Origin of the sequence: Streptomyces sp. NPDC005494 (assembly GCF_042872025.1) — a bacterium.
GTDB lineage: Bacteria > Actinomycetota > Actinomycetes > Streptomycetales > Streptomycetaceae > Streptomyces.
On record NZ_JBIAJR010000003.1, the window covers coordinates 736,659 to 793,588 of the forward strand.

52 protein-coding genes and 1 riboswitch (2 of these 53 cut by a window edge) are annotated in these 56,930 nt (G+C 71.5%); of the genes, 35 read left to right on the forward strand and 17 right to left on the reverse strand.

Translation table 11 applies throughout. From position 1 onward, the window contains the following. Window positions 1–752 carry the 5' portion of a glycogen debranching protein GlgX gene (gene glgX, locus ACFYQ6_RS13245; protein WP_388762913.1) on the reverse strand. Its footprint begins 1,483 nt before the window's first position, so only the first 752 of its 2,235 coding nucleotides appear in the window; its start codon is at window positions 750–752; the stop codon falls past the left edge of the window. 155 nt (window positions 753–907) lie between these two features. Here glgX and ACFYQ6_RS13250 point away from each other — a divergent pair, with 155 nt between their 5' ends. The 6 genes from ACFYQ6_RS13250 to ACFYQ6_RS13275 all read left to right on the forward strand — a co-directional run bounded on the left by ACFYQ6_RS13250 (window position 908) and on the right by ACFYQ6_RS13275 (window position 6,740). Continuing rightward, window positions 908–2,128: an Ig-like domain-containing protein gene (locus ACFYQ6_RS13250; RefSeq protein WP_388762915.1), complete on the forward strand. Its 1,221-nt coding sequence runs from the start codon at window positions 908–910 to the stop codon at window positions 2,126–2,128. Window positions 2,129–2,333: 205 nt separating this feature from the next. After that, on the forward strand, window positions 2,334–3,587 hold the full coding sequence (locus ACFYQ6_RS13255) for an Ig-like domain-containing protein (RefSeq protein ID WP_361573883.1): 1,254 nt from the start codon (window positions 2,334–2,336) through the stop codon (window positions 3,585–3,587). Between the two features lie 87 nt (window positions 3,588–3,674). Next, complete coding sequence (locus ACFYQ6_RS13260) at window positions 3,675–4,442, forward strand: enoyl-CoA hydratase/isomerase family protein (protein WP_388762917.1); 768 nt, start codon at window positions 3,675–3,677, stop codon at window positions 4,440–4,442. Between the two features lie 251 nt (window positions 4,443–4,693). Further along, window positions 4,694–5,209 carry an ATP-binding protein gene (locus ACFYQ6_RS13265; RefSeq protein ID WP_356738485.1) on the forward strand — a complete coding sequence of 172 codons (516 nt, stop codon included), beginning with the start codon at window positions 4,694–4,696 and terminating at the stop codon, window positions 5,207–5,209. 375 nt (window positions 5,210–5,584) lie between these two features. Continuing rightward, entirely contained in the window at window positions 5,585–6,397 is an 813-nt protein-coding gene (locus ACFYQ6_RS13270) for a polysaccharide deacetylase family protein (protein ID WP_361573888.1), read from the forward strand. Window positions 6,398–6,524: 127 nt separating this feature from the next. Then, window positions 6,525–6,740 (forward strand): EF-hand domain-containing protein, encoded by a 216-nt coding sequence (locus ACFYQ6_RS13275; RefSeq protein ID WP_203182564.1) that lies wholly within the window; start codon window positions 6,525–6,527, stop codon window positions 6,738–6,740. Window positions 6,741–6,783: 43 nt separating this feature from the next. On the opposite strand, the gene ACFYQ6_RS13280 is transcribed toward ACFYQ6_RS13275, so the two are convergent. The 6 genes from ACFYQ6_RS13280 to ACFYQ6_RS13305 form a co-directional block, all read right to left on the reverse strand. Continuing rightward, on the reverse strand, window positions 6,784–9,063 hold the full coding sequence (locus ACFYQ6_RS13280; RefSeq protein ID WP_388762920.1) for an N-acetylmuramoyl-L-alanine amidase: 2,280 nt from the start codon (window positions 9,061–9,063) through the stop codon (window positions 6,784–6,786). 239 nt (window positions 9,064–9,302) lie between these two features. Continuing rightward, window positions 9,303–10,310 (reverse strand): terpene cyclase, encoded by a 1,008-nt coding sequence (locus tag ACFYQ6_RS13285; protein WP_361573892.1) that lies wholly within the window; start codon window positions 10,308–10,310, stop codon window positions 9,303–9,305. A gap of 234 nt (window positions 10,311–10,544) precedes the next feature. Continuing rightward, window positions 10,545–10,970: a GntR family transcriptional regulator gene (locus tag ACFYQ6_RS13290; RefSeq protein ID WP_361573894.1), complete on the reverse strand. Its 426-nt coding sequence runs from the start codon at window positions 10,968–10,970 to the stop codon at window positions 10,545–10,547. 25 nt (window positions 10,971–10,995) lie between these two features. Then, window positions 10,996–11,964 carry an ABC transporter permease subunit gene (locus tag ACFYQ6_RS13295; protein ID WP_361573896.1) on the reverse strand — a complete coding sequence of 323 codons (969 nt, stop codon included), beginning with the start codon at window positions 11,962–11,964 and terminating at the stop codon, window positions 10,996–10,998. Continuing rightward, window positions 11,961–12,860, reverse strand: coding sequence for an ABC transporter ATP-binding protein (locus ACFYQ6_RS13300; protein ID WP_361574131.1), 900 nt, complete (start codon window positions 12,858–12,860; stop codon window positions 11,961–11,963). The genes ACFYQ6_RS13295 and ACFYQ6_RS13300 overlap by 4 nt, the downstream gene beginning before the upstream one ends. Before the next feature lie 174 nt (window positions 12,861–13,034). Then, the gene (locus ACFYQ6_RS13305) at window positions 13,035–13,508 is read right to left on the reverse strand and encodes a carboxymuconolactone decarboxylase family protein (protein ID WP_361573898.1); all 474 of its coding nucleotides are present in this window, start codon (window positions 13,506–13,508) and stop codon (window positions 13,035–13,037) included. A 505-nt stretch (window positions 13,509–14,013) separates the two neighbouring features. Between ACFYQ6_RS13305 and ACFYQ6_RS13310 the strand changes: the two genes are divergently transcribed. Continuing rightward, window positions 14,014–14,856: a hypothetical protein gene (locus tag ACFYQ6_RS13310; protein ID WP_361573900.1), complete on the forward strand. Its 843-nt coding sequence runs from the start codon at window positions 14,014–14,016 to the stop codon at window positions 14,854–14,856. Between the two features lie 112 nt (window positions 14,857–14,968). Here ACFYQ6_RS13310 and ACFYQ6_RS13315 read toward each other — a convergent pair whose 3' ends face one another. The 4 genes from ACFYQ6_RS13315 to gcvT all read right to left on the reverse strand — a co-directional run bounded on the left by ACFYQ6_RS13315 (window position 14,969) and on the right by gcvT (window position 19,385). Then, entirely contained in the window at window positions 14,969–16,354 is a 1,386-nt protein-coding gene (locus ACFYQ6_RS13315; RefSeq protein ID WP_361573903.1) for an L-serine ammonia-lyase, read from the reverse strand. A 157-nt stretch (window positions 16,355–16,511) separates the two neighbouring features. Next, window positions 16,512–17,771 (reverse strand): serine hydroxymethyltransferase, encoded by a 1,260-nt coding sequence (gene glyA, locus ACFYQ6_RS13320; protein WP_361573905.1) that lies wholly within the window; start codon window positions 17,769–17,771, stop codon window positions 16,512–16,514. An 18-nt stretch (window positions 17,772–17,789) separates the two neighbouring features. Next, entirely contained in the window at window positions 17,790–18,167 is a 378-nt protein-coding gene (gene gcvH / locus ACFYQ6_RS13325) for a glycine cleavage system protein GcvH (protein WP_356738509.1), read from the reverse strand. Window positions 18,168–18,257: 90 nt separating this feature from the next. Continuing rightward, window positions 18,258–19,385 (reverse strand): glycine cleavage system aminomethyltransferase GcvT, encoded by a 1,128-nt coding sequence (gcvT, locus tag ACFYQ6_RS13330; protein WP_361573907.1) that lies wholly within the window; start codon window positions 19,383–19,385, stop codon window positions 18,258–18,260. A gap of 165 nt (window positions 19,386–19,550) precedes the next feature. Next, window positions 19,551–19,648: riboswitch (glycine riboswitch) on the reverse strand. Window positions 19,649–19,821: 173 nt separating this feature from the next. Here gcvT and ACFYQ6_RS13335 point away from each other — a divergent pair. The 11 genes from ACFYQ6_RS13335 (at window position 19,822) to ACFYQ6_RS13385 (ending at window position 31,913) form a co-directional block, all read left to right on the forward strand. After that, window positions 19,822–20,511, forward strand: a complete 690-nt coding sequence (locus ACFYQ6_RS13335; RefSeq protein ID WP_361573909.1) for an AAA family ATPase — start codon at window positions 19,822–19,824, stop codon at window positions 20,509–20,511. Window positions 20,512–20,736: 225 nt separating this feature from the next. Next, entirely contained in the window at window positions 20,737–21,507 is a 771-nt protein-coding gene (locus tag ACFYQ6_RS13340) for an enhanced serine sensitivity protein SseB (RefSeq protein WP_361573911.1), read from the forward strand. Between the two features lie 154 nt (window positions 21,508–21,661). Beyond that, window positions 21,662–22,495 (forward strand): enhanced serine sensitivity protein SseB C-terminal domain-containing protein, encoded by an 834-nt coding sequence (locus ACFYQ6_RS13345; RefSeq protein WP_388762926.1) that lies wholly within the window; start codon window positions 21,662–21,664, stop codon window positions 22,493–22,495. Between the two features lie 387 nt (window positions 22,496–22,882). Then, entirely contained in the window at window positions 22,883–23,875 is a 993-nt protein-coding gene (locus tag ACFYQ6_RS13350) for an ABC transporter permease (RefSeq protein WP_356738517.1), read from the forward strand. A 48-nt stretch (window positions 23,876–23,923) separates the two neighbouring features. Beyond that, window positions 23,924–25,684: an ABC transporter substrate-binding protein gene (locus ACFYQ6_RS13355; RefSeq protein WP_361573914.1), complete on the forward strand. Its 1,761-nt coding sequence runs from the start codon at window positions 23,924–23,926 to the stop codon at window positions 25,682–25,684. Window positions 25,685–25,774: 90 nt separating this feature from the next. Continuing rightward, window positions 25,775–26,764: an ABC transporter permease gene (locus ACFYQ6_RS13360; RefSeq protein WP_361573916.1), complete on the forward strand. Its 990-nt coding sequence runs from the start codon at window positions 25,775–25,777 to the stop codon at window positions 26,762–26,764. Further along, window positions 26,761–27,849: an ABC transporter ATP-binding protein gene (locus ACFYQ6_RS13365; protein ID WP_361573918.1), complete on the forward strand. Its 1,089-nt coding sequence runs from the start codon at window positions 26,761–26,763 to the stop codon at window positions 27,847–27,849. Before ACFYQ6_RS13360 ends, ACFYQ6_RS13365 begins: the two co-directional genes overlap by 4 nt. Beyond that, window positions 27,846–29,315 carry an ABC transporter ATP-binding protein gene (locus ACFYQ6_RS13370; protein WP_388762928.1) on the forward strand — a complete coding sequence of 490 codons (1,470 nt, stop codon included), beginning with the start codon at window positions 27,846–27,848 and terminating at the stop codon, window positions 29,313–29,315. The genes ACFYQ6_RS13365 and ACFYQ6_RS13370 overlap by 4 nt, the downstream gene beginning before the upstream one ends. An 18-nt stretch (window positions 29,316–29,333) precedes the next feature. Beyond that, complete coding sequence (locus ACFYQ6_RS13375) at window positions 29,334–30,005, forward strand: trimeric intracellular cation channel family protein (protein WP_361573920.1); 672 nt, start codon at window positions 29,334–29,336, stop codon at window positions 30,003–30,005. 51 nt (window positions 30,006–30,056) lie between these two features. After that, the gene (locus ACFYQ6_RS13380) at window positions 30,057–30,920 is read left to right on the forward strand and encodes a thioesterase family protein (RefSeq protein ID WP_361573922.1); all 864 of its coding nucleotides are present in this window, start codon (window positions 30,057–30,059) and stop codon (window positions 30,918–30,920) included. A 21-nt stretch (window positions 30,921–30,941) separates the two neighbouring features. Further along, on the forward strand, window positions 30,942–31,913 hold the full coding sequence (locus tag ACFYQ6_RS13385; RefSeq protein ID WP_361573924.1) for a YafY family protein: 972 nt from the start codon (window positions 30,942–30,944) through the stop codon (window positions 31,911–31,913). On the opposite strand, the gene ACFYQ6_RS13390 is transcribed toward ACFYQ6_RS13385, so the two are convergent. Next, window positions 31,885–32,718: an alpha/beta fold hydrolase gene (locus ACFYQ6_RS13390; RefSeq protein WP_388762931.1), complete on the reverse strand. Its 834-nt coding sequence runs from the start codon at window positions 32,716–32,718 to the stop codon at window positions 31,885–31,887. The genes ACFYQ6_RS13385 and ACFYQ6_RS13390 overlap by 29 nt on opposite strands. A 10-nt stretch (window positions 32,719–32,728) precedes the next feature. After that, the gene (locus ACFYQ6_RS13395) at window positions 32,729–33,352 is read right to left on the reverse strand and encodes a TetR family transcriptional regulator (RefSeq protein WP_388762933.1); all 624 of its coding nucleotides are present in this window, start codon (window positions 33,350–33,352) and stop codon (window positions 32,729–32,731) included. 107 nt (window positions 33,353–33,459) lie between these two features. Here ACFYQ6_RS13395 and ACFYQ6_RS13400 point away from each other — a divergent pair, with 107 nt between their 5' ends. From ACFYQ6_RS13400 to ACFYQ6_RS13410, 3 genes are all read left to right on the forward strand, one after another. Next, window positions 33,460–33,615, forward strand: a complete 156-nt coding sequence (locus tag ACFYQ6_RS13400; RefSeq protein ID WP_356738535.1) for a hypothetical protein — start codon at window positions 33,460–33,462, stop codon at window positions 33,613–33,615. A gap of 16 nt (window positions 33,616–33,631) precedes the next feature. Beyond that, window positions 33,632–33,919, forward strand: a complete 288-nt coding sequence (locus ACFYQ6_RS13405; RefSeq protein WP_361573930.1) for a DUF4190 domain-containing protein — start codon at window positions 33,632–33,634, stop codon at window positions 33,917–33,919. A gap of 171 nt (window positions 33,920–34,090) precedes the next feature. After that, window positions 34,091–34,501 (forward strand): DUF1428 domain-containing protein, encoded by a 411-nt coding sequence (locus ACFYQ6_RS13410; protein WP_388762935.1) that lies wholly within the window; start codon window positions 34,091–34,093, stop codon window positions 34,499–34,501. A 23-nt stretch (window positions 34,502–34,524) separates the two neighbouring features. Here ACFYQ6_RS13410 and ACFYQ6_RS13415 read toward each other — a convergent pair whose 3' ends face one another. After that, complete coding sequence (locus ACFYQ6_RS13415) at window positions 34,525–35,118, reverse strand: TetR/AcrR family transcriptional regulator (RefSeq protein WP_388762937.1); 594 nt, start codon at window positions 35,116–35,118, stop codon at window positions 34,525–34,527. A gap of 148 nt (window positions 35,119–35,266) precedes the next feature. On the opposite strand from ACFYQ6_RS13415, the gene ACFYQ6_RS13420 reads away from it, so the two are divergent. Together ACFYQ6_RS13420 and ACFYQ6_RS13425 are read left to right on the forward strand one after the other, a co-directional pair. Beyond that, complete coding sequence (locus tag ACFYQ6_RS13420) at window positions 35,267–37,081, forward strand: protein kinase (RefSeq protein WP_388762939.1); 1,815 nt, start codon at window positions 35,267–35,269, stop codon at window positions 37,079–37,081. A 206-nt stretch (window positions 37,082–37,287) separates the two neighbouring features. Beyond that, a complete protein-coding gene (locus ACFYQ6_RS13425) occupies window positions 37,288–38,457 on the forward strand; it encodes a cysteine desulfurase family protein (protein WP_361573939.1) in 1,170 nt (389 codons plus the stop codon). A 127-nt stretch (window positions 38,458–38,584) separates the two neighbouring features. Here ACFYQ6_RS13425 and ACFYQ6_RS13430 read toward each other — a convergent pair whose 3' ends face one another. Next, the gene (locus tag ACFYQ6_RS13430) at window positions 38,585–39,268 is read right to left on the reverse strand and encodes a peptidoglycan recognition family protein (RefSeq protein ID WP_361573941.1); all 684 of its coding nucleotides are present in this window, start codon (window positions 39,266–39,268) and stop codon (window positions 38,585–38,587) included. Between the two features lie 61 nt (window positions 39,269–39,329). Between ACFYQ6_RS13430 and mnmA the strand changes: the two genes are divergently transcribed. After that, the gene (mnmA, locus tag ACFYQ6_RS13435; protein ID WP_361573943.1) at window positions 39,330–40,460 is read left to right on the forward strand and encodes a tRNA 2-thiouridine(34) synthase MnmA; all 1,131 of its coding nucleotides are present in this window, start codon (window positions 39,330–39,332) and stop codon (window positions 40,458–40,460) included. Window positions 40,461–40,521: 61 nt separating this feature from the next. Here mnmA and ACFYQ6_RS13440 read toward each other — a convergent pair whose 3' ends face one another. After that, a complete protein-coding gene (locus ACFYQ6_RS13440; protein WP_361573945.1) occupies window positions 40,522–41,322 on the reverse strand; it encodes an alpha/beta fold hydrolase in 801 nt (266 codons plus the stop codon). 62 nt (window positions 41,323–41,384) lie between these two features. After that, window positions 41,385–41,720, reverse strand: coding sequence for a DUF427 domain-containing protein (locus tag ACFYQ6_RS13445; RefSeq protein WP_388762942.1), 336 nt, complete (start codon window positions 41,718–41,720; stop codon window positions 41,385–41,387). Between the two features lie 65 nt (window positions 41,721–41,785). On the opposite strand from ACFYQ6_RS13445, the gene ACFYQ6_RS13450 reads away from it, so the two are divergent. From ACFYQ6_RS13450 to ACFYQ6_RS13500, 11 genes are all read left to right on the forward strand, one after another. Continuing rightward, a complete protein-coding gene (locus ACFYQ6_RS13450) occupies window positions 41,786–42,325 on the forward strand; it encodes a TIGR00730 family Rossman fold protein (RefSeq protein WP_361573949.1) in 540 nt (179 codons plus the stop codon). 38 nt (window positions 42,326–42,363) lie between these two features. Then, window positions 42,364–43,053 (forward strand): SDR family oxidoreductase, encoded by a 690-nt coding sequence (locus tag ACFYQ6_RS13455; RefSeq protein WP_388762944.1) that lies wholly within the window; start codon window positions 42,364–42,366, stop codon window positions 43,051–43,053. Window positions 43,054–43,147: 94 nt separating this feature from the next. Then, window positions 43,148–44,173: a methionine synthase gene (locus ACFYQ6_RS13460; RefSeq protein WP_361573953.1), complete on the forward strand. Its 1,026-nt coding sequence runs from the start codon at window positions 43,148–43,150 to the stop codon at window positions 44,171–44,173. A 37-nt stretch (window positions 44,174–44,210) separates the two neighbouring features. Beyond that, entirely contained in the window at window positions 44,211–46,406 is a 2,196-nt protein-coding gene (gene ligA / locus ACFYQ6_RS13465; RefSeq protein WP_361573955.1) for an NAD-dependent DNA ligase LigA, read from the forward strand. 313 nt (window positions 46,407–46,719) lie between these two features. Further along, a complete protein-coding gene (locus ACFYQ6_RS13470) occupies window positions 46,720–48,867 on the forward strand; it encodes a putative bifunctional diguanylate cyclase/phosphodiesterase (RefSeq protein WP_388762946.1) in 2,148 nt (715 codons plus the stop codon). 364 nt (window positions 48,868–49,231) lie between these two features. Beyond that, a complete protein-coding gene (gatC, locus tag ACFYQ6_RS13475) occupies window positions 49,232–49,528 on the forward strand; it encodes an Asp-tRNA(Asn)/Glu-tRNA(Gln) amidotransferase subunit GatC (protein WP_014153935.1) in 297 nt (98 codons plus the stop codon). Window positions 49,529–49,533: 5 nt separating this feature from the next. Continuing rightward, window positions 49,534–51,036, forward strand: coding sequence for an Asp-tRNA(Asn)/Glu-tRNA(Gln) amidotransferase subunit GatA (gatA, locus tag ACFYQ6_RS13480; RefSeq protein WP_361573959.1), 1,503 nt, complete (start codon window positions 49,534–49,536; stop codon window positions 51,034–51,036). Next, the gene (locus ACFYQ6_RS13485; protein WP_136329351.1) at window positions 51,033–51,275 is read left to right on the forward strand and encodes a hypothetical protein; all 243 of its coding nucleotides are present in this window, start codon (window positions 51,033–51,035) and stop codon (window positions 51,273–51,275) included. The genes gatA and ACFYQ6_RS13485 overlap by 4 nt, the downstream gene beginning before the upstream one ends. Window positions 51,276–51,291: 16 nt before the next feature. Next, the gene (gene gatB / locus ACFYQ6_RS13490; RefSeq protein ID WP_361573962.1) at window positions 51,292–52,800 is read left to right on the forward strand and encodes an Asp-tRNA(Asn)/Glu-tRNA(Gln) amidotransferase subunit GatB; all 1,509 of its coding nucleotides are present in this window, start codon (window positions 51,292–51,294) and stop codon (window positions 52,798–52,800) included. Between the two features lie 189 nt (window positions 52,801–52,989). Beyond that, window positions 52,990–55,095 carry a phosphocholine-specific phospholipase C gene (locus ACFYQ6_RS13495; RefSeq protein ID WP_361573964.1) on the forward strand — a complete coding sequence of 702 codons (2,106 nt, stop codon included), beginning with the start codon at window positions 52,990–52,992 and terminating at the stop codon, window positions 55,093–55,095. 231 nt (window positions 55,096–55,326) lie between these two features. After that, on the forward strand, window positions 55,327–56,930 hold the 5' portion of the coding sequence (locus ACFYQ6_RS13500; protein WP_388762949.1) for an MMPL family transporter. The gene runs 616 nt beyond the window's last position; only the first 1,604 of its 2,220 coding nucleotides appear in the window; the start codon lies at window positions 55,327–55,329; the stop codon falls past the right edge of the window.

Sequence of the window (56,930 nt, forward strand, 5' to 3'; positions counted from 1 at the left end):
TCGTGGGCGAACTGGTGGACCGGGAGCAGCTCGACCGCCGTCACCCCGAGGCGCCGCAGATGGCCGACGGCGGCCGGGTGGGCCAGTCCGGCGTAGGTGCCGCGCAGTTCCGGGGGGATGTCCGGGTGGAGCTTGGTGAAGCCGCGTACGTGCAGCTCGTAGATGACGGAGTCCGCCCACGGGGTCTTGGGCCTGCGGTCCTCCGCCCAGTCGTCGTCGTCGTGCACCACGACGGCCTTGGGCACGAACGGAGCCGAGTCCCGGTCGTCGCGCACCGTGTCCGCGACATGCTGGTCCGGCCAGTCCCGCATGTGCCCGTAGACCTCCGGCGGCAGGCTGAAGGAACCGTCCACCGCTCGGGCGTACGGGTCGAGGAGCAGCTTCGCCGCGTTCCAGCGGGCACCGGTCCACGGGTCCCAGCGGCCGTGCACCCGGTAGCCGTACCGCTGCCCTGGGCCGACCCCGGGGACGAAGCCGTGCCAGATCTCATGGGTGAGTTCGGTCAGCCGGAGCCGGATCTCACCGCCGTGCTCGTCGAAGAGACAGAGCTCGACGGCCTCGGCCCCGCCCGCCCAGAGGGCGAAGTTGGTGCCGGCCACGCCGTCCGGGCCCACCCTGAAGCGGGCGCCCAGCGGCATGGGAGCACCCGGCCATACGGGTGGTTCACCGGCGCTGCCCACCGGGGCCGGTCCGGGCGCCCCCGTCCGCCCCGCGATGCGTGGCGTTTCCTCCTGCTCGGCTGTACTCGACACCTCTGGGCCTCCTGCGGCTCGTAGGACCGGTACCCGGAGAGAGGGCGTACGGCGTCCCGGCCGCGGCCTTCCTGGTGGGGTCCTCCCCCTTTGTTCTGCCCACGGCGGGGCCCGCACTCACGTGCCCCCCGGGCCGTCCCGTCGTTGGGGGGAGCGTGAACCACGAAGCGAAGAGAGCACGGGCGGGTTCGGCCGCCGTGCTGACATGGGCAGGACTGTTCACCGTGCTGGCCGTACTCACGGGCTGCACCGAGGCGAGGTCGTTCTTCGGGGACGACCGCGCACCCGGGGACGCGATCCGGATCGTCCCCGAGGACGGGGCGCGCGACGTCGGCGCCGACAGCCGGCTCGGGGTCACCGTCCCCGACGGACGGCTCGAACGGGTGAAGGTCACACGGATCGAGGACGCGGAACACCAGGAGGTACCGGGCCGGATCGCCGAGGACGGCCGTTCATGGGCGCCCCGCGACAAGGGGTACCGGCTCGGGCTGGCCGGCAAGTACAGCGTCGAGGCCGTCGCCGTCGACGAGGACGGCCACCGCTCGGCGCGCAGCACCACCTTCACCACCCTGGTCCCCGAGGACCGGTTCATCGGCTACTTCAAGCCGGAGAACCGCTCCACCGTGGGCACCGGAATGATCGTCTCCTTCGACTTCAGCCGGCCGGTCACCCGTCGTGCCGCCGTGGAGAAGGCCATCAGGATCACCACGAAGCCCCGGGTCGAGGTCGTCGGCCACTGGTTCGGCAAGGACCGGCTGGACTTCCGCCCCGCCGGCTACTGGGAGCCGGGCACCGAGGTGACCGTCGACGTGGGACTGCGCGACGTCGAGGGCGCGCCGGGGATCTACGGCAGCCAGCGGAAGAAGGTGACCTTCCGTATCGGCCGTTCCCAGACCTCACTGGTGGACGCCGCGGCACACACCATGGAGGTACGGCGCGACGGCGAACTCGTCAGCACCGTACCGATCTCGGCGGGCGCCGAGAAGCGGACCACGTACAACGGGAAGATGGTGGTCTCCGAACTGCACGACGTGACCCGGATGAACGGCGACACCGTCGGCTTCGGCGGGGAGTACGACATCAAGGACGTGCCCCACGCCGTCCGGCTGACGAAGTCGGGCACCTTCCTGCACGGCAACTACTGGGAGTCCCCGGACGTCTTCGGCTCCGAGAACACCAGCCACGGCTGCATCGGGCTGCGTGACGTGAAGGGCGGCAGCTCCGACACCCCGGCTGGATGGTTCTTCGAGCGGACGCTCATCGGCGACGTCGTCGAGGTGGTCAACTCCGCGGACAAGACCGTCGCTCCGGACAACGGCCTCGGCGGCTGGAACCTCGGCTGGCCCGAGTGGAAGGCGGGCTCCGCCCTGCGGTGACCCCCGGTCCGACCTGCACAGGTCCCGGAGACACCGTCTCCGGGACCACCCGGGGGCGGGGTGGGACGACTTGGGACCGAACAGTGACATTCCGGAGGAGTTCTCCTTACGCGCGGTGTGATTATCTAGCGCCGGGCGTGCATGTACAGCGCGCGGGGGTGCGGGCCATGGCGGGGCCAGGGCCGTGCGAGGGGAGACGACCACATTGAACGGGCAGCCGATATCGGGGGAGTGGACCGGCAGGAGCGGAGGACGGCGCGGGCGTAAGGCCCCCGTCCTTCTCGCTCCGGTCCTGGGGGTGCTGCTGTTGCTGGTGACCGCCTGCGGCGGGAACGCGAACGCCGGCGACGACGACAAGGGCAAGGCGGGCGGCGCGAAGGTCGACGACACCAGCGCCTCGCAGGCGGTGGTGACCATCGCGCCCAAGGACGGCGCCGACGACGTGGCGACGAGCGGGGCGCTGAAGATCACGGCCGCCCAGGGCAAGCTGAGCACGGTGAAGGTGGCCGACCCCAAGGGCAAGGAGGTCGGGGGCAAGATAGCCGGGAACGGCCGCAGCTGGGTGCCTGACCGTCACCTCGCCGCCGCGACGAAGTACACCGTCCACGCGGTGGCCAAGGACTCCAAGGGCCGTGAGTCCGCGAAGGACACCAGCTTCACCACGCTGGTCCCGCAGAACACCTTCATCGGCCAGTACACGCCGGAGGACGGTTCGACCGTCGGCGTCGGCATGCCGGTGTCGATCCACTTCACCCGCGGCATCACCGACCCCGCGGCCGTGGAGAAGGCGATCAGCGTGACGGCGGAGCCGGCCGTGCAGATCGAGCCGCACTGGTTCGGCAACGACCGCCTCGACTTCCGTCCCGAGGAGTACTGGGCGGCCGGCACCAAGGTGACCCTGCGCCTCGACCTCGACGGCGTCGAGGGGCGGCCGGGGGTCTACGGCAAGCAGGCCAAGACCGTGAAGTTCACCATCGGGCGCAGCCAGGTCTCCACCGTCGACGCGAGCTCCCACCGGATGAAGGTGGTCCGGGACGGCAAGCAGATCAAGGACATCCCGATCTCCGCGGGTGCTCCGGCCACGACCACGTACAACGGGCAGATGGTCATCAGCGAGAAGCTCAAGGTGACCCGGATGAACGGTGACACCGTCGGCTTCGGCGGCGAGTACGACATCAAGGACGTGCCGCACGCGATGCGCCTGTCGACCTCGGGCACCTTCATCCACGGCAACTACTGGGGCGCGTCGGGCATCTTCGGCACGACCAACACCAGTCACGGCTGCGTGGGCCTGCGGGACGTGCGCGGCGCGTGGGACAGCAAGACGCCCGCCGCGTGGCTCTTCGACAACTCCCTGATCGGCGACGTCGTCATCGTCAAGAACTCCAAGGACAAGGTGATCCAGCCGGACAACGGACTCAACGGCTGGAACATGGACTGGTCGGAGTGGATCAAGTAGATCCCCCCGCCCGTACGCGGGAGCGGGCCCGGTGCTGTGACCAACGGCACCGGGCCCGCTGCCGTTAGCGACGGTTAACCTGCCCCCATGACCGTAACCCTCGAAGTAAGCGACAACGTCGGCACGATCCGCCTGGACCGCCCGCCGATGAACGCCCTGGACGTCGCGGTCCAGGACCGGCTGCGCGAGCTCGCCGAGGAGGCGGGCCGGCGCGACGACGTGCGGGCGGTGATCCTCTACGGCGGCGAGAAGGTGTTCGCGGCGGGCGCGGACATCAAGGAGATGCAGGTGATGGACCACGCGGCGATGGTCGCGCGCTCCAAGGCGCTCCAGGACTCCTTCACCGCCGTGGCGCGCATCCCGAAGCCCGTGGTCGCCGCCGTCACCGGCTACGCCCTGGGCGGTGGCTGCGAGCTGGCGCTCTGCGCCGACTTCAGGATCGCCGCCGACAACGCGAAGTTCGGCCAGCCGGAGATCCTGCTCGGCCTGATCCCCGGCGCCGGCGGCACCCAGCGCCTGGCCCGGCTCGTCGGTCCGTCGAAGGCCAAGGACCTCATCTTCACGGGCCGTCAGGTGAGGGCCGACGAGGCCCTGGCGATCGGCTTGGTGGACCGCGTGGTGCCCGCCGCGGAGGTGTACGAGCAGGCGCACGCGTGGGCGGCCCGGCTGGCCCGTGGGCCCGCGATCGCGCTGCGCGCCGCCAAGGAGTCCGTGGACGCGGGCCTGGAGACGGACATCGACACGGGACTGACGATCGAGCGCAACTGGTTCGCCGGTCTGTTCGCCACGGAGGACCGGGAGCGGGGGATGCGCAGCTTCGTGGAGGAGGGCCCGGGCAAGGCCAAATTCCTCTGACCGAAAGTGAGTTGCGTACAGGGGCGCGTGCGTTCATCCGTGTGGGCGGATCAGTCGCACCTTAAGAGAACCTTAAGGTGCGGCGCCCCTTCCGCCCGTGCAATTGCTCACCCCACCTGTGTCTGCGCAGGTGGGGTGGGGTGCGACACCCCCCTTTCTGCCCCTGGCATATGCCGGAGAACCAACCCGGAATGACTGGTTCCGGGTGAGGGATTCCGTCGGAACGGTCACGGAGAGCGTTGTGTGCGGCCATGATGGGGGGCATGGCGGGCCTGGAGGGTGTGGAGCAGCCGCGACCGCGCAGCAGCGCGACGGCGGCACGCTGGATGACTGCCGGCGAAGACGAACAGGCGTTCAAGGCGCTGGAGTTGTTCGGTAATCCGACGGAGGACGAAGTCCGCCTGCCGTCCCGTCCGGAGTCCGCCGCCACCGCCCGCCGGATCACCTCGTGCGTGATGCTGCGTCAGTGGCAGTTACCCGCCCAGACCGCCGAGCACGGCGTCCTGCTCGTCTCGGAGCTCGTGGGCAACGCGGTGCGGCACACCGGTGCGCGGGTCTTCGGTCTGCGGATGCTGCGGCGTCGCGGCTGGGTCCGCATCGAGGTGCGGGATCCCTCGCGCGGGCTGCCGTGTCTGATGCCGGTCCGGGAGATGGATGTCAGCGGGCGAGGGCTCTTCCTCGTGGACAAGCTCTCCGACCGCTGGGGCGTCGATCTCTTACCCCGCGGCAAGACCACCTGGTTCGAGATGCGCACCTCGGACCGCTGACACGCAGAAGCCCCCGGTCGGCCGGGGTGGGGCGCGTCGGGGGCTTCTGAGGGGGCCGTGGAATGGGGGGTGTGTCCACGGCCGCATGTGGGACCTGGCTCGGGTCGGAGGAGGTCGTGTCACCGACTATGGCAGACGGGCGACCGAGGAGCCAAAGCGGCGAAACGGGCGATACTGCAACATTGCATCCCTTTTTGCTTCGCAATCGCAGGTGTGATGGGTCACGCGCCTGGCATTCTTCACACATTCTTCCGCTTCACCGCGTGATTCATTGATCACTGCTTGAGGGTGTCTCCCCGCCCTTCCGTTCATCTCGTCCTACTGTGTGTGCGATCTCGGGGACAAGCGCCCGAACCGACCCGCGAGGTGGACGGCATGGACGGTCGCGGGACGGTGATGCCCCGCCGGGACGCCCTGCGGGCGGCGGCCGGAGCGCTCGTGGCGGGCGCGTCAGCCCCGGCGTGCGCGCCCGGCGGATCCTCACCGGCCTCGGCGGGCACGGCGGAGAAGGCCCGGGGGGAACGCGGGGTTCGCGACGCCGTGCGCCCCACCGCCACCGCGGCCCCCGCACCGCGCCGCTTCCCCGGACAGCCGGTCCAGATCGAGCGCGGCCCCGCCGGCCGTCCCCGGGTCGCCCTCACCTTCCACGGCCAGGGCGACCCGGCCCTGGCCGGTGCCGTCCTCGCCGAGGCCGAACAGGCGGGCGCCCGGCTCACCGTCCTCGCCGTCGGCAGCTGGCTCGACCGGTACCCCCACATGGCGCGCCGGATCCTCGACGGCGGCCACGACCTCGGCAACCACACGCAGAGCCACCTCGACATCAACGCGCTGGACGAGGGGCGGGCGTACGCGGAGATCACCGGCTGCGCCCGGCGCCTGCGGCGGCTCACCGGGTCGATCGGCACCTGGTTCAGGCCCTCACGCGCCCGGTACGCCACCCCGCTCGTCCAGGAACTGGCGCGCCGCGCCGGATATCCGCACGTCCTGTCCTACGGCGTGGACTCCCTGGACCTCACCTCGCCGGGGACGGCGGCGGTCACCCGCAAGGTCGCGGGCGAACTCCGCAACGGCGCCGTGGTGAGCCTGCACTTCGGCCACCGGGACACCCTCGCCGCCCTGCCCCTGCTCCTGGCCGAGATCGGCCGGCGCCGGATGCGCGCGGTGACCATGACGGAGCTGCTGACCTGACGCCCGCGTCCCCGCGCACCGGCGCCCTCGCGGGCCCGGTCCGGCGAGGGGCGGAGCGATGCCGGGGCCGTCCGGGCCGCCGGATAATCTGACCTCCGTCAACAACGCTTAACGAAGGGGCGGAACAGTGGCGGACATCGAGTCGGCACGCAAGGCATTCGAGCGCTTCGACCAGAACGGCGACGGCAGCATAACGGCGGCCGAGTACAAGAGCGCCATGGCTCAGCTCGGTGACCCCTACGTCACCGAGACCGTGGCGCAGGCCGTCATCAACGCCCACGACGGCAACGGTGACGGCGAGCTCACCTTCGACGAGTTCTGGGCCTCGCAGAACAAGGCCTGACCCGCCCCGGACCGGCAGGTGCCGGTCCGGCGCGGAGGCCCGGCTACTTGAGGTAGACCAGGCCGTCGGTGGTGAGGGTGGGCCTGCCGCTCGTACCCACCACCACGATCTTGACGGTGTGCTTGGCGGAGGCCGACCAGGACTTCGTCCAGATCGCCTGGCGGTACTGGGTGGTGGAGGACTTCAGGTCCACCGTCGCCGCCTTGACGCCGTCCACGTAGACGTACGCCTGTCCGGACGTCGACGCCCTGGACACCACCCATGCGACCGAGCGGCCGGTGAACGTCCAGGTCAGGGCGGCGTTCTTGGTGCCGCTCGAATAGGACCTGCCGCCGAGATAGCTGGACGACGACTTGGTGGTCCAGCTGCCGCTCCTCGTCGCCGAGGACTCCTGCAGGATGACGGGGGTGCCGGCGACGGAGGCGGCCAGGCTGTTGCCCGCCCGGTCGAACGCGGTCATCCTCCAGGTCGTCGCCACGGCGGACTTCGCCGTGTGCGACGCGCTCGTGGTCGTCGGGCCGTAGGTCCTGGCGACCGGAGCGGTCAGGCGCACGTCCCGCAACTGCACCGCGTCGGACGCCTTCCACTTCAGGGTGAGCGGGACGGCCGTCGTGCTGACCGTGCCGGTGCGCAGCGAGAGGTTCGGCTTCGTGGAGAAGACCGGCGCGGTCCGGTCGGCGACGACGGTCGCCGCCGCGGAGACGGAGGTCTTCCCCGACTGGTGGGTCGCCCGCACCTGCACCTTGTGGCTGCCCACGGCCAGGGTGGCCTTGGCGGAGGTGCCGCTGCCCGTGGTGGTGGCGACGGGCTTCCCGTCCACCAGCAGCTCGTACTTCGTGACGAGGACGGCAGGCGTGGTCGCGGACCAGCCGACGGTGATGTCCGCCTTCGTGTAGTACGACGTGCCCGAAAGCACCCCTCCGGTCACCGACTTGACCGCGAGACCCGTGACGGGCCCGGCCGCGTAACCGCGGATCGTGGGCAGTTGGGCGTACAGCTTGGTGCCGGGGCACTCGGTGTTGTAGCCGTCGCGGTGTCCCGAGACCGTGGCGAAGGGGTACGCCGTGCCCGCGGTGAACGTCTTGCCCGCGTAGTTGTTGCCGTTCGCGCCCGCCGTCAGCGTGGCCGTGCCCGAAGGGCTGACGCCGTACTGGCCGAGTTTCCACGCCGCGACCCTGGCGACCGCCGTCGTCGCGGCGGTCGCGGCCGCGGAGTCCGTGTACAGCCCGATGACGGCGATGCCCGCCGTCTCGCGGTTGAAGCCGTAGGTGTGCGCGCCGAGCACCGCGCGGTCGACACCGCCCTTGCGGCCCTCGAAGACCGTGCCGCACTTGTCGACGACGAAGTTGTAGCCGAGGTCCTTCCAGCCGTTCGACTGGACGTGGTAGGCGTGCAGCCCGCGGACGATCGCGGCCGAGTCGGCGCAGGAGTACGTGTTGGTCTGCGCGGTGTGGTGCACGAACACGGCCTTGACCGTGTCCATGTAGTCGGGGGACTCGTCGTTGAGCGACTCGTCGGCGTTCCAGTCGGCCCGCGAGACGATCGGGGGCTTCGGCGCCGTGGACGGCAGGGGAGGCGGCAGCGTCGCCGTGGGCTCGGCGGTGGCGGACGGCGACTCGGTGGGGGCCGTGGGGGAGGGTTCCGCCGTCGTGGACGGGTCCACGGAGGCGCTGGGGCTGGGGGCCTCGGTCGCCGGTTCGGTGGTCTCACCGCCGGCCGGTCCGCTCGGCTCGGTGGACGGGTCGGTGGGCTCCGACGTGGCGTCCGTGGGGTCGGCCGACGGCTCTTCGGTGGCGTCCACGGCGTACGCGACGGGAGCGGAGCCCACCTGGCCCGGGTCGACGGTGTCGAGCCGCAGGCCGGCCGGCAGCCCGGCGGAGGCGCCGTCCCCGGCGGACACGCGCACCTCGACGCCGTCGGAGAGCCCGACCCAGCGGGGCTCGGTGGTGCCCCGGGTGCCGGGGCGACCGGCTTCGGTACGCCCGTCCACCTCGGTGTCGATGGGCAGCCAGGCCGACCAGTCACCGCTCGGCAGCGAGCGCGTACGGGCCTCGACCGTGCCGGTGATCTTCGCCGAGGGATCGGTCCAGGTGACGCCGAGCATGCTGAACGGCTCGGTGCCGGACCGGCGCAGCGAGGCGCTCGTCCCGTCCTTCGACACCTTCAGCGCGGACCGGTGCACTTCGGTCCGCGCCGGGCCGGACGAGGCGCCGACGTCGTCGGGTGCCTCGGAGAGGCCCGTGACCCCCTCGAACACCAGGACACCTGCCACGGCCGTCGTCGCGACGGCGGCCGTGGCCCATATTCTTCGCTTCACTCGCATGTCGGGTCCCCGAGGATGAATGACTGCCGAGCCGGCAGTGGGCGGGATGTGACCGGCTACCGGCCGGTGCACGGCCCGATCTTCGCGCATTCTTCACAGGCGGTGCCAGTTCCACGGACTCGGACCGGTCACGATCACGGGCGCACGGAGCCCCGTCGGCCGACTGCCTCCCGGCGGGCCCGGTTCGGGTGGTGAAGCGGGCCCGGATCAGGCGGTGCGGCGGACCCGGCGGGCTCTGGTCAGGCGGTGAAGCAGCGGGACAGCGTGCCTTGCCGGTCGACCTCGACCAGATCGGGGCGCGTGTAGCGCTCCGCGCGCGCGTGGTAGTCGAAGTCGCCCCGCACCAGGCCCCGGTAGTCCCGTACGCAGCGCTCCAGCGCCGCCCGCGCGGGCCCCTCGATCCCGGCCGCCTCGATCTGCCCTGCCAGCTCCTTCTCGGCGCGCTGGAGGCGTTCGGCGATGCGGGACAGCTGGACGCCGGCCTCGTTGACCGCCTCCTGGAGGGTGCAGCCCCGATCGCGCTGGACGAGGACGACGGCGTTGTGGCCGTTCCCGGCGACGGCCTCCTTCTCCACGGAGCAGATGTCGTTGCACAGGCCCGCGTGGGCGACGACCGCCTCACGCAGAGCGGTGTACGCGGGCAGGCCGCGCGCGGGCCCGGGAAGGTCCACCCCGGCGACGACCTCGTGCAGGTCCAGGACCATGCGCATCGTCCCCGAGTCCCGCCGGTGCCTCGCGAAGTCGGCCCGGCTCGGCATCTGTCCCGCGGCCCGCTCGGCGGCCTCCGCGTAACGCGTCCAGAGCCAGCGGACGGTGTGGCGTCCGAACCGCCGCTCCCACTCCGGCGAACTGCCGGTGCAGGTGCTCTCCCGGAGGTCCTCCAACGCGTGTTCCGCGGGGCTGCGCGGGGCGGCGCCGTCGAACACCTCCACCAGCCGGCCGATGGTCTCCCCGCACAGTCGCGGATCGTGACCGGCGGCTCCGTCGTCGAACTCGTCGTCCACCAGGAGCGTCCAGAACAGCCAGCGGCAGACGAGCGCGAGATGGTCCCGCGAGGCGTCGGGGAAGAGCAGCGAGGCCCGCAGCTCGGGGCGGGCACGCAGCATCCTCGTACGGGCGACGGGTGACAGGGCGAGGCCCTGCTCCGCGGCCCACCGGTGGACGGCCTCCCCGGCCTCCGCCGCACCCGGATTGCACCCGGCCCCCCGGAACGGCATGTACAGCACCGGCAGAACGATCCGGCTCATCGCCGCCCCTCGTCGAAGTCACCACGCGTCACCACCAGTGAACGCGCTGGGAGTTGAGGAGGGAAGCCGCGCCCGGCCTTTCGTCCGGATCGTGCCGGGCCTGGCCGCCCGGTCAGCGGGCCGCCGCGGAGGGCCGGCGGCTCACCGGGAAGGCGGCGGAAGGGGTACGCCGGTGCGCCCGGCCCTTGGCGGACCGGGCGCACCGGGTGCGGGGGCCGACGGGGCCGGGCACGCTCAGTCCTCCGCCGCCGGGGGATAGACGGCCTCGAAGGACGTCCGGAAAAGAGCCTGGACCTCCTCGCCGCCGAGCCCCTCCGCACGCGCCTGGTGCAGCCATTCGTCGAGCGCGTCGCGCAGCGGCCACCGAGGACCGGAACCCGGCTCCAGGAGGGTGCGCGTGATGAAGGTCCCCGCCCCCTGACGGACCTCCGCCAGCCCGGCACGCTCCAGCTCGCGGTAGGCCTTGAGCGTCGTGTTCGGGTTGACCTTGGTGGTGGCGGCGACCTGCGCGGCCGTGGGGAGACGGTCCCCCTCCTCCAGCGCGCCCATCCGCAGGGCCTGTTCGACCTGCCGGACGATCTGGAGATACGTCGCCACGCCGCTGCGTCTGTCGATGCGGAACACGACCACGGACATCACCCTCCGCTCGAATGCCGACATTTTACGTAGAGCACGGTGGCCGGTACTACAGCGGACGCCGGGACGCCCACCACAGGGTGAACGCCGTCAGGGCGACGGTGCCGGCGAGCAGGACGCCCGCCCCGGTCCACTGCATGGCGGCCATCTGGCTGGGATCGAGGTACTGGAAGACGTTGTCGACGATGCCCTTCTCCTCGACGCACGCCCGCGATGCCTGCTCGGTCGCCTCGGCGCACGACCCCCATCCGTACAGCTGCCCGTCGGCGCTCGCGACCCATCGGTCCACCTCGTACGCGTCATGCAGCCGTGCGGGGACGTCCGCGTCCAGCGGGTACGTGATCGTCCGGGGGGTGGCCAGGCGGTCCCGGACCATGCCCCACACGGTCTGTGCCGCCACGCAGAAGACGAGGGTGACGACCATGGAGGCCAGGACCCGGCGCAGCAGGACGCCGATCGTGACACCGGCGGCGGTGAGGAACAGGGCGAGCGCGGGGAGCACGGGGCCCGTGTTGTCGAAGACCGAGGGGTCCATCCAGATGTCCGGCAGGACCGAGCGGTGGGGCCGCCACCACCAGGTGAAGACGGCGGAGAGCACCGAGCAGGCCACCAGGGTGATCAGGAAGCACCAGCCGAGCTTCGCCACGAGCCAGCGGCGGCGGGTGACGGACTGCGTGGTGACGAGCTGCGCGGTGCCCTGTTCGTGGTCCGCGGAGATCAGCGGGGCGCCGAGGAAGACGGCGAGGACGCCGGGCAGCAGTCCCAGCAGCGCGGTGAGGTTGCGGTAGCCCGCGCCCACGACGGGCTGCGGCACCGTCTTCTCCGGCCAGCCCTGGGCGTCGAGCAGCTCGGTCAACTGGCCGCGCTGGTAGACGATCCAGAGCGAGCAGAGCACCGTCAGCGCGAGGAGACAGCCCAGCGCGGCCCGGTGCTGGCGCAGGACCAGCCAGGTCAGCCCGCGCAGGAGCCCGGGGCGGGCGGACCGTGCGGTCGGTTTTCCGGTCAGGGTGGTGCTCATGTGGTCCTGGCCCCTTCGGTCTCGGGCTGTGCGCCCGGCGTGAACAGCGCGGGTGCGTCCGGTGAGCGCAGATGCGCGAGCAGCACTTCCTCCAGGCTGGGTTCGGAGACCTGCCAGTCCCCGGAGAGCGGGCCGTCGCGCCGCACCATGGCCTGGAACTGCCGCCCCTGGACACGCTTCTCGATCACCGTGTGCCGGGTCAGGGCGGCGGGCAGTCCGCCGTCCCTGGTCACCCCGGTCACCAGGGCGTGGGCGGGGACCAGGGCGTCGGCGTCCCCGGCCATCCGGATCCGGCCGCCGGCGAGGACGAGCAGGTAGTCGCACATGTCCTCCAGCTCGGACAGCAGGTGCGAGGACATCACCACCGTGGTGCCGCGCTCCACGGCCTCCGCCATCAGCAGGGTGCTCATCTCGTTCCGGGCCAGCGGGTCGAGGTCCGACATCGGCTCGTCGAGCAGCAGCAGGTCGGGCCGCTTGCCGAAGGCGAGCGCGAAGGCGACCCGGGTGCGCTGGCCGCCGGAGAGCGTCCCGACCGCGGCGTGCATCGGCACGTCCCCCGAGCGCACGATCCGCTCCGCCGCCCCGGCGTCCCAGCCGGGGTTGAGCTCGCCGCCCATGCGCAGTGTCTCCGCCACGGTGAACCGCTTGAACAACGGCTTGTCCTGCCCGAGGTAGGCGAACCTCGGCATCACCGCCGGATCGTCCACCGGCACGCCGAAGACCCGCAGTTCGCCCTCCGAAGGTGCCAACTGCCGGGACGCCGTGCCGAGCAGCGTGCTCTTGCCCGCCCCGTTGGGCCCGACGAGCCCGCAGATCCTCCCGGCCGGCAGCCGGAAGGAGCAGTCGCGCAGCGCCCAGCCGCGTCGGTAGCGCTTGCCCAGCCCTCGGGCCTCCATGGCCCAGGGGCCCGGGCCCTCGCCCGCAATGTTCGTCTCAGCCACGCGCCTCGCCTCAATTCCATTAGTCAATTAATGGAATCATGGTTCTTGCGGGACATGGCTGTCAAGCGCGGCTCCCCGGGGCGTGCGGTCCACGGACCGCACGCCCCGGGGAGCCGGGTTGCCGCGTCCTCAGCCGAACTGGCCGGGCTGGTAGTCGCCCGCGGGCTGCTGGACGATGACGTTCATGCGGTTGTAGGCGTTGATCAGCGCGATGAGGCCGGTCAGCGCGGCGAGCTGGTCCTCGTCGTAGTGCTCGGCGGCCTCGGCCCAGACCTCGTCCGTGACGCCTCCGGCGGCGTCGGCGATCCGGGTGCCCTGCTCGGTCAGCGCCAGAGCGGCGCGTTCGGCGTCGGTGAACACCGTGGCCTCGCGCCAGGCCGCGACCAGGTGGAGGCGCGTCGGGGTCTCACCGGCCTTCGCGGCGTCCTTGGTGTGCATGTCCGTGCAGAAGCCGCAGCCGTTGATCTGGCTCGCGCGGATCTTCACCAGCTCCTGCGTGGCGGCCGGCAGCCCCGAGTCCGAGAGCACCTTGCCGGCCGAGTTGATGTGCCTCAGGAACTGGCCGGAGAGAGGGCTCTCGAAGAGGTTCAGGCGAGCGTTCATGATGCACTCCCGTGCTGTCGTCGTTGCTTACACCGCTTCGACGGAACGGGGGCCCGCGGATGTGACACGGCGCGGATGTGACGTACGTCGCCTCCGAGGGCCCGGCCGGCAGAGGGCCGACGGGCAGAGGGCCGACGGGCAGAGGGCCGGCCTGCAGAGGTCTGGTCCCCGACCGGGGCGTGGCGAGGGGGGCGGTGCGGTGAGACGGTCCGAACGGCGTCCGGACGGGGCCGGGCGGGACCCGGCGGAGGCCCTGGGAGCGGCCGACGGGAAGCCGACGCCTCGGCGCCGGGTGCCCGCCCGTCCGCTGATCGGACGAACGCGTGCTCCACCGCCGGGCCGCCTCCGATCAGCTCTGGCAGAGTCGGCGGGGTCAAGGGGCCGTGGGCGACGGCGCCCACGCCTCAGAGATCTGGGGAGATGCCATGAGTGAAGCGGGAGACGGCCCCCGCCCGCAGGTGGACGGGGCTGAGGAGAGGGGCGGCACCGCTGCCCTCCCGCCCGCATGAGCCGGCCCGAACAGCACGCCGAGGGCGCCGGGCCGTTCACGACACGTCTCACCTGGCAGCCACCCGGTGGCGGCAGCGCGCGCTGGGAGTCCCGGCTCGCCCGGCGGCGCGGGCTCATCACCGTTCAGCCACCCGGGGCGGCCACCGCCCGTCATGCCCGCGCCGACCACACCGCCGTCGCCCGGCTGCGCAGGCTCAACGCGATCGCCGCCACCGCCTTCGTCCTCGGCGGCGCGCTCTTCGCCGCCGGAGCCGCCGTCGCCCAGTTCGGCTCCGGCGACGCCACCACCTGCGCGTCGGTCTACTTCGCCGGCGGCCTGTGCTTCAACACCGGGGGCTACGTCTCCCTGCTCCAGGTGATCAACGCGCCTCGCCACGTACCAGGGGGCGAAGGCGTCCTGGTCACCCCGCGCTGGCGGTGGTGGAGCTACGAGCCCTCGCGGGCCGACTGGCTGAGCACCTTCACCCTCTTCGCCGGCACCCTGGTCTTCGCCGTCGACCTGCTCGACTCCTTCCTGCACGGTCTGACCGTGCAACAGATCGACCGCCTGGTCTGGGCGCCCGACATGATCGGCTGCCTGCTCTTCCTGATCTCCGGGCACCTCGCCGTCGTCGAGATCTGCCACGGCCGGCCGCGCCTGCTGCCGCACGACCTGGGGTGGTGGATCGTCGCCGTGAACCAGCTCGGCTCCGTCCTCTTCATGGTCTCGGCACTCGCCGCGTACACCCGCCCGGCCACCGGCAGCCTGATCAACGCCGACGTCGCCGACTGGGGCACCCTCACCGGTGCCCTCTGCTTCTCCGCCGGCGGTCTTCTCCAGTTCTTCGAACGGCCGTGACCTCCAGGCCCACCGGGCCTCAGCCCGCGAACCCCTGCGGTCCCCGGTGCCCACCGTCCGGAAGGCCCTGACAGCGCTGAAAGATACGAACGCACTGGTCAGGCCTAAAACCTCAGCACTCGATGATGTTCACCGCGAGCCCGCCGCGCGCGGTCTCCTTGTACTTCACGGACATGTCCGCGCCCGTCTCCTTCATGGTCTTGATGACCTTGTCCAGGGAGACCTTGTGGCTGCCGTCGCCCCGCAGCGCCATCTTCGCCGCCGTGACCGCCTTGACCGCGGCCATGCCGTTGCGTTCGATGCAGGGGATCTGGACCAGGCCGCCGACCGGGTCACAGGTGAGGCCCAGGTTGTGTTCCATGCCGATCTCCGCGGCGTTCTCCACCTGCTCCGGCGAGCCGCCGAGGACCTCGGCCAGGGCGCCGGCGGCCATGGAACAGGCGGAGCCGACCTCGCCCTGGCAGCCGACCTCGGCTCCGGAGATGGAGGCGTTCTCCTTGAAGAGCATGCCGATGGCACCCGCCGCCAGCAGGAAGCGGACCACGCCGTCGTCCTTCTCGGCCTCGGTGCAGCCGCCCGCGGCGAAGTTCATCCAGTAGTGCAGGACCGCCGGGATGATGCCCGCCGCGCCGTTCGTCGGGGCCGTCACGACACGGCCCCCGGCGGCGTTCTCCTCGTTGACCGCCATCGCGTAGAGGGTGATCCACTCCATCGCGTGCGTCTGGGGGGCGCCCTCGGCGCGCAGCTGCCTTGCCGAGTTCGCGGCCCGGCGGCGGACCTTCAGGCCGCCGGGCAGGATGCCCTCGCGGGACATGCCGCGCGCGATGCAGGCCTCCATGACGCGCCAGATCTCCAGGAGCCCGGCGCGGATCTCGTCCTCGGTCCGCCAGGCCTTCTCGTTCTCCAGCATGAGGGAGGAGATGGACAGGCCGGTCTCCCGGGCGAGCCTCAGCAGCTCGTCGCCGGTGCGGAAGGGGTGCTTGAGGACCGTGTCGTCCGGGACGATCGGGTTCTCGCCGTCCACGGCGTCCTCGTCGACGACGAAGCCGCCGCCCACCGAGTAGTACGTCTTCTCCAGCAGCGCGGCGCCGTCGCGGTCGTACGCGCCCACGGTCATCCCGTTGGCGTGGTACGGCAGTGCCTTGCGCCGGTGCAGGACCAGCTGCTCGTCGGCGTCGAACGCTATGTCGTGCACGCCCAGCAGATTGATGCGGCCCGAGGCGCGGATCTCCTCGACGCGGGCGTCGGCGCCCTCGACGTCGACCGTGCGGGGCGATTCGCCCTCCAGGCCGAGCAGGACGGCCTTGGGCGTGCCATGTCCGTGGCCGGTCGCACCGAGCGAGCCGTACAGCTCGGCGCGGACCGACGCGGTGTGGACCAGCAGGCCCTCGTTCTTGAGGCGGCGGGCGAACATGCGGGCCGCACGCATCGGGCCGACCGTGTGGGAACTGGACGGGCCGATACCGACCGAGAAGAGGTCGAAGACCGAGAGGGCCACGGGGGTACTCCTAAGGCGTTGGTGGACGTCGTTGTCCGCCCGGGTGGTGCGGGACGGGCCGGGTGGGCCCGGGAACGCGGGGCAAAGGGGTGGGGGCACCGCGCTCACTGTGTTCAGTGTGCGTGGTGCCCCCACCCTGTGTGCAAACTGCGGGTGACTACTTGAGGCCGGGGTACAGCGGGAACTTCTCGGCCAGCGCGGTCACGCGGGCCTTGAGGGCGTCCGCGTCGTACGCGGGCTTCAGCGCGGCCGCGATGATCTCGGCGACCTCGGTGAAGTCCTCGGCCTGGAAACCACGGGTGGCCAGCGCCGGCGTGCCGATGCGCAGACCCGAGGTGACCATCGGGGGCCGGGGGTCGTTCGGGATGGCGTTCCGGTTGACCGTGATGCCCAGCTCGTGGAGCCGGTCCTCGGCCTGCTGGCCGTCCAGCTCGGAGTTGCGCAGGTCGACCAGGACCAGGTGGACGTCCGTACCGCCGGAGAGCACGGAGACGCCCACCTCGGTGACGTCCGGCTGCACCAGGCGCTCGGCCAGGATGCGGGCACCGTCCAGGGTGCGCTGCTGGCGCTCCTTGAACTCCTCGCCCGCCGCGACCTTGAAGGAGACGGCCTTGGCCGCGATCACGTGCTCCAGCGGACCACCCTGCTGACCGGGAAAGACCGCGGAGTTGATCTTCTTGGCGAGCTCCTGCGTCGAGAGGATCACGCCACCGCGCGGGCCGCCGAGGGTCTTGTGCGTGGTGGTCGTGACGACGTGGGCGTGCGGCACCGGGTTGGGGTGCAGACCCGCGGCGACCAGGCCCGCGAAGTGCGCCATGTCGACCATCAGGTACGCGCCGACCTCGTCCGCGATGCGGCGGAAGGCGGCGAAGTCCAGCTGGCGCGGGTAGGCGGACCAGCCGGCCACGATGAGCTTCGGCTTCGACTCCTTGGCGAGGCGCTCGACCTCGGCCATGTCCACGACGCCGGTGTCGTCGACGTGGTACGGGACCACGTTGTAGAGCTTGCCGGAGAAGTTGATCTTCATGCCGTGGGTCAGGTGACCGCCGTGGGCCAGGTTCAGACCCATGATCGTGTCGCCCGGCTTCAGCAGCGCGAACATCGCGGCGGCGTTGGCCTGCGCACCGGAGTGCGGCTGGACGTTCGCGGCCTCGGCGCCGAAGAGCGCCTTGATGCGGTCGATCGCGATCTGCTCGACCACGTCGACGTGCTCGCAGCCACCGTAGTAACGGCGGCCGGGGTAGCCCTCGGCGTACTTGTTCGTGAGGACGGAGCCCTGAGCCTCCATGACCGCGACCGGAGCGAAGTTCTCCGAGGCGATCATCTCGAGGGTGGACTGCTGGCGGTGGAGCTCGGCGTCGACGGCGGCGGCGACGTCCGGGTCCAGCTCGTGGAGGGAGGAGTTGAGAAGCGACATCAGTGGGTCCCTTGGGTCTCAGTTGCCGGAGAACGCGGTGTACTCGTCGGCGGAGAGAAGGTCGTTCGGCTCCTCCGCGACGCGCACCTTGAACAGCCAGCCGCCCTCGAAGGGGGCGGAGTTCACCAGCGACGGGTCGTCCACGACGTCCTGGTTCGCCGCGGTCACCTCGCCGGACACCGGCGAGTACAGGTCGCTGACCGACTTGGTCGACTCCAGCTCACCGCAGGTCTCGCCCGCGGTCACCGTGTCACCGACCTCCGGGAGCTGGGCGTAGACGACGTCGCCGAGCGCGTTGGCCGCGTACTCGGTGATACCGACCGTGGCCACACCGTCCTCGACGGCCGACAGCCACTCGTGCTCCTTGCTGTACCGCAGCTGCTGGGGGTTGCTCATGACCTGAATTCTCCTGTACGCGGGGGAGTGCTGATGAACGGTGGTCTTACGGTGTGAGACACGACTGCGTCACGTGCGCGGGGCGCGGTGTCACTTACGGCGCTGGTAGAACGGCAGCGCGACGACCTCGTAGGGCTCGTGCGTGCCCCGGATGTCGACCGCGACACCCTCGGTGCCGGGCGCGGCGTGCGCGGCGTCCACGTACGCCATGGCGATCGGCTTGCCCAGGGTCGGGGACGGGGCCCCGGAGGTGACCTCGCCGACGACCTCCCCGCCGGCCACGACCTGGAAACCGGCGCGCGGTACCCGGCGGCCCTCGGCGACCAGGCCGACGAGCTTGCGGGGCGGGGCGGTCTCGGCGCGCCGGGCGGCTGCGAGCAGCGCCTCACGCCCCACGAAGTCGCCCTCCTTCTCGAACTTCACGACCCTGCCGAGGCCGGCGTCGAACGGCGTCAGCGCGGTGGTCAGCTCGTGCCCGTACAGCGGCATGCCCGCCTCCAGGCGCAGCGTGTCCCGGCAGGAGAGCCCGCAGGGGATCAGGCCGTACGGCGTCCCGGCCTCCGTCAGGGCCTTCCACAGCTGCTCGGCGTGGCCGGGGGCTACGAAGAGCTCGAAGCCGTCCTCGCCGGTGTAGCCGGTGCGGGCGATGAGCGCGGGGACACCGGCGACCGTTCCGGGGAGCCCGGCGTAGTACTTCAGTCCGTCCAGGTCGGCGTCCGTGACCGACTTCAGTACGGCGGGGGAGTCGGGGCCCTGGACGGCGATCAGCGCGTAGGCGTCGCGGTCGTCCCGCACCTCGGCGTCGAAGCCGGCGACGCGCTCGGTGAGGGTGTCGAGGACGAGCTGGGCGTTGCCCGCGTTGGCGACCACCATGTACTCGTCGCCGGCCAGGCGGTAGACGATCAGGTCGTCCAGGATTCCGCCGTCCTGCGCGACGATCATCGTGTAGCGGGCCCGGCCCTCGCCGACGGTGGCGATGTTGCCCACCAGCGCGTAGCTCAGGAAGGCCGCGGCCTGCGGACCGGTGACGGTGATCTCGCCCATGTGCGACAGGTCGAACAGTCCGGCCCGGGTGCGCACGGCGTTGTGCTCGTCGCGCTCGCTGGCGTACCGCAGCGGCATGTCCCAGCCGGCGAAATCGGTCATGGTCGCACCCAGGGACCGGTGCAGGGCGTCGAGGGCGGTCTGACGGGGGGCGGCGCTCGGGGCAGTGCTCATGGACATGGCTCCAGGGCATGACGACAGGGGATTTCCCTCCCCATCTGTCATCGGAACCTGAGAGGTTCGCCGAGAGCCCCTGAAAGGGTCCTGGAGGGGGCATCCCCTTCAGGGTCGGCTTGCACCTTGGGTGGAGCCGCGAAGCGGCCCGCTTTTCAGATCTGCCTCATCCACGCGGTACGGGGCCTGAGAGATTCAAGGGAGGAACTTGCTCCTTCGGCGCCCGGCGCACACGGTGTCCGGGACTCTCCCGCGCGGATTCAAACGGCCGGTATGCAGTTGGCGGGGTCATCATCGCACGCATTGCGGGAGAGTGGGGCGTTCAGGTCCGCACGGGTGCGGGTCACGACACGTGCGACCGGAAGCGGTTGTGCCGCATTACCTTTTCTTTACACTTCTTGGGCAGGTCAGTGGGTGACTCGGCAGGGGGAAGACGATGACGTTGCAGCGTTACGCGGCGACCGCGGGGGCGGCGCGCGGCGCGATGCCCCAGCAGCCGGGCGCACCCGCCCGGGAGCTGGGGGGCGGGCCGGCTCCGGTGGTGCGTGATCTGCGGGGCGGAGGCGCTCACGGCCCGGCCGTCCTGGACTTCGCGGCGGGTGACGTCGTCGTGGTCTCGGGCCTGCCCGGCAGCGGGAAGTCGACGTTGATCCGGCGGGCCGTGCAGGGGCACGCGATCGACTCCCAGGACACCCGGGACCGCTGGGCCGCCACCCTGCCCGCCTTACTCCCGTACGCGCTCTACCGCCCGCTGGTGCGTGCGGCGCACTACGCGGGGCTGTGGCGGGCCCTGCGCTCGGGCGTCTCGGTCGTCGTCCACGACTGCGGCACGCAGGCCTGGGTGCGGCGCTGGCTGGCGCGTGAGGCCCGGCGCCGGGGCAGGACCCTGCATCTCGTGCTGCTCGACGTCACCCCGCAGGTGGCCCGGCAGGGCCAGCGGGAGCGTGGGCGCGGTGTCTCCGGATACGCCTTCGCCCGTCACCGCCGCGCGGTGGGCAGGCTGCTGCGCGACACCGAGCAGGGCTTGCTCCCTCCGGGGTGCGCGTCGGCGGTGCTGATCGACCGGGAGACGGCCGGGGCCATCGGGCGGATCTCGTTCCCGGAGGCGCGTTCGGGGCAGGAGTAGGGACGACGGGCCGGACATTCGTGGTGCGGGTCCCGGGGGCCGGCGGGTGAGAGCCCCCGGCGTCACCGTTCGCATACGCACAGTTCGCGGCAGTCCGGCCACCTGTCCGCAATCTGGACGGTACGCGGGAGCCGGACGGGGCTCCGGCCTGCGGCACTGCGGGCGAGGCGTGAGCCGGTCTAAGGTTTCTGCCGCACCGCATGGCGAGAAAAGGACTCAGACACCGTGGACATTCCGGCCCAGGCGCCGCCCCATCCGTCGCAGGGATGGCCGGCCAACGAGCTCGAAGAAGTGCTCACCGCCTCGCTCGGCGTCCCCGGAGCGGCCGGCCGGCTGATCGAGGTGCTCGGCCGCAGCCAGATCTGGGTACCCCTCCCCAACGGCGGCGGCCCGGACAGCCCCGACCTCGACCTGCCGACGGTCGACATCGGCGGCGCCGCGTTCGTCCCCGTGTTCAGTTCGGAGGGGCAGTTCCTCCAGTGCGTCGGCTCCCACCTCTCCTTCACCGTCGCGCCCGCGCGCGAGTTCGCCCGCGGGCTGCCGCCGCAGCTCGGCATCGCGGTGAATCCGGGCGGCGCGGTCGGCGTGCCTCTTCCCCCGTCCGCCGTGGCCGAGCTCTGCCGGGCCGGGCGCACACCGCTGGACGGCCCCGCGAGCGGCGGCCGGGTGCGGTTGTACGAGCCGGACTGGAAGGAGGACCCGGTCGACTTCCTCGCCGCGGTGTCCGCGGAGTTCCAGGACACCGGCGTGGTGAGCACGGCGCGCAGGGCGCTGGCCAGCATCGAGGGCGACAGCCCCGTCCTGTTCGTCGGCGTCGAGTTCGCCACCTGGGAGGGCGCGGGGCAGAGCGCCCCGATGGAGGCGCTCGGCCGCGCGCTGGGCCGGATACAGGTGCCCTGGCCGGTCAATCTCGTCCTGCTGGACGTGGCGCAGGACCCGGTGGGCGACTGGATGCTGGAAAAGGTACGCCCGTTCTACCGGCGCGAGGGCCACTGAGGGCGGGGGCCCGCACCGCCACGTGGCGCCCGGAAGGTGTCGGAGGCGGCGCATAAGCTGGTTGGATGACGAGGCCGCCCCATGTGCCCGGGAGCGGGACGACAGCACCGCGAAGCATGCTTCAACAGCGGATCGAAGAGGGGCGGGACCCAGGGTGAGTGCGTCAGGCACGGGGGCGGCCGACGGGGGCTCCCCTGTTCGGGCGGAGCCGAGGGCTCGGGAGGACGTCGAGCACCTGCTGCGTCAGGTGACCCCCGGGCGCCTCGACGCCTACGAGGCGCTGCTGCGGTCCCTGGCGGAGGGCCAGGTCTGGATGCTGCTCTGGCACGGGACGGCGGGTGCCCCCGACGCCCAGTACGGCAACATGGAGGTCGACGGCCTCGGTTACGCCCCGTGCGTGACCTCCGCGCAGGAGCTCTCGGCCAGCGGCTGGAACAGGGCCCACGAGGTCACCACGGGCCGCGACATCGCCCGCGCGCTCTTCCCCGACCGCTGGGGCATCTGGCTCAACCCGCACGCCCCCGGTGGCGGCGTCGGCATCCCCTGGCTGGACCTGCGGCGCATCGCCACGGGTCTCGACCGGATGCCCGCGGGGCCGCTGCGCCTCACCGAACCCGCCATCGAGATCCCGCAGTTCTACGCCCTGCTGTCGCAGAACGCCCACCGCACCCCCGCCGTCAGGGCGCTCCGCCGGGCCTGGGTGCAGCCCGCGCTCGGAGTCCCGTACCTCGCGATCGGTCTCGACCTCTACGACACGGGGCGGCCGTCCGTCGACGCGGTCCGGGCGATGATGCAGCAGTCGATCGGGGCCGTTCCCGACGGGCTGCCCGTCTCCACGGTCTCGATGTCCGACGAGTACGACCCCGTCGCGATGTGGCTGCAGGCCAACTCCCGGCCGTTCTACGACCGCGAGGCGCACGCCCAGGCACCCGCCGTCCCCGGCTACGGCTACCCGCCCCCCACCGGCCAGGCTCCGCGCGCCTACTGACCGCCCGTCGGCGCGGTCCCCCGGCGCCGGCGGGAGAGCCGGTGCCCACCGGGCGCACGGTCAATTGATGACCTGTTCGGCGCAGTTGGGTGTCATGTCCGGTATAGCGGATTAGTGACCGAGAGGTCCGCTCAGCAAGCACGGCTGTCCGGATAACGGAAGCCCCTAGGCAGCATCACGTTTGAGCAAACATTCCCCGTCAGGTCTGGCGGGTGATCGCAAAGTGGTTGAAGACTCCACACAGCAGGTGGTTCCCTGCCCGGCGCATCCCTCTTTCAAACAGGGTCCGTTCGGCCGCACACCACCACTTGTGTCACGTTTTGTACGAGCCGCTACAGCGGCGGTCACAGGCCGGCCATCCGCCGGCCGAGAGGGGTCTCCAGCGCAATGACGGCACCGATCGAGACCACCGGGGCGGACGCGCGGCCCGAAACGGTGCTGGAAGGCGCCGGGCGCAAGGAGATCGAGGGCCGTTCGCTCGGCCGGATCGCCTGGACCCGCTTCAAGCGGGACAAGGCCGCGATGGCCGGTGGCATCGTTGTCGTGCTGCTGATCCTCACCGCCGTCCTGTCCAAGCCGCTCCAGTCGCTCCTCGGGCTCGACCCCAACGCGTTCAACCAGAGCCTGGTCGACCCCGTCATGCTGGCGCCCAAGGGCGCCCTGGGCGGCATCAGTTGGGACCACCCCCTCGGCGTGGAACCGCAGACCGGACGCGACATCCTGGCCCGCATCCTCGAAGGCTCCTGGGTCTCCCTGGTCGTGGCCGTCGGCTCCACCCTGCTGTCCGTCGTCATCGGCGTCGTCATGGGTGTCGTCGCCGGTTTCTACGGCGGCTGGGTCGACAGCTTCATCAGCCGTCTGATGGACACCTTCCTCGCCTTCCCGCTGCTCCTCTTCGCGATCTCCATCTCCGCCTCCCTGCAGGGCAACGCCTTCGGGATGGAAGGGCTCACGCTGCGGATCGCGGTCCTCATCTTCGTGATCGGCTTCTTCAGCTGGCCCTACATCGGCCGTATCGTCCGCGCGCAGACCCTGTCGCTGCGCGAGCGTGAGTTCGTCGAGGCGGCCAGGTCGCTCGGCGCCCGCGGACCGTTCATCCTGTTCCGCGAGCTGCTGCCGAACCTGATCGCGCCGATCCTCGTGTACGCGACGCTGCTGATCCCCACGAACATCCTCTTCGAGGCCTCCCTGTCGTTCCTCGGCGTCGGTATCGCTCCGCCGCAGGCGTCATGGGGCGGCATGCTCACCCAGGCGGTCGACCTCTACGAGGTGGACCCGATGTTCATGGTCATCCCCGGCATGGCGATCTTCATCACCGTGCTGGCCTTCAATCTGCTGGGGGACGGGCTGCGTGACGCACTCGACCCTCGTGGCAAGTAATCGCGGCAGGCAGTGCCGCACCGGACTAGCGAGGGGGCTTTCCTCAGCATGCAGAACAGAAAGACAGCAGCGGCCATAGCCGTGGCCGTGGCGGTGTCGCTCGGCGCATCGGCGTGCAGCAGCAGTGACTCGGGCGGTGACAGCAACGGCGGTGGGGGCAACGCCAAGGCGGACGCCGCTCTGACCAGCATCGTCAACGCGACCGACAAGAAGGGGGGGACGGTCACCTTCGAGCACTCCAGTGGCCCGGACTCCCTGGACCCCGGTAACACGTACTACGGCTGGGTGCAGAACTTCTCCCGCCTGTACGCCCGTTCCCTGGTGACCTTCAAGCCGGCCGCCGGCAAGGAGAGCCTGGAGATCGTCCCGGACCTCGCCACCGGTCTCGGCAAGGCCAGTGACGACGCCAAGACCTGGACGTACACGATCCGCAAGGGCGTGAAGTTCGAGGACGGCACCGAGATCACCTCGAAGGACGTCAAGTACGCCGTCGAGCGCTCCAACTTCGCGCCGGAGGCCCTGTCCAACGGCCCGACGTACTTCAAGGCCTACCTCGAGGGCGGCGAGAAGTACAAGGGTCCGTACAAGGACAAGTCCGCCGAGGGTCTCAAGTCCATCGAGACCCCGGACGACTACACGATCGTCTTCAAGCTGAACAAGCCGTTCGCCGACATGGACTACCTCGCCGCCTTCTCGCAGACCGCTCCGGTCCCGCAGAAGTCCGACACGGGTGCCAGCTACGTCCAGAAGATGGTCTCCTCGGGGCCGTACAAGTTCTCGGCGTACGACGAGAGCAAGGGCGCGACCCTGGTCCGCAACCCGGAGTGGGACGCGAAGACGGACCCGATCCGCAAGGCGCTGCCGGACAAGATCGAGCTCAAGCTCAACGTCAACCCCACCACGGTCGACGACCACCTGCTCAACGACGTCACCACCGCGGACGTCGCGGGCACGGGCCTGCAGTCCAAGACGCAGCCCAAGGTCCTGGTGAAGGCCGCCGAGAAGGCGAAGACGGACAACCCGTACGCCGGCGTCCTGCAGTACCTGGCGCTGAACGTCAACGTGAAGCCGTTCGACAACATCGAGTGCCGCAAGGCCGTCCAGTACGCCGTGGACAAGCAGAGCCTCATCGACTCCATCGGTGGCTCCGTCAAGGGTGACCCGGCCACCACGGTCATCCCGCCGACCGTCGCCGGGTACAAGAAGTTCGACCTGTACCCGACCGAGGGCAGCAAGGGCGACGTCGCCAAGGCGAAGGAGCACCTGACCGCGTGCGGTCAGCCCAAGGGCTTCAAGACCACGCTGACGGCCCGTTCGGACCGTCCTGACGAGATCACCGCCGCCACGCAGCTCCAGGGCAGCCTGAAGGCGATCGGCATCACCGCCGAGATCAAGCAGTTCCCGTCGGACAAGTACTTCACCGACTTCGCGGGTGTGCCCGAGTGGGTCCACAAGAACAACGCGGGCATGATGATGATGCAGTGGGGCGCCGACTGGCCGACCGGCTTCGGTTTCCTTGACCAGATCGTGAACGGCACGGCCATCAAGCCGTCCGGTGGCACGAACCTGATGGAGCTCGACGACAAGGGTGTCAACGAGGCCCTGGTCAAGGGCATCGGCACGGTGGACACCACGGCGCGTAACGCCGCGTGGGGCGAGGTCGACCAGAAGGTCATGGAGAACGCCTCCCTCGTTCCGCTCGTCTACCGCAAGAACCTGCTCTACCGCCCGGACTCCGCGGCGAACGTCACGGTCACGGACGCGTACCTCGGCATGTACGACTACGTGCTGATGACGTCCACCAAGTAACACCTGTTCATCGACAGCATCCCCTGAAAGGCAGGTGAAGGCGCCGGGCCGGCGGGCGTACCCCGTCCGCCCGCCCGGCGCCGCACGGCTGTGGCTGCGTACATCATCCGACGCGTATTCGCCGCGGTGTTGCTGCTGCTGGTGGTCAGCGCAGTCACGTTCGCGATCTTCTTCCTCGTCCCCCGGCTCGGTGGACAGACCCTCGACTCGATGGCCGCCCAGTACGTCGGGAAGAGCCCCGACCCGGACGTCATCGCCGCGGTCAAGAAGAACCTGGGGCTCGACCAGCCCCTCTACGTCCAGTACTGGAACTTCATCAAGGGCATCGTCGTCGGCGCCGACTACCAGTTCGGCCCCGACCCGGTCACCTGCAACGCCCCGTGCTTCGGCTACTCCTTCAAGACGCACACCGAGATCTGGCCGCAGCTCGTCGACCGCGTCCCGGTCACGCTGTCGCTGGCCGTCGGTGCCGCGGTCATCTGGGTCGCCTCCGGTGTCGCGATCGGCGTCGTCTCCGCGCTGAAGCGGGGCTCGCTCTTCGACCGCCTCTCCATGGGCGTCGCCCTCGCCGGTGTCTCCCTGCCGATGTTCTTCACCGGCCTCGTCGTCCTGGCGCTGTTCGGCAACGGGGAGTACGTACCGTTCGCCGACAGTCCGGTCGAGTGGGCGGGCAGCCTGGTCCTGCCCTGGTGCACCCTCGCCCTCCTGTACTCCGCGCTCTACGCCCGGCTCACCCGGGCCGGGATGCTGGAGACCATGGGTGAGGACTACATCAGGACCGCGCGGGCCAAGGGCCTCAAGGAACGCAAGGTGGTCGTGAAGCACGGGCTCCGCTCGGCGCTCACCCCGCTCGTCACGATCTTCGGCATGGACTTCGCGCTGCTGCTCGGCGGCGCGGTCATCACCGAACGGGTCTTCTCCTTCCAGGGGCTGGGTGCCTTCGCCATCCAGGGCGTGACCACCGCCGACCTGCCCAAGGTGATGGGCGTGACCCTGGTCGCCGCCTTCTTCATCGTCATCTGCAACCTGCTGGTGGACCTCGTGTACGCCGCGATCGACCCCCGGGTGAGGCTCTCATGAGCGACGCAATCAAGAAGGACTCCCCGGCGGCGGACACCGTTCCGGCACAGAGGTCCGGCGACGGCAAGGAATTCCTCTCCGTACGCAACCTCAGCGTCCACTTCGACACCGACGACGGTCTGGTCAAGTCGGTCGACGGCGTCAGCTTCGACCTGAAGGCCGGTCAGACCCTCGGCATCGTCGGCGAGTCCGGTTCGGGCAAGTCCGTCACCTCGCTGGGCATCATGGGCCTGCACACCTCCGAGCGGGCCCGGATCAACGGCGAGATCTGGCTGGACGGCGAGGAGCTCATCGGCGCCGGCCCGGAGCGGGTGCGGGAGCTGCGCGGCCAGAAGATGGCCATGATCTTCCAGGACCCGCTGTCTGCCCTGCACCCGTACTACAGCATCGGCGCGCAGATCGTCGAAGCCCACCGGGTCCACAACAAGGTCGACAAGAAGACCGCGAAGAAGCGCGCGATCGAGATGCTCGACCGGGTGGGGATCCCCGAGCCGCACCGCCGCTACGAGGACTACCCGCACCAGTTCTCCGGCGGTATGCGCCAGCGAGCCATGATCGCGATGGCCCTGGTCAACAACCCGCAGCTGCTCATCGCGGACGAGCCGACGACCGCCCTCGACGTCACCGTCCAGGCGCAGATCCTCGACCTGATCCGTGATCTGCAGAAGGAGTTCGGCTCCGCGGTGGTCATGATCACCCACGACCTCGGCGTGGTCGCCGAGATCGCGGACAACCTGCTCGTGATGTACGCGGGACGCTGCATCGAGCGCGGCAGCGCCGAGAAGGTGTTCTACGAGCCCCAGCACCCCTACACCTGGGGTCTGCTCGGGTCGATGCCGCGCATCGACCGGGAGCAGACCGAGCGGCTCATCCCGGTGAAGGGCTCGCCGCCCAGCCTGATCAACGTCCCGTCCGGCTGCGCCTTCCACCCGCGCTGCCCGTACGCCGACGTTCCGCCGGACAACATCACCCGCACCGAGCGTCCTGAGCTGCAACTGGTCAGCGACGGGCACTACTCCGCGTGCCACATGTCGCGCGAGCAGCGTGACCGTATCTGGACCGAAGAGATTGCGCCGAAGCTGTGACTGATCTGAACAAGAAGACTCCCGCGTCCACCGCGGCCGGGTCCGACGGGTCCGGGTCGGAGCCGCTCCTCAAGGTCGAGGGCCTGGTCAAGCACTTCCCGATCACCAAGGGCGTGCTCAAGCGCAAGGTCGGCGCGGTGCAGGCCGTGGACGGGCTCACCTTCGACGTGCGTCCCGGGGAGACCCTGGGCGTGGTCGGTGAGTCGGGCTGCGGCAAGTCGACCATGGGCCGGCTCGTGACCCGCCTGCTGGAACCGACCGGCGGCAAGGTCGAGTTCCAGGGACGCGACATCACGCACATGTCCGCGGGGCGGCTCCGGCCGATGCGCCGCGACATCCAGATGATCTTCCAGGACCCGTACGGCTCGCTGAACCCGCGCCACACCGTCGGCGGGATCGTCGGCACCCCCTTCCGTCTCCAGGGCGTCAAGCCCGAGGGCGGCGTGAAGGCGGAGGTCCAGCGGCTGCTGGAACTGGTGGGGCTCAACCCCGAGCACTACAACCGCTACCCGCACGAGTTCTCCGGCGGCCAGCGCCAGCGCATCGGCATCGCCCGCGCGCTCGCGCTGAAGCCGAAGCTGGTCGTCGCGGACGAGCCGGTCTCGGCACTGGACGTGTCGATCCAGGCACAGGTCGTGAACCTCCTGGACGACCTCCAGGAGGAGCTCGGGCTCACGTACATGATCATCGCGCACGACCTCTCGGTCATCCGCCACGTCTCGGACCGGATCGCGGTCATGTACCTCGGCAAGATCGTCGAACTCGCCGACCGCAGCTCCCTGTACGAGGCGCCGATGCACCCGTACACGAAGGCGCTGATGTCCGCGGTTCCGGTGCCGGACCCGCGCCGGCGTGGCGCCAAGAGCGAGCGCATCCTGCTCAAGGGCGATGTGCCGTCGCCGATCTCGCCGCCGAGCGGCTGCCGGTTCCACACCCGGTGCTGGAAGGCGACGCAGGTCTGCGCCACGACGGAGCCGCCGCTGCTCCAGCTGAAGACCGGACACCAGGTGGCGTGCCATCACCCGGAGAACGGCGAGGACCAGGCACCGGGGGACGCGCCGCTCACGGCCGATGTCATCACGGTGAAGTCGGCGGCCGCGGCGGAGCCGGTCACGCCGGAGCCGGCCGCGGTGCCCGCTGCGGCGGAGGAGGCGTTGGCGCCTTCCACGCCGGAGAAGGCGGCGGAGGCGGAGAAGGCGTCCGCTCCAGAGAAGGTGCCCGCAACGGAGAAGGCGGCCGAGGCGGACAAGGTGCCCGCAACGGAGAAGGCGGCCGAGGCGGACAAGGTGCCCGCAACGGAGAAGGCGGCCGAGGCGTCCGCGCCGGAACAGGCGGCCGAGGCGGAGGAGGCGTCCGCGTCTTCCGGCCCGGAGGAGACGGCCACGCCGGAGAAGGCGGCCACGGCCGCCGGCGACGAGGCGCCCGCCGCACCGTCCACGGGTGCGGAGGCGGAGCCCAAGGAGTAGTACCGGCACAATTGCCCGGTGCTCAACGAACTCTTCACCCCCTCCGTCCAGCATGCGCTCGACATCGTCGGAATCTTCGTCTTCGCGATCTCGGGTGCCCTGCTCGCCGTCCGGAAGAACTTCGATGTCTTCGGCATCGCGGTACTCGCCGAGGTGACAGCGCTGGGCGGAGGGATCTTCCGTGACGTGATGATCGGCGCCCTGCCCCCAGCGGCCTTCACGGACCTCGGCTACTTCCTGACGCCGCTGCTCGCCGCCGGCCTGGTCTTCTTCCTGCACCCGCACGTCGAGCGGATCCAGGTCGGCGTCAACGTGTTCGACGCCGCCGGGCTCGGGCTCTTCTGCGTGGCCGGCACGGTCAAGGCCTACGACTACGGGCTCGGCCTCACCTCGTCCGCCGCCCTCGGGCTCGCCACCGCCGTCGGTGGGGGCGTGCTGCGCGACGTGCTGGCCAACGAGGTGCCCTCGCTGCTGCGCTGGGACCGCGACCTGTACGCCGTGCCCGCCATCGTCGGCGCCGTCATGGTGGTGCTGTGCATCCGCTTCGACGCCCTGAACGCCTACACCAGCGGTACCGCCGCCGTCGCCGCCTTCGTGCTGCGGCTGCTGGCCATGCGGTTCCACTGGCGCGCCCCGCGTGCCTACAACCGGCGCTCGGCGACGGCGGAGGAGAACCCGGCCGTCATCTGACCGCAACACAAAGCTACCGCTCAGTAATACGATCGGTGTAGCGTGCACTCCATGGCACAGGCAGCAGCGCACGAGTCGCGCACACAGGCGACCATCGGTGACAGCGAGTTCGACCGCGACACCGCCGTCACCCTCCGGCAGGAGGGCGTCTACGACGCCGAGCTCTCCGCGGGCTGGACGATCATCCACGCGGTCAACGGCGGATATCTGCTGGCCATGCTCGGCCGCGCGCTCGGCGAGGCGCTCCCGCACCCCGACCCCTTCTCGGTCTCCGCGCACTACCTCACGGCCTCCGTGCCGGGCCCCGCGGTGATCCGTACCCAGGTCGTCCGCACCGGCCGCACGCTCTCCACCGGCGAGGCCTCGCTCTTCCAGTTCGCCGAGGACGGCACCGAGATCGAACGCATCCGTGTGCTGGCCACCTACGGCGACCTGGACGGCCTCAGCGACGAGATCCGTACGTCGGCGGAGCCGCCCGCCATGCCGCCGCTGGAGCAGTGCCTCGGTTCGAGCGACGGTACGGCGCCGATCCCCGGCAGCTCCGCCATCACCGAACGGCTCGACGTCCGGATCGACCCGGCCACGATCGGCTGGGCCGTCGGCGCTCCGTCCGGCAAGGGTGAGATGCGCGGCTGGTTCGCTCTCGCCGACGGCCGTGACGCGGACCCGCTCTCGCTGCTGCTCACCGTGGACGCGCTGCCGCCGACCTCCTTCGAGCTCGGACTGAAGGGCTGGACGCCCACCATCGAGCTCACCACCCACATCCGGTGCCGCCCCGCCCCCGGGCCGCTGCGTGTCTCCATCACCACCCGCAACCTCGCGGGCGGCTTCCTGGAGGAGGACGCGGACGTCTGGGACAGCGCCGGCCGTCTCGTCGCCCAGTCCCGCCAGTTGGCCCGCGCGCCGCGCGGCTGAGCCCGGCGCCATGATGGAGCGGTGAAGTCCGACCGGCTGCTCTCCATCCTGCTGCTGCTCCAGACCCGCGGCCTGGTGACCGCGGGTGAGCTGGCCGAGCGCCTCGAAGTCTCCGTACGCACCGTCTACCGGGACGTCGAGGCGCTCTCGGCCTCCGGTGTGCCCGTGTACGCGGAGCGGGGGCGCAACGGCGGGATCGCGCTGCTGCCGGGCTTCCGTACCGATGTCACCGGGCTGACCGCCGACGAGGCGCGCGCCCTGTTCGTCCTCGCCGCGCAGGGCGCCCACGCGGCCCTGGGGCTCGACGCCGCGCTCGGCTCCGCCCTGCGCAAGGTGATGGCCGCGCTCCCGGCTCCGCACCGGCCCGCCGCCGAGCAGACGAGCCGCCGCATCCTGGTGGACCCGGTCCGCTGGATGAGCGGCCCGCACGCCGCCGTGGACGTGGGTGAACTCCACGACGCCGTCCTCGCCGACCGGCGGCTGCTGCTCCACTACCGGCACAGCGGTACGGACACCCCGCGCGTCTACACCGTCGATCCGTACGGCCTCGTCGTCAAGGCGGGTGTCTGGTACCTCGTCGCCGACCGCGACGGCGCGCCCCGGCTCTTCCGCGCGGACCGGGTGAAGGGCGCGGTCCGCACCGAGGAACCCGTGGAACGCCGGGCGGGCGTGGAACTCGCCGACGTCTGGGAGGAACTGCGCCGGCAGGTCGAGGAGCGGCCGGGCGACGTGCGGCTCCGGCTGCGCGTACGCCGTTCCCGGCTCGACCTCTTCGTACGCCTCCAGGCGGGCCTGCTGACGGGCCGCCCCGAGCCCGAGGAGGAGCCGCCGGGGGAGTGGCTGCTGGCCGAGCTCGCGGTGCCCGACGTGCGGTGGGCCCGTTCCCTGCTCTCCTTCGGGGCGGACGTCGAAGTGCTGTCGCCTCCCGAGGCGCGTCGCATCCTCGCCGAAGCGGCCTCCTCCGTCACGGAGTTGTACGCAGAAAACGGGTGAGGGCAGCCGTCAGCTCGGCCGGTGCGTCCTCCTGGACGAGGTGGCCCGCGCCCTCGATCAGCCGCAGCTCGGCGCCCGGGATCATCCCGGCCAGTTCATGGCCGCGGGCGACCGGGATCCAGGTGTCCTCGGTGCCCCAGCAGACGAGGACGGGCAGCTCCAGATCCTCGTAACGGTGCTGGATCTCGTCGGTGAAGCGCTGGTCGTTCTGCGCGATCTGCCGATAGAAGGCGGGCCTGCCCTCCTCGGTGCACCACGGGGCGACGAGCCGGTCCAGCACGGCCGGGCCGAGCCCCTGGTGGCTCGCGGAGCGCACGTACTCGGTGACCAGCGCCCGGTGCAGGTCCGGCGGCAGTGCGCCGAAGACCTCGCCCCGGTCGCCGAGCAGCCGGTAGGCGGGCGAACCCCAGGGGGCCAGGGCCACGGGGTCGACGAGCGCGAGGCGGCGGTAGCGGGCGCCGTGCAGGAGGTGGGCGCGCAGGGCGACACACCCCCCGAAGTCATGGGCGACGACGGCCGGCCGGCCCAGCCCCCAGTGTTCGAGGAGCTCGACGAGCACCCAGGCCTGGGCGCGCAGGGTCACGTCCTGCTCGGCGTACTGCGCCGACGAGCCGTAACCGGGCAGGTCCCACACGTACACCCGGTGGTCCTGGGCCAGCGCCCGCGCGATGCCGCGCCAGACGTACGAGGAGAACGGCGTGCCGTGCACCAGGACGACGGGCGGAGCCTGCTCGGGGCCGAGCGCGGCCCAGCGCACCGCGCCCGACGAACTGGTGAAGCTCCGGTCCAGCGTCCAGTCGCTCATGGCGCCGACCCTACGGCCTGTCCAGCCAGTGGGCCCTGCCCAGCGTGACCAGCCGCAGTCTGCGCCGCGCCACCCGTACGACCTCCTGCTCGCCTTCCGGCCCCGCGTCCAGCAGCGCAGACGCGGTCAGCACCATGTGGTCGACGTACAGCCCGCCCAGCATCAGGAGGTCCTCGCGGTCCCAGCCGGCCGACTGCGGCTCCTCGCCGAGTACCCGTGCCACCTCCTCGGCGAAGAGGCGCAGCTGGGCGGCGATCGCCTCGCGGACCTGGCCCACGCCGCCGTGCTGCTCACGGGCGATGAAGCGGAAGTGGGCGGGCTGCGCCGCGACGTGACGGGCTATCAGGCCGACGCTGCGGTCCAGCCGTTCCTCGCTGTCGCCCGTGTCGGCGAGGATCGCGCCGATCATGCCGTGCAGGCTCCCCAGGGTCTCCTCCACGAGTGCCACGCCCAGGGCCGCCGTTCCGTCGAAGTGCCGGTAGAAGGCGGTGGGGGCCACACCCACGGCGCGTGTCACCTCGCGCAGGCCCAGGCTGCTCAGGCTCTGGTGCTCCAGCAGTACCAGCGCCGCGTCGAGCAGCGCCTGACGCGTCTTCAGCTTCTGCGCCTGGCGGACGCCGATGGTGTGACTCATGCCATTCAGTAAACAACCGTTCTCCGAGTCCTGGAAGGGCCGGGGGGTTTAGACTCAGAAGTCAGTGAACAGTCGTACTCTCAAGTTGGTGGAAGGGAGAACCGGACATGTTCGTCCTCGTCGCCGCACTGCTCCTGCTGGGGGTCGTCCTCGGAGCGGTCGCGCACCTGCCCCTGCCCCTGGCCCTGACCGCCGCGGCCGTGATCGGCCTGTGGCTGGCTGTCTTCGGTGTCCGTGAACACCTCGCCCGTCGCACCCGCTGACGAAGGAGCCCGCACCATGACACTCGCCACCGCTCGCACCACCCGTCCCACCCGCACCCGCCCGGCCGCACGCGAGGCGGACGGCCTGGCCGTCGCCTCCTTCGTGCTGGGGCTGCTCGGCCTCCTGGTCATGAACATCCTGCTCGGGCCCGTCGCCATCGTCATGGCGCTGATCGCGCTCGGCCGCTCCACCGCCCGCCGTGGGCGCGCGCTGCTCGGACTCGCCCTCGGAGTGGCCGACCTGGCCGTCCTCGCCGTTCTCGTCGCCGGCAACGGCACGGTCTCCTGGAGCCTCGCGGGCTGACCCCGCGGCCCCCCGGACCGTCAGGCGATCGATCCGTTCACGTGACGGAGGCGGCCGTCGCGTATCGCCGCCCGCGAGGCACTGTTGTGGGAACGTGGACCGGTGATCCGGCTGTGCTCAGGGCGGCCGGCCGCGCACTCACCGTAGAAGCGCCCGACGCGAGGAGCACGGATGACGTTCGCCGACATCACCATCGTTCCGGTCCCGAGTGACCGGAAGGCCGCCTACCTGGCGTTCTCGCGGCGGATGGCCGACGTCTACCGCGAGCACGGGGCGACCAGGATCACCGACTACTGGCAGGCGGGCGTTCCGGCCGGTCAGGACGACTTCCACGCGGACGGGGTCACCTACGGCCCGGGCGATCTGCGAGGGCTCGCGAGCGTCATGGGTGCGTCGCGTCTGGAGTCGGTCGTCGTGAGCGTCACGGAGTGGCCGTCACGGGAGGTCCGCGATCGAGGCAACGCGGCCGCCACGAAGGACCCGCGCGTCCTCGCCACGCTCGACGAGGACCCTGTGTTCGACGGGCGCCGCCTGGTCGCCGAGAGCTTCGAGATCGCGACGGGCCTGCCGGACGGACGCTAGGGCCAGGTCCCCTACCGGACGGGCTACGCGCCGACCGACCGCCAGATCCGGTCGGGCAGGAGACGGGCGGCCTCGTCGAGGTCCACGTCGTCGATGCCCGAGAGCCACCGGCGGGCGACGGCGACGACGGGTCCCATCAGCAGGGACTCGGCCAGTGGCGGAGGGAGCGGGGCGAGCTCCCCGGAATCGATGCCGAGCCGTATCCACAGGGCCACTTCGGAGACCCTGGCCTCCTGAGTGTCGCGGAACTCCTTGCCCCGCGCCATGCCCTTGCGGTCGGCGAGGGGGGAGTGCAGGAGCAGGGCGGGCCCGCGGTGCTCCTGCACGAAGGTCAGATAGGCCCGCACGGCGTCCGCGACACCCGCACGCGCGCCGTCCGCATCCTGGAGGGCCCGGGTCAGCTCGCCGAGCAGCCGGTCCAGCCAGCGGTGGCTGAGAGCGCCGACGAGGCCGTCGAGGCTGCCGAAGTGGTGGTAGAGGCTTCCCAGGCTGACGCCGCTCTCCCGGACGACGGCGTTGACCGTGAGGCCCTGCTCGCCCGACTCCACGAACACCCGCAGCGCGGCGTCCAGGAGCAGTTCGGAGGTGACCTCGCCGCGGTGCTGCTTGGGGCTCATGGAGGGGCCGTCCCTGTGGTTCGTGAGGCGGGGGTCTTCAGCGGTGAATTTCTAGAGTGACTTTCTAGAAGTCGCTTCCTCTTCAAGTATCCACTGGTCAGACTTCCCCTGGAACGGAAAAGGCGTGTCACGGGGAGACGGTGTGGGCGTGTTGGACCTGACGGGCAGCGGTGCGAAGCCGCTCGAGGCGGACGACCCGCGGGAGATCGGGGGGATTCCGCTCGCGGGCAGACTCGGCTCCGGCGGAATGGGCCGCGTGTACCTCGGTGTCCATGAGGGACGGTACGTCGCCGTCAAGCAGGTGCTGCCCTCGATCGCGGGCGAGGACCAGGACTTCGTCCGCCGCTTCGGGCACGAGCTGGACAACCTCGCGCAACTGCCCGAGGAGGCCACCGCCCCCCTGCTCGCCAGCGACCGGGACGCCAGGCCCCCGTGGCTGGCGACCGCGTACGTCCCCGGGCTCACCCTGAGCAAGGCGATCGAGCTGCACAGGGGCCCGCTGCCCGCCCGGACCCTGTGGCTGCTGCTGCGGGAGGCCGCGGCAGGGCTGGTGCCGGTGCACGAGCTGGGCATGGTCCACCGCGACCTCAAACCGTCCAACGTCATGCTGACCGTCGAGGGCGCCACGGTCATCGACTTCGGCGTGGCCAGGGCCACCGAGCAGAGCCAGCTGACCAGGAGCGGAATGGTGGTCGGCACGCCGGCCTACATGGCTCCCGAACAGGCGACGACGAAGCGGGATCTGAGCGGCGCCGCCGATGTGTTCGCCCTGGGCTCGGTGCTCGCGTACGCGGCCAGTGGCCGTCCGCCCTTCGGCGACGAGTCCGGCCCCGCCGTGCTCTACCGCATCGTGCACGAGGAGCCCGACCTGGAGGCGGTGCGGGAGCTCGACCCGGACCTCGCCGACCTCGTCGCGGCCTGTCTGGCCAAGGACGCCGAGGCCCGTCCGACGGCGTCCGAGCTGGTGCGGCGTGCGAACGGACACGGTCCGTTCGGCACACCCCTGTGGCCGGAGTCCGTCGCGGGGGACCTCGCGGAGAAGGCGGCCTTCGCCGCGCACGTCCAGGAGATCGAGCTGCCGCCGCCCGCCTCGGTGAAGACGCGCCGCCTGGGACGCAAGCGCGGGGCGCCCGGGCCGGGCGAGCCGGCGGCCTCCGGCCGCGAGCGACGCCGGAGGACCCGCGTCTTCTTCGCCGTCGTTCCCGTCGTCGTGACCGTGAGCGGGGCGACCCTCGCCTTCCAGCTCCTGCCCTACACGTTCGGGGCGGACGACCGCACCGCCGCCGGCCCTTCGGTCACCGCGACGGCCACGGCCGCGCCCGGGGCGTCCGCCCCGGGCGCGAGCCGGTCCGGATCACCGTCTCCGGGGAAGTCGCCGACGCGCAAGGAGAAGGAGAACGACGCCGGGAGGGAAGCCGAGGCCGCGGGCGCGTCGTCCGCCCCGGCTCCGGGGGCCGGCGACGCCGGGGGCGGTTCGCAGGACGGTTCCGGCGGTTCCGGTTCCTCCGGCGGCTCCACCGGCTCAGGAGGGTCCGGCACCTCGGGAGCGTCCGGATCCTCCGGCGGGTCGAGCGCCTCCGGCGGTTCCGGAGGCACCACCACGCCGTCCGGGGCCCGCCACTACCGCAACGGCGGCAGCGGCAAGTGCCTCGCCGCCGCGTCCAGCGGCATGGCGTACACCGGTGCCTGCGACGCCGCGGGCACCGCGTGGACCGTCCTGCCGCTGTCCGACGGGACCTTCCAGCTCGCCCACGAGTCGGGCAGGTCGTGCCTGAACGCGGGCATCCTCAACGGGGGGACCCTGATGCTCTCCTGCAACGGGTCCGAACTGCGCCGCTGGCGCACGGGGGCGGGCGGAACTCTCGTGAGCCTCGGCACCGGGGGCTGCCTGGACCTGGGCAACGGAGGCGTCACCACGACCACCTGCTCGGGAAAGGCCTCCCAGCGCTGGACGGTCTCCTGAGAGCGGCCGGCCCCTGCTCCGGGCCCCCGGGGCGGGCTTTCCGGCCCTCGGGAGGGTCTTCCGGCTCCCGTGCTGACCCTGCGGTTCCCGGCCGGGCCTTCCGGCCCCCGGGCGGGCCCGGAGGGTCCGGTGGCTGTCCGCGACGGGGGCGCCGGGCGCCGCCCTCGCACGGGCCCGCGCCACGGGCTCGTAGAATCGGGACCACCATGGCTTACCTCGACCACGCCGCGACCACGCCGATGCTTCCGGAGGCGATCGCGGCGATGACCGCGCAGCTCGCTGTCACCGGCAACGCGTCCTCACTGCACGCCGCCGGGCGCCGGGCCCGCCGTACCGTCGAGGAGTCCAGAGAGACCCTGGCCGAGGCGCTCGGCGCCCGGCCCAGCGAGGTCGTCCTGACCTCGGGCGGCACCGAGGCCGACAACCTCGCCGTGAAGGGCCTCTACTGGGCCCGCCGCGACGCCGACCCCCGGCGGACCCGCGTCCTCGCCAGTCCCGTGGAGCACCATGCGGTGCTCGACGCCGTGGACTGGCTCGCCGAGCACGAGGGCGCCACCGTCGAGTACCTCCCGGTCGACGGGTACGGGCGGGTGCACCCCGAGGCGCTGCGCGAGGCACTGCTCCGTGATCCCGGCGACGTCGCCATGATCACGGTGATGTGGGCCAACAACGAGATCGGCACCATCATGCCGATACGCGAACTCACCGCGGTGGCAGAGGAGTTCGGCGTGCCCATGCACGCCGACGCGGTGCAGGCCTTCGGGCAGCTGGAGCTCGACTTCGCCGGCTCCGGGCTGGCGGCGATGACTGTCAGCGCGCACAAGATCGGCGGGCCCTTCGGGATCGGCGCGCTGCTCCTGGGCCGCGACCACACACCGGTGCCCGTGCTGCACGGCGGCGGCCAGGAGCGGCACGTGCGCTCCGGCACCCTCGACGTACCCGCCGTGGCCGCCTTCGCCGTCGCCGGACGGCACGCCGCCGAGGGACGCGCGGACTTCGCCCGCGAGATCGGGGCGCTGCGGGACGAACTCGCCGCCGCCGTACTCAAGGCCGTACCCGACGCGATCGCGGGCGGTGACCAGGCCCCCGGCGGCCGGCTGCCCGCCAACGCCCACTTCACCTTCCCCGGCTGCGAGGGCGACTCCCTCCTCCTGCTGCTCGACGCCCAGGGCATCGAATGCTCGACCGGCTCCGCGTGCACTGCGGGCATCGCCCAGCCCAGCCATGTGCTGCTGGCCACGGGGACCGACCCCCGGCTGGCGCGGGGCACGCTGCGTTTCTCGCTGGGCCACACCTCGACCGCGAGCGACGTGGAGGAACTCGCGCGGGCGATCGGCCCCGCCGTCGAGCGGGCCAGGACGGCCGGACTCAGCTGACCCGCCACGCCCTCGGCGGGGGCGGGGGCAGGGACGGGGACAGCACGCCTCAGCGGGCCTGCGAACCCGGCCTGCGGACTCGGCCGGCCTGCGAACCCGGCCTCGACAGGGGCCGGGACAGCGGGACTCAGCCGGCCTGCGAACCGCCCGTGGACGCGGCGCGCACCAGCTTCATGTAGCGCTTCCAGTCCCAGTGCGGCCCGGGGTCGGTGTGGTCGGCGCCCGGCACCTCGACGTGCCCGATGATGTGCTCGCGGTCGACCGGGATGCCGTACCGCGCGCATATCGCCGCCGTCAGCCGCGCCGACGACTCGTACATCTTCGCCGTGAAGTCCTGCGGGCGGTCGACGAAGCCCTCGTGCTCGATGCCGATGCTGCGCTCGTTGTAGGACCGGTTGCCCGCGTGGTACGCCACGTCGAGCTCCCGGATCATCTGCGTCACCCGGCCGTTCTGCCGCACGATGTAGTGCGTCGCCGCCCGGTGCGCGGGGTCCTGGAAGACACGGACCGCGCTGGCGTAACTGCCCTGGGTGACATGGATGATCACCCGGTCCACGCCGTAGTCGTCGGGGCGGTCCGCGCGCCGCCAGTTCGCCTCGGAGGCCGCGATCCACCGCGCGGGGGTGTAATCCAGCTCACCCGCCTTGCGGGGCTTCTCCACGCCCGGGACCCGCCACCAGACGCGCCGGATGTCGTCCACGGCCAGCGCTGCCGTGCCCACGGCCGCCGCTCCACCGCCGATGAGCAGCGCGCGCCTGCTGATGCCGCGCCCGGGCTTCCCCGGCTGCCCGGCACTCCTGTTCGTCTCCACGACGTCGTCAACGCATATCGGCGAGCATTCGGTTCCCGGCGCCCCGTACCCTGGAGAAGCTATGACTCAGACCTCCCAGCGCCCCCTCCGTGTGCTCGCCGCCATGTCGGGCGGAGTCGACTCCGCCGTGGCGGCGGCCCGTGCCGCCGAGGCGGGCCACGACGTGACCGGTGTGCACCTCGCCCTCTCCGCGAACCCGCAGTCCTTCCGTACGGGCGCGCGCGGCTGTTGCACCATCGAGGACTCCCGGGACGCCCGCCGCGCGGCGGACGTCATCGGCATCCCGTTCTACGTCTGGGACCTCGCGGAACGCTTCCGCGAGGACGTCGTGGACGACTTCGTCGCGGAGTACGAGGCGGGGCGCACGCCCAACCCCTGCCTGCGCTGCAACGAGAAGATCAAGTTCGCCGCGCTGCTCGACAAGGCGCTGGCCCTCGGCTTCGACGCGGTCTGCACCGGCCACTACGCCACCGTCGTGCTGAACGACGAGGGCGGCAGGGAGCTGCACCGCGCCTCCGACATGGCCAAGGACCAGAGCTACGTCCTCGGTGTCCTGGACGAGCGCCAGCTCGCCCACGCCATGTTCCCCCTGGGTGACACGCTCACCACCAAGGAGGAGATCCGCGCCGAGGCCGAGCGCCGCGGCCTGGCGGTCGCCAAGAAGCCCGACAGCCACGACATCTGCTTCATCGCCGACGGCGACACCCAGGGCTTCCTGGCCGGCCGCCTCGGGGGCCCGGCGGAGGGCGACATCCTCGACGAGGCGGGCACGAAGGTGGGCACCCACGAGGGCGCCTTCGGCTTCACCATCGGCCAGCGCAAGGGCCTGCGGATCGGTCACCCCGCCCCGGACGGCAAGCCGCGCTACGTCCTGGACATCTCCCCGGTGAACAACACGGTCACGGTCGGCCCCGTGGAGGCGCTCGACGTGACCGCCCTGACCGCGATCAGGCCCCGCTGGTGCGGTGAGGCCCCCACCGGCGCCGGGACCTACACCGCGCAGCTCCGCGCGCACGGCGGCGAGACCGAGGTGACGGCGGAGCTCGTCGACGGCACCCTGTCCGTCACCTTCACGGAGCCGGTCCGGGGCGTCGCCCCCGGCCAGGCCATCGTGCTCTACGACGGGACGCGGGTCGTCGGCTCGGCCACGATCGCGACGACCGTACGCCGCGAGAGGGCCGCTGCGGGCTGAGACGGTCGGCGCGGGGCCGGAGCGCTCCCCTGTGACGCTCCGGCCCCGTCCCGCCTCCCCGTCAGAACGCCGTCCGCAAGGACGGGGCCCGGCCGAAGAACTCCGCCAGCACCGGGGCCATGACGTGCGGCGCCAGTTCGCGGGTCTGCCCGGTCAGGGTGCGGTGCCTGGCCCGGGGGACAGCCGCCGCGAGGGCCAGGGTCGTCGCCTGGGCCTCCGGGGTGCTGAAGCCGCCGGTCACCACCAGGGTGCGGGCCGTGAGGGAGGCGAACCGCTCCGTGGGAACAGCTCCGCCGCCCACCAGCGCGTCGTCGTACGCGAGGGTGTGCGCCATCGCTTCGAGGCGAGGCCACAGCGGGGCCCGGCGCATGTGCGTGATCGTCCGCGGCGGCACCCCGGCCCCGGACAGATGCAGTTCCACGGCGCCGGCCCGGTCGCCCTTCTCCAGCAGCCGGTGCAGCAGCGCCGTCCGGCGTGAGGCGCGCAGCAGCTGCTCGGCCCCCTGGGCGTACGGCGGCTCGTAGACCGCGAGCAGGTCCACGGGCAGCCCCGCGGCGTGCGCCTCCAGCGCCAGCGCCCCTCCCGACAGCATGCCGAACAGCGAGACGTTCCCGCCCACCCGGGCCGCGACCGCCGCCAGGTCCTCGATCTCGCGCCTGATGGTGTACGGCCCGCTGTCGCCACTGGCGCCACGGCCCCGGCGGTCGTACGTCACGACCGTGAAGCGTGGTGCCAGCCCGGCAGCCAGCGGTGCTTCGTCGGCGGCGGTGCTCAACGCCCCGCCGACCAGGATCACCGGCGGCCCGTCGCCGTGGCGGCGATACGCGATCGACGTGCCGTCACGGGAGAGAGTCTTGTCCATGTGAGGGTGGACCGCCGCGCCACACAGAACTCATCGCCGGTGCGCGAAAAAAGTTCTGACGGTCAGTCGGAGACCACCTCGGTGGCGTAGAAGCACAAGTGATCCCTGATCGCGACGACTTGTTCCTTCGGCTCCGGGTACGACCAGACGAGATCCGCCGCCCCGGGCGCCGACCAGTAGGCGGCATCCCCCTTGAACGGGCAGTGCGTTCGGGTGTCCGACGGGGTCAGCAGGTCGAAGCGGACGTCCTCGGGCGGCAGGTAGTAGCGGACGGGACAGCCCGTCTCGCGCAGCACCAGCGGGCGGCGGCTCTCGGCGAGCACCTGCCCGTCGTGCACCGCGCGCACGTGCGTGGCGGAGGGTTCGACGGTGATGGTGTGTCCTGTGATGGAGGCCATACGGGGTTCAGCCCCGCGGGACGGCGGTTTCTTCCCGCGCCGGGGCGCGGTCGTACGGTGTCCGCATGAACATCTGTGTCTTCCTCTCCGCAGCCGACCTCGACGACCGCTACACCGTGCCCGCCCGGGAATTCGCCGAACTGCTGGGCCGGGGCGGCCACACCCTGGTGTGGGGAGGGTCGGAGAGCGGGCTGATGAAGGTCGTCGCCGACGGGGTGCAGGAGTCCGGCGGCCGGCTCGTGGGGGTGTCGGTGGACTTCCTGGCGGCGAAGGCCCGGACGAACGCCGACGAGATGGTGATCGCCAAGGACCTCGCCGAGCGCAAGGCGCTGCTCCTGGAGAAGGCCGACGCGATCGTGATCATGGTCGGCGGGACCGGGACCCTCGACGAGGCGACCGAGATCCTGGAGCTGAAGAAGCACGGCAAGCACACCAAGCCCGTCGTCCTGCTGAACACCGCCGGTTTCTACGACGGCCTGCACCAGCAGTTCCAGCGCATGGAGGACGAGGGCTTCCTGCCGATCCCGCTCACCGAGCTGGTCTTCTTCGCCAAGGACGGCGTCGGGGCGCTGGCCTACCTGGAGGAGTCCGCCGGCCACCTCTGAGGTGATCGAGGGCATGCCGCGGATGCGAGCATGAGGGCATGCCTACACACCTCATCACCGGCGCCGGCTCCGGGATCGGCGCGGCCGTCGCCCGCCGTCTCCTGGAGCGCGGCGACGAGCTCGTGCTGCTGGCCCGGGACGCGGGACGCGCCAGGGAACTGGCCGCGCTGTACCCGGGGGCCCGTACCCTCGTCGGCGACCTCACCGATCCCGACCGGCTCTCCTGGGCCTTCGGGCAGCAGCCGATGCCCGAACGCCTCGACTCGCTGCTGCACATCGCGGGCGTCGTCGAGCTCGGCCGGATCGGCGACCTCACCCCCAGGACCTGGCACCTCCAGCTCAACGCCAACCTCGTCGCCCCCGCCGAGCTGACCCGCCTGCTGCTGCCCCAGCTGCGCGTCTCCCAGGGCCAGGTCGTCTTCGTGAACTCCGGTGCGGGGCTCGCCGCCCACGCCGAATGGGGTGCGTACGCCGCGAGCAAGCACGGACTCAAGGCGCTCGCCGACTCCCTGCGCCACGAGGAGCACGGCAACGGGGTCAGGGTCACCTCCGTCTACCCGGGCCGCACCGCCAGCCCCATGCAGGCCAAGGTCCACCAGCAGGAGGGAAAGGAGTACGACGCCTCGCGCTGGATCGACCCGGAGTCGGTGGCCACCACGATCCTGCTGGCGATCGACCTGCCGCGCGACGCCGAGATCAACGACCTGACGGTCCGTCCCGGCCGCTGAGACCTGCCGCTGGGACCGGCTGCCGGGACGCGGGATCCGGCGGTCCCGCACCCGGCCGCCCGGAGCCCGCACCCCGGGCCCGTAGGCTTTGCGCGTGAGCGAGAAGAGCGGGTTCAGCGCCGTTGCGGCGACCGGGATCGGATCCATGCCGGGAGGAGACGCCCGGGAGGCGGCCAAGACCGTCACCGGGTCCTTCGCCGACGGCCAGGGCATGCCGTACCTCGCGGAGCTGCCCGCGCGGGGCCCCGGCGCGGACATGATCGGGCGGACCGTCGGCCTGCTCGTCGAGATGTACGGCCATGTCGAGCCCAGCGGCTGGCGCGTCAGCGACCGCCCGGGCCGCGACACCCGCCGGGCCCGCTCCTGGCTCGGCGAGGACCTCGACGCGCTGGAGGAGTTCACCCAGGGCTACGAGGGACTCCTCAAGGTGCAGTCCGTGGGCCCCTGGACCCTCGCCGCCGCGCTCGAACAGCGCGGCGGTGAGGCGATGCTCGCGGACCCCGGTGCCTGCCGCGACCTCGCGGGCTCCCTGGCCGAGGGGCTGCGCTCCCACCTCGCCGAGGTACGGCGCAGGGTGCCCGGCGCCGAGGTCGTGCTCCAGCTCGACGAGCCCTCGCTGACCGCCGTCCTGCGCGGGCGGATCAGGTCGGCGAGCGGCTACCGCACCTACCGTGCCGTAGACCGCCAGATCGTCGAGGGGGCGCTGCGGGACGTGCTCGCGGTGAACGGCGGGGGGCCGACCGCGGTCCACTCGTGCGCCCCCGAGGTGCCTTTCGCGCTCCTGCGCCGCGCCGGAGCGGGCGCGGTGTCCTTCGACTTCTCCCTGCTCACCGAGCGTGAGGAGGAGGCGATCGGGGAAGCCGTCGAGGGCGGCACCCACCTCTTCCTCGGAGTCGTCCCCGGTGTCGACGCCGCCTCGACCGCATTGTCCGACCCGGGCGGTAGCGTCATGGGGGTCAGGACGCTGTGGAGCAGGCTGGGGCTGAATCCGGGGACTCTCGGGGAGTCCGTCGTGATCACCCCCGCGTGCGGGCTGGCGGGCGCGTCGCCCGCCTACGCCCGGGCCGCGCTCGCCCACTGCGCGCGGGCCGCGAGGTCGCTCGCGGACAACCCTGAGTGACGGTCGAGTTCAGCGGGGCAACGGGAGGTAACGGGAGATGGCCGGCGAACAGCAGGCACAGCAGCTGACCGGTGTGCCGGCGGAGGTGCGGGAGCGGCACGCGCTCCTTGCCGAGCAGATCGAGGATCACCGCTTCCGGTACTACGTGAAGGACCAGCCGGTCGTCGACGACGCCACGTTCGACCGGCTCATGCGCGAACTGGAAGCCGTCGAGGACGAACACCCCGAGCTGCGCACACCGGACTCGCCGACCCAGAAGGTCGCCGGTCCCTACACCACGGAATTCACCTCCGTCGAGCACCGCGAACGCCTGCTCTCGCTCGACAACGCCTTCGACGACGCGGAGCTCGCCGCCTGGGCCGACCGGGTGGCCAAGGACGTGGGGCGGGGCGGCTACCACTTCCTGTGCGAGCTCAAGGTGGACGGCCTCGCCGTCAACCTCACCTACGAGCACGGCAGACTGACCCGCGCCGCGACCCGGGGCGACGGCCGCACGGGCGAGGACATCACCCCCAACGTCCGGACGATCGCCGAGATCCCGCACCGGCTGGAGGGCGACCGGATCCCCGCACTCGTCGAGATCCGCGGTGAGGTCTTCTTCCCCATGGAGGCCTTCGAGGGGCTCAACGCCCGGCTCGTCGAGGCCGGCGACAAGCCCTTCGCCAACCCGCGCAACGCGGCGGCGGGCTCGCTGCGGCAGAAGGACCCGAAGATCACCGCCACCCGCCCGCTCCACATGGTGGTGCACGGCATCGGCGCCCGCGAGGGCTTCGACATCGACCGGCTCTCCCAGGCCTACGACCTGCTGAGCGAGTGGGGCCTGCCGACCGCCCGGCACAACAAGGTCGTCGCGTCCCTGGACGAGGTGCGGGAGTTCATCGCGTACTTCGGCGAGAACCGCCACTCCGTCGAGCACGAGATCGACGGGGTCGTCGTCAAGCTGGACGAGATCCCCCTCCAGGGAAGGCTCGGCTCCACCTCACGCGCGCCGCGCTGGGCGATCGCCTGGAAGTACGCGCCGCAGGAGGTCAACACCAAGCTGGTCAACATCAGGGTGGGCGTCGGCCGCACCGGGCGGGTCACGCCGTACGCCCAGGTCGAGCCGGTCGTCGTGGCCGGTTCCGAGGTCGAGTTCGCCACCCTGCACAACCAGAACGTCGTCAGGTCCAAGGGCGTCCTCATCGGTGACACGGTGGTGCTCCGCAAGGCGGGCGACGTCATCCCGGAGATCCTCGGGCCGGTCGTCGACCTGCGGGACGGCGGCGAGCGGGAGTTCGTCATGCCGTCCGACTGCCCTGAGTGCGGGACGCCGCTCCGCCCCATGAAGGAGGGCGACATCGACCTCCGCTGCCCCAACGCGCGGTCCTGCCCCGCCCAGTTGCGGGAGCGCGTGGCCTACCTGGCGGGCCGCAAGTGCCTGGACATCGACCACTTCGGCTATGTGGCGGCGGCGGCCCTGACCAAGCCGCTGGAGCCCGCCGAACCACCCCTCGTGGACGAGGGCGACCTCTTCGGGCTGACGGTGGAGCAGTTGCTGCCGATCCGGGCGTACGTCCTGGACCCGGACAGCGGGCTGCCCAAGCGTGACCCGAAGACCGGCGAGGAGAAGATCGCCACCGTCTTCGCCAACCAGCAGGGCGAGGCGAAGAAGAACGCCCTCGGCATGCTGGAGGGCATCGCGGCGGCCAAGGAGGCACCGCTCGCCCGGATCCTCACGGGGCTCTCCATCCGCCATGTGGGGCCGGTGGCCGCCGTGGAACTGGCCCGGCAGTTCCGGTCGATCGACCGGATCGACGAGGCGTCCGAGGAGGAGCTGGCCGCGGCTGACGGGGTGGGCCCCATCATCGCCGCGTCGGTCAAACAGTGGTTCGCCGAGGACTGGCACCGCGAGATCCTGCGCAAGTGGCGGGAGGCCGGGGTCCGGATGGAGGACGAGGGCGCGGGCGGCGACGAGGGGCCGCGACCGCTGGAAGGGCTGACCGTCGTCGTCACCGGCACGCTGACGTCCCACACCCGCGACGGCGCCAAGGACGCGCTCCAGGCCCAGGGCGCGAAGGTCACCGGGTCCGTCTCGAAGAAGACCTCCTTCGTCGTGGTCGGCGACAACCCCGGGTCCAAGTACGACAAGGCGATGCAACTGAAGGTGCCCGTCCTCGACGAGGAGGGCTTCGCCGTGCTCCTCGAACAGGGGCCGGACGCCGCACGGGAGGCGGCCGTCCCCGCCGAGGCCTGATCGAGGCGCGATCGAGACACCGGCGACGCGTGGCCGGGGGTGTGTGGGGAAGTAAGCGGACGAGGTGGACAAGCGGGGGCCCGGACCTCCGACCGGCCCACCCGCACCACCCGTTCGGCGCATATCAGAGAGGCAGGGGTGCCAGGTCCGCATTCGGGCAAGAGCGGCAGAGCGCTGCCCGTGCGGGCCCTCGGCGGCCTACTGTTGAACGAGCACCTGACGTGCCCGGCCGTGTGGTGGGATTCGGGCCGTGGTGGCATGGGAGCGGGGGCCACCGTGGGACATCGGCACCGCCGGCTGTGAGAGGGACGGAATGGAACCGACCGAGAGCGCCGCACCGGTGTCGCGGCTGCAGGGTTTCGTGGGCCTCACGTCGAGAGTGGGCGCCGTCGTCGTGGCGGTCGCCGCGGTGCAGCTCGCGACCGGCTTCTACCGCACGGTCCGCGACGGCCACGCACTCTTCCCCGACGGCACGGCGGGCTGGTCGCTCGCCCTGCTCACGGGCGTCATCGTGGGCCATCTGGTCGCCCTCGGGCGCGACCGGTGGTGGGGCGGCACGGGTTCAGGCGCCGCCCTGACCCTCGCCGTCCTGCTGCTCTACGGCTGGGTGGCCGCGGGTCTCGTCAGCCTGGTCGTCGTCGTGCTCGTCGGTACGGCGCGACGCCACCGCTGGTGGCAGGGGCTGTTGCACGGCGCGGTGGACATACTCGGCATCGGGGCCGCCGCGCTGGTCCTCGCCGCCTTCGGCGAGGTGCCGAGCGTCGAGACCCCGTGGCGGCCACTGCACTGGGGCGTCGACTCCGTACCGGAGGTGCTGCTCGCCGCCGGGGCGTATCTCCTCGTCACCCGCGTCCTGCTCTGGTACGCCCACGCGTCCCAGACCGGCGGGCTGCCGACGATCGCCCGCACCGCGCTGCTGCGTCAGGGCCTCGTCGCGGTGGCCCTGCTGGGCATCGCCCCGCTGATCTGCGTGGTGGCCTCGGCCATGCCGGTGCTGCTGCCGCTCTTCGCCGTCCCGCTCATCGCCCTGGACTCCACGCTCTGGATCGCCCGCGCGCGGGCCGAGGAGCAGCTGCGGGACCCGTTGACCGGGCTGCCCAACCGCCAGTGGCTCCTGGAGCGGACGTGGACGGCGCTGGAGGAGGCGGCGAGCACCGGCAGCCGGTCCGCCCTCGTCCTCATCGACCTCGACCGCTTCCGTGCCGTCAACGACACCCTCGGCCATCTCGCCGGGGACCGGCTCCTGCTCCAGATAGCGGAGCGGCTCCGGCTGGCCCTGCCGCGCGGTGCGGAGGCCGCACGGCTCGGCGGTGACGAGTTCGCCGTACTGCTGCCCACGGCGGACTCGACCACCAGCGCCCAGCGCATCGCCCGCCACCTGGTCGCCGAACTCTCCTCGCCCCTCGACCTCGACGGGCTCACCCTGGTGCTGGAGGCGAGCGCCGGGGTCGCCGTCCACCCCGACCACGCCCTGGACGCCGAAGGGCTGCTCAGGCGGGCGGACGTGGCCATGTACCAGGCCAAGCGGGACCGCACGGGCGTGGAGGTGTACGAGTCCAAGCGGGACAGCAACACCCCGGACCGGCTCGGCCTGCTGGGCGATCTGCGCCGCGCCCTCGACGCCCGCGAGGTCGAGCTCCACTACCAGCCGAAGGTCCGCTTCGACGGCCAGGTGGCGGGCCTCGAAGCGCTCGTTCGCTGGGTGCATCCCGAGCGGGGCCGGGTCCCCCCGGACGAGTTCATCGCGATCGCGGAATCCTCCGGGCTGATGCCCCACCTCACCGAATACGTCCTGGAGACCGCTCTGGCCCAGGTCGCCCGGTGGCGCGCGCAGGGGCTGTACGTGCCCGTCGCCGTCAACGTCTCGCCGCGCGACGTCCACACCCCCGGCTTCGCGGGCAGTGTCGCCGCCCGGCTCGCCCGGCACGGCGTCCCGGCCGGGGCGCTGCAACTGGAGATAACCGAGCACGTCCTGCTGGAGGACCCGCAGCGGGCGGCCGACACCCTGGCCGGGCTGACGGGCCACGGGGTGAAGATGTCGCTCGACGACTTCGGCACCGGCTACTCCTCCCTCGTCCACCTGCGGAAGCTGCCGGTCAGCGAGCTCAAGATCGACCGGTCCTTCGTCGCACGGCTGGCCGTCGACAACGAGGACGCGGAGATCGTCCGCTGCACCATCGACCTGGCCCACTCGCTCGGGCTGCTGGTCGTGGCGGAGGGCGTCGAGGACGACGAGACCTGGGAGCGGCTGCGCGACCTGCGCTGCGACGCGGTGCAGGGATGGCTCGTGGCCGCCGCGATGCCGCCGCAGGAGACGACGGCATGGCTGCGGGCGCGCGGCGAGCACGGCTGGCGGCGCCCGGCGGAGCTGCGGGCGGCGGCCGACGCCGCGGTGGCGGCGCAGCCCGAGGCGGAGCAGCGGCCGGCGGGCCGGGCGGTGTCCGGGCCGGCGACCGCCTGACCGGGGGCTTCCGGGGGAGCGGCGGGTGACCGGGAGCCGTCCGCCGGCCGTTTTGTCCGCTGCCGCCCGGCGGGCCCGGGGCGGCCGGACCGGGATTGTGACGCCGTGGGTGGGACAGCAGGCGGGGCAGTGTCCCGCGACCCCATAGGATTGGGGGTCGGCGGCACATTTCCACCTGCCGCGCGACGCCTGGCACGCACGCTCGCCGCGTCGCCGAAACGCCCACGTGGCTCCGCCACGAGGGCGCTCCGGCGCCTTGCGATCGCACGCACCGGACGCCGTGCGGCCCGTCCTCCGGACGGACGGTGGAACGGTGCCGACGACCCCCAGCCACAACCACACACCAACCCCTGAGGATCGCTGCATGCCTGGCATCACGCGCGAGGAGGTCGCCCACCTCGCCCGGCTGGCACGTCTGGAGCTGAAGGGCGAAGAGCTCGAACACTTCGCCGGTCAGCTCGACGACATCATCGGCGCGGTCGCCCGCGTCTCCGAGGTCGCCGACCAAGACGTACCACCGACCTCCCACCCGCTGCCGCTGACCAACGTCATGCGGGCGGACGAGGTCCGTCCGTCGCTCACCCCCGAGCAGGCGCTCTCCGGCGCCCCGGCCCAGGAGCAGCAGCGTTTCAAGGTGCCGCAGATCCTGGGGGAGGACTAACAGCCATGACGGACATCAGCACCATCATCAAGCTCACCGCGGCCGAGATCGCCGCGAAGATCGCCTCCGGCGAGCTGACGGCCGTCGAGGTCACCGAGGCCCACCTGGCCCGGATCGACGCCATCGACGAGAAGGTCCACGCCTTCCTGCACATCGACCGTGAGGGTGCGCTCGCGCAGGCCCGCGCCGTCGACGCCAAGCGTGAGGCGGGCGAGAAGCTCGGCCCGCTGGCAGGCGTCCCGCTCGCGCTCAAGGACATCTTCACCACGCAGGACATGCCGACCACCGTCGGCTCGAAGATCCTCGAGGGCTGGGTCCCGCCGTACGACGCGACCCTCACCAAGAAGCTCAGGGCCGCCGACGTCGTCATCCTCGGCAAGACCAACATGGACGAGTTCGCCATGGGGTCCTCCACCGAGAACAGCGCCTACGGCCCGACCGGTAACCCCTGGGACCTCACCCGTATCCCGGGCGGCTCCGGAGGCGGCTCCTCCGCCGCGCTGGCGTCCTTCGAGGCACCGCTCGCCATCGGCACGGACACCGGCGGCTCCATCCGCCAGCCCGCCGCCGTCACCGGCACCGTCGGCGTCAAGCCCACCTACGGCGGGGTCTCCCGCTTCGGCATGGTCGCCTTCTCGTCCTCCCTCGACCAGGGCGGCCCCTGCGCCCGTACGGTCCTGGACGCGGCCCTGCTGCACGAGGTCATCGGCGGGCACGACCCGCTGGACTCGACGTCCATCGACGCACCGGTCCCGCCGGTCGTCGAGGCCGCGCGCAACGGCTCGGTCCAGGGCATGCGGGTCGGTGTCGTCAAGCAGTTCGCGGGCGAGGGCTACCAGGCCGGTGTCGTCCAGCGCTTCAACGAGTCGGTCGAGCTGCTGAAGTCGCTCGGCGCCACGATCGTCGAGCTGGACTGCCCGTCCTTCGACCTCGCTCTTTCGGCGTACTACCTGATCGCCCCGTCGGAGTGCTCCTCCAACCTGGCGCGGTTCGACGCCATGCGCTACGGCCTGCGCGTCGGCGACGACGGCACGCGCTCCGCCGAGGAAGTCACCGCCCTCACCCGCGAGGCCGGCTTCGGCGACGAGGTCAAGCGCCGCATCATCCTCGGTACGTACGCGCTGAGCTCCGGCTACTACGACGCGTACTACGGCTCGGCGCAGAAGGTCCGCACCCTCATCACCCAGGACTTCGAGAAGGCGTTCGAGCAGGTGGACGTGATCGTCTCGCCGACGACGCCCACCACCGCCTTCCCGATCGGCGAGCGCGCCGACGACCCCATGGCGATGTACCTCGCGGACCTGTGCACCATTCCGACCAACCTCGCCGGCAATTCCGCCATGTCGCTGCCCTGCGGCCTGGCGCCGGAGGACGGCCTGCCGGTCGGGCTGCAGATCATCGCGCCCGCCATGCAGGACGACCGTCTGTACAAGGTCGGAGCAGCCGTCGAGGCCGCTTTCGTGGAAAAGTGGGGACACCCGCTGCTCGAGGAGGCTCCGTCGCTATGAGCGCCATGGCTAAGAAGGCCAAGAACTTCAAGAAGTCCAAGTCCGGCGTGTACGTGTCCCTGGGCACCACGGCCTTCGGCGCGCTCAGCGTCGTCAAGCAGGCGAGGATGGCCCGCCAGGACAACGACACGCTGCGGCTCATCGACGCCGCCGTATCCGCCGCCGCGATCGTGACCGGACTCGCGATCCTCTACCGCGAGCTCAAGCGTCTCGGCGACGACGACGTCCTGCTGGGCTGAGAGGGAAAGTTTCATCGTGACTGTCATCGACCTGGAGTCGTACGAGGACGCCCTCGCGGCGTACGACCCCGTCATGGGCCTCGAGGTCCATGTGGAGCTCGGCACCAAGACGAAGATGTTCTGCGGCTGCTCGACCGAGCTCAAGCAGGACGCCAACTCGCAGACCTGCCCGGTCTGCCTCGGGCTGCCGGGCGCGCTGCCGGTCGTCAACGAGATCGGCGTCGAGTCCGCCATCAAGATCGGGCTCGCGCTGAACTGCGAGATCGCCGAGTGGTGCCGCTTCGCCCGGAAGAACTACTTCTATCCGGACATGCCGAAGAACTTCCAGACCTCCCAGTACGACGAACCGATCGCCTACAACGGCTATCTGGACGTCCAGCTGGAGGACGGCGAGATCTTCCGTGTGCAGATCGAGCGCGCGCACATGGAGGAGGACACCGGCAAGTCGACGCACGTCGGCGGTGCCACCGGCCGTATCCACGGCGCCTCCCACTCGCTGCTGGACTACAACCGCGCGGGCATCCCGCTCATCGAGATCGTCACCAAGCCGATCGAGGGAGCGGGCGCACGGGCCCCTGAGGTCGCCAAGGCGTACGTCGCCGAGCTCCGCGAGCTCATCAAGGCGCTCGGCGTGTCCGAGGCCCGGATGGAGATGGGCCAGATGCGCTGCGACGTGAACCTGTCGCTGCGCCCCAACGGCACCGAGACCTTCGGCACCCGCTCGGAGACGAAGAACGTCAACTCGCTGCGCTCCGTCGAGCGTGCCGCGCGTTTCGAGATCCAGCGTCACGCGGCGGTGCTGAACTCCGGCGGGACGATCGTGCAGGAGACCCGGCACTTCCACGAGGAGGACGGCTCCACCACGGCCGGCCGCATCAAGGACAACGCCGAGGACTACCGCTACTTCCCGGAGCCGGACCTGGTGCCGGTAGCCCCCTCCCGCGAGTGGGTCGAGGAGCTCCGCAAGGGGCTTCCCGAGCTGCCCCGGCTGCGCCGCAAGCGGCTCAAGGAGGAGTGGGGTGTCAGCGAGCACGACATGCAGTCCATCCTCAACGCGGGCGCGGTCGACCTGATCGTCGCCACGACGGATGCGGGCGCCCCCTCCGACCAGGCACGCAAGTGGTGGATGGGCGAGCTCGCCCGTAACGCCAACGAGACCGGCCGCAGCCTGGACGAGCTCCCCGTCACCCCGGCGCAGGTCGCCCGGGTGGCCGAGCTCGTCGCGTCCGGCGACCTCAACGACAAGCTGGCCCGTCAGGTCCTCGAGGGTGTCCTCGCGGGCGAGGGCGACCCGGACACCGTCGTCGAGAAGCGCGGACTCAAGGTCGTCTCGGACGAGGGCGCGCTGGGCACGGCGGTCGACGAGGCCATCGCGGCCAACGCCGCGATCGCCGACAAGATCCGTGGCGGCAAGGTCGCCGCCGCGGGTGCGCTGGTCGGCGCGGTCATGAAGGCGACCCGGGGCCAGGCGGACGCGGCGCGCGTACGCGAGCTGATCCTGGAGAAGCTCGGCGTCGAAGGCTGATCCGCACCACGCTCCGCACGAGGGGGCGGGGAACTCGCGACGCGGGTTCCCCGCCCCTCTCGCGTGTGTGCGCCCGCCGCACGCTCGAAAGAGGCGCGGGGACGTTCACCGCCGGGCCGTACCGCAGACTTCCCGCCGCCATCCGGTGTGACTAGCTTCCCGCCGTAGATACGGAACCGGGAGGCTCAATTGACCACGGACATGTCACGACGGCGGCTCTTCGCGCTCGGCGGCGGCGCACTCGGCGCCGCTGCGGCGGGATCGTTCCTGCCCCCGTCGCTCCAGGCGGCGATCGCCGCGCAGCCCGCGGACAGGCCGGGTCACGCGGGTCTGGACGCGATCGAGCACGTGGTGATCCTGATGCAGGAGAACCGTTCGTTCGACCACTACTTCGGCATGCTGCGCGGGGTGCGCGGTTTCGGCGACCGGAACGCGATCGAACTCCCCTCGGGCAAGTCCGTCTTCGAGCAGCCGGGCCCCCTGGGCACCACGGTGCTGCCGTTCCCGGTGCGCGGGGCGGCAGAGGCGCAGCAGCAGGACCTCCAGTACATAGGCGACCTCGACCACTCCTGGAACGGTGGCGCCAAGGCCTGGGCCGGCGGCTGGATGAACGGGTGGATCACCGCGAAGACCGCCGCCACCATGGCGTACTACGACCGGGGTGACATCCCGCTGCACTACGAGCTCGCCGACACGTTCACGGTCTGCGACGCCTACCACTCCTCGATCCACACCTCCACCAGCCCGAACCGCAACCATCTGTGGAGCGGCCGGACCGGCTACGAGGCCGACGGCAGGCGGGCCGTGGGGAACGACGCGTACGACGAGGGCTCCCACCCCGGCTATGACTGGGGCACGTACGCCGAGCGGCTGGAGAAGGCCGGGCGCAGCTGGAGGACGTACACGGAGTGGGAGAACTTCACCGACAACCAGATCGAGTTCTTCTCCACCTTCAAGGCCATCGCCCGCAAGGCGCTGACGCGGACCGGGCACACCTACATGGAGTCCTTCTACGCCACCGTGCGCGACGCGGACACGGCCGGCGAGCGGGAGCGGCTGCTGGGTCTGCTCGACGAGGGTGCCGCCACGCTGACGACGGCCGAGCGCAGTCTGTTCGAACGGGGGCTGCGCAGGGTCCCCACCGGCACGCTCGCCGACGAGTTCGCGAGGGACGTCGCCGCCGGGACGCTGCCCGAGGTCTCCTACCTGGTGCCCTCGGCGGTGGACTCCGAGCATCCGAGCGTCTCCTCGCCGGTGCACAGCGCGACAGTCGTCTACAAGATCCTCGACGCGCTGGGCCGGCACCCCGACGTGTGGCGGCGCACCGTAGTCCTCATCAACTACGACGAGAACGACGGCTTCTTCGACCACGTGCCGCCGCCCGTCGCCCCCGCCGAGGTGACCGAGGAGCACTGGCAGGGCAGGCCCACGGGGCTCGGTGTGCGGGTGCCCCTGCTGGTCGTGTCGCCGTGGTCCGTCGGCGGATACGTCTGCTCCGAGGTCTTCGACCACACCTCCGTCATCCGCCTCCTGGAACGCTGGACCGGGGTGGAGGAGCCGAACATCGGCGCGTGGCGGCGCAGGATCACCGGTGACCTCACCTCGGCCTTCGACTTCACGCGGGCGCGGCGGCAGCCGGAGACGGAGCGCCCCGCCGCGATCCCGCCGTTCGGCGGACGCTGGCGGCCGAAGCCTCCGGCCGTCCAGCACATGCCCGTTCAGGAACCGGGCACCCGCCCGGCCAGGCCTCTGCCCTACCAGCCCGACGCCGAGGCCGCGCGGGAGGGCTCCGGCCTGGTGGTGACCCTCGGCAACTCCGGACGGTCCTCGGCGCACTTCACGCTCTACCCCTACGCGAACGAGTTCCCCGCCCCGCAGCACCTGGACGTCAGGGGGACGGCCCGGTGGCAGGTGCCGACGACCGGAGAGGGGTACCGCTTCACGGTCACCGGCCCGAACGGCTTCCGGCGGGAGTTCGCGGGGGCGGCCGACGGAGCCGCCGAGGTGTCCACGCGCATCGACGCCCGCGAGAGGGACCTGCACCTCACCCTGCGCAACGACGGCAGCCGGACGCTGACGTACACCGTGCGCCCGCTCGGGTACGTCGACGAGGACGACCTGCGGGACTGGCGACGGACGATCAAGGTCAAGCCGGGGCGCAGCCGTACGCTCGTGCACTCGGCGGCCGACGCCCACGGCTGGTACGACCTCCTGGTGACAGCCGACGAGGAGAGCTCCTTCCGGCGCCGGCTCATGGGGCACATGGAGAACGGCAGGGCCAGCGTCTCCGGCTGAACGCTTCGCCCGGCCGGGCGGGCGAGGGGGAGGACGGCGGGCAGGTGAGCGGGAGGACGGCGGGCAGGGTGAGGGACGGGGACCTGAGGACCACCGGTGTGACCATGGCCACGAACGGTGCCGTTGATCACCTCCGGCTGTCAGAGTGACGGTTCAGGTCATGTGAGGCTTTCCGCGTCGTTGTCACGCCAATGCCGGACAAGTCTCCACCAGCGCTCAGGAGCACGTCCGTTGGCCGCCATCGCCCGCTGGTGCCTCAGGCACCGTCTCGCCGCCGTCCTCATCTGGCTGTTCGCCCTCGGTGGCGCGGCCACCGCGGCGGGGCTCGCGGGCACCTCGTACTCCAGCGACTACGAGGTGCCGGGCACCGAATCGGGCCGGGCGGGCGAGCTCCTGGAGGCGGGCTTCGACGACCTCGGCGGCGACACCGGCACCGTCGTCTGGCACACCTCCGGCTCCACGGTCCATGCCGCGGACGTCGAGCGGACGATGACCGAGACGCTCCGCAGGATCGGATCGCTGCCCGGCGTCGGTGACGTCAACGGCCCCTACGGGGCCTCGGGCCAGGGACAGACCAGCGCGGACGGGCGGACCGCGTACGCCACCGTCACCTTCGACCACCGGGCGGACCGCATCCCGCCGGAGCAGGCCCGGGCAGTCGTCGACACCGCCCGGGCCGCGGAGACCGAAGGGCTCCAGGTGGAGCTCGGCGGGGCCGCCGTCGCGCTGACCGAGGCGCCCTCCCTCCACCTGGGCGAGGCGGTCGGTGTCGTCGTCGCCGGCCTCGTGCTCTTCCTCGCCTTCGGCTCGGTCGCGGCCAGTCTGCTGCCCATCGCCACCGCCCTCGTCTCCGTCGGCACGGCCTACGCGGGCATCGTGCTGCTCGGCCATGTCATGACCGTCGCCGACTTCGCCCCCATGCTGGGCATGCTCATCGGGCTCGGCGTCGGCATCGACTACGCACTCTTCATCGTCACCCGGCACCGGCGGGGCCTGCGGCGCGGCCTGTCCGTGACCGAAGCCGCGCGGAACGCCGTCGCGACCACCGGGCGAGCCGTCGTCTTCGCGGGAGCCACCGTCTGCGTCGCCCTGCTGGGCATGCTGGTGCTGCGCCTCGGCTTCCTCAACGGTGTCGCGATCGCCGCCTCCCTCACCGTGGTGCTGACCGTCGCCGCCTCCGTGACACTGCTGCCCGCGCTGCTCTCCCTCATCGGGATGCGGGCGCTCGGCCGACGGGAACGTGAACGGCTCGCCGCGCACGGACCGCGGCCCGAACGGGCCACCGGCTTCGCCGTCCGGTGGTCCGCGTTCGTCGAGCGGCATCCCAAGCTGCTCGGAGTGGTCGCGGCCGCCGTCATGGCGGTGCTCGCGCTGCCCACCCTCGGGCTGCACCTGGGGACCTCCGACCAGGGCAACAACCCGGCCACGGCCACCACCCGGCAGGCCTACGACCTGCTGGCCGACGGGTTCGGCCCCGGCGTCAACGGCCCGCTGACGATAGCCGCCCGGCTGGACGGGGCCGACGACCGGCTCGCCCTGGACGGTCTGCCCGCCGTACTGCGGGAGACCGACGGCGTCGCGTCGGTCTCCCCGGTGACCTACAACGCCGCAGGGGACACCGCGTTCGTCGCCGTCGTCCCCGAATCCGCCCCGCAGTCCCAGCGGACCAGCGAACTCGTCGACCGGCTGCGTGACGACGTCCTGCCGCGTACGGCGGAGACCACCTCGCTCCGGACCCACGTGGGCGGCGTGACGGCCGGTTACGACGACTTCGCCGACATCATCATCGGCAAGCTGCCCCTCTTCGTGGGGGTGGTCGTCTCACTCGGCTGTCT

Coding starts and splice junctions, on each gene's coding strand:
- ACFYQ6_RS13260 (WP_388762917.1), top strand. CDS start 3,675: ATGACCGTAACCCTCGAAGTAAGCGACAACGTCGGCACGATCCGCCTG.
- ACFYQ6_RS13265 (WP_356738485.1), top strand. CDS start 4,694: ATGATGGGGGGCATGGCGGGCCTGGAGGGTGTGGAGCAGCCGCGACCG.
- ACFYQ6_RS13270 (WP_361573888.1), top strand. CDS start 5,585: ATGGACGGTCGCGGGACGGTGATGCCCCGCCGGGACGCCCTGCGGGCG.
- ACFYQ6_RS13280 (WP_388762920.1), bottom strand. CDS start 9,063: ATGCGAGTGAAGCGAAGAATATGGGCCACGGCCGCCGTCGCGACGACG.
- ACFYQ6_RS13285 (WP_361573892.1), bottom strand. CDS start 10,310: ATGAGCCGGATCGTTCTGCCGGTGCTGTACATGCCGTTCCGGGGGGCC.
- ACFYQ6_RS13290 (WP_361573894.1), bottom strand. CDS start 10,970: ATGTCGGCATTCGAGCGGAGGGTGATGTCCGTGGTCGTGTTCCGCATC.
- ACFYQ6_RS13295 (WP_361573896.1), bottom strand. CDS start 11,964: ATGAGCACCACCCTGACCGGAAAACCGACCGCACGGTCCGCCCGCCCC.
- ACFYQ6_RS13300 (WP_361574131.1), bottom strand. CDS start 12,860: ATGGAGGCCCGAGGGCTGGGCAAGCGCTACCGACGCGGCTGGGCGCTG.
- ACFYQ6_RS13305 (WP_361573898.1), bottom strand. CDS start 13,508: ATGAACGCTCGCCTGAACCTCTTCGAGAGCCCTCTCTCCGGCCAGTTC.
- ACFYQ6_RS13310 (WP_361573900.1), top strand. CDS start 14,014: ATGAGCCGGCCCGAACAGCACGCCGAGGGCGCCGGGCCGTTCACGACA.
- glyA (WP_361573905.1), bottom strand. CDS start 17,771: ATGTCGCTTCTCAACTCCTCCCTCCACGAGCTGGACCCGGACGTCGCC.
- gcvH (WP_356738509.1), bottom strand. CDS start 18,167: ATGAGCAACCCCCAGCAGCTGCGGTACAGCAAGGAGCACGAGTGGCTG.
- gcvT (WP_361573907.1), bottom strand. CDS start 19,385: ATGAGCACTGCCCCGAGCGCCGCCCCCCGTCAGACCGCCCTCGACGCC.
- ACFYQ6_RS13335 (WP_361573909.1), top strand. CDS start 19,822: ATGACGTTGCAGCGTTACGCGGCGACCGCGGGGGCGGCGCGCGGCGCG.
- ACFYQ6_RS13350 (WP_356738517.1), top strand. CDS start 22,883: ATGACGGCACCGATCGAGACCACCGGGGCGGACGCGCGGCCCGAAACG.
- ACFYQ6_RS13355 (WP_361573914.1), top strand. CDS start 23,924: ATGCAGAACAGAAAGACAGCAGCGGCCATAGCCGTGGCCGTGGCGGTG.
- ACFYQ6_RS13365 (WP_361573918.1), top strand. CDS start 26,761: ATGAGCGACGCAATCAAGAAGGACTCCCCGGCGGCGGACACCGTTCCG.
- ACFYQ6_RS13380 (WP_361573922.1), top strand. CDS start 30,057: ATGGCACAGGCAGCAGCGCACGAGTCGCGCACACAGGCGACCATCGGT.
- ACFYQ6_RS13390 (WP_388762931.1), bottom strand. CDS start 32,718: ATGAGCGACTGGACGCTGGACCGGAGCTTCACCAGTTCGTCGGGCGCG.
- ACFYQ6_RS13395 (WP_388762933.1), bottom strand. CDS start 33,352: ATGAGTCACACCATCGGCGTCCGCCAGGCGCAGAAGCTGAAGACGCGT.
- ACFYQ6_RS13400 (WP_356738535.1), top strand. CDS start 33,460: ATGTTCGTCCTCGTCGCCGCACTGCTCCTGCTGGGGGTCGTCCTCGGA.
- ACFYQ6_RS13405 (WP_361573930.1), top strand. CDS start 33,632: ATGACACTCGCCACCGCTCGCACCACCCGTCCCACCCGCACCCGCCCG.
- ACFYQ6_RS13410 (WP_388762935.1), top strand. CDS start 34,091: ATGACGTTCGCCGACATCACCATCGTTCCGGTCCCGAGTGACCGGAAG.
- ACFYQ6_RS13415 (WP_388762937.1), bottom strand. CDS start 35,118: ATGAGCCCCAAGCAGCACCGCGGCGAGGTCACCTCCGAACTGCTCCTG.
- ACFYQ6_RS13425 (WP_361573939.1), top strand. CDS start 37,288: ATGGCTTACCTCGACCACGCCGCGACCACGCCGATGCTTCCGGAGGCG.
- mnmA (WP_361573943.1), top strand. CDS start 39,330: ATGACTCAGACCTCCCAGCGCCCCCTCCGTGTGCTCGCCGCCATGTCG.
- ACFYQ6_RS13440 (WP_361573945.1), bottom strand. CDS start 41,322: ATGGACAAGACTCTCTCCCGTGACGGCACGTCGATCGCGTATCGCCGC.
- ACFYQ6_RS13445 (WP_388762942.1), bottom strand. CDS start 41,720: ATGGCCTCCATCACAGGACACACCATCACCGTCGAACCCTCCGCCACG.
- ACFYQ6_RS13450 (WP_361573949.1), top strand. CDS start 41,786: ATGAACATCTGTGTCTTCCTCTCCGCAGCCGACCTCGACGACCGCTAC.
- ACFYQ6_RS13455 (WP_388762944.1), top strand. CDS start 42,364: ATGCCTACACACCTCATCACCGGCGCCGGCTCCGGGATCGGCGCGGCC.
- ligA (WP_361573955.1), top strand. CDS start 44,211: ATGGCCGGCGAACAGCAGGCACAGCAGCTGACCGGTGTGCCGGCGGAG.
- ACFYQ6_RS13470 (WP_388762946.1), top strand. CDS start 46,720: ATGGAACCGACCGAGAGCGCCGCACCGGTGTCGCGGCTGCAGGGTTTC.
- gatC (WP_014153935.1), top strand. CDS start 49,232: ATGCCTGGCATCACGCGCGAGGAGGTCGCCCACCTCGCCCGGCTGGCA.
- gatA (WP_361573959.1), top strand. CDS start 49,534: ATGACGGACATCAGCACCATCATCAAGCTCACCGCGGCCGAGATCGCC.
- ACFYQ6_RS13485 (WP_136329351.1), top strand. CDS start 51,033: ATGAGCGCCATGGCTAAGAAGGCCAAGAACTTCAAGAAGTCCAAGTCC.